At 50.8% G+C, this 57671-nt stretch carries 50 protein-coding genes and 1 tRNA gene (2 of these 51 running past the window's edge); 34 read left to right on the forward strand and 17 right to left on the reverse strand.

Features of this window, described 5'->3' with window-relative positions; all coding sequences use genetic code 11:
* Both R5268_RS00690 and R5268_RS00695 read left to right on the forward strand, forming a co-directional pair.
* A protein-coding gene (locus R5268_RS00690; RefSeq protein WP_317418526.1) for a hemagglutinin repeat-containing protein crosses the window boundary here: on the forward strand, positions 1-5942 show its 3' portion. The gene continues 2032 nt to the left of window position 1, outside the view; the window shows 5942 of its 7974 coding nt (coding positions 2033-7974); the start codon falls outside the window, past its left edge; it ends in the stop codon at positions 5940-5942.
* Between the two features lie 2 nt (positions 5943-5944).
* The gene (locus R5268_RS00695; RefSeq protein WP_317418525.1) at positions 5945-6259 is read left to right on the forward strand and encodes a hypothetical protein; all 315 of its coding nucleotides are present in this window, start codon (positions 5945-5947) and stop codon (positions 6257-6259) included.
* Between the two features lie 74 nt (positions 6260-6333).
* Here the strand turns inward: R5268_RS00695 and R5268_RS00700 are convergent.
* Positions 6334-7448 (reverse strand): IS3 family transposase gene (locus tag R5268_RS00700; protein WP_317418524.1). Its coding sequence is split into 2 segments (ribosomal slippage): positions 6334-7196 and positions 7196-7448, totalling 1116 coding nucleotides; the frame shifts between segments, so codons are not numbered across the junction.
* Between R5268_RS00700 and R5268_RS00705 the strand changes: the two genes are divergently transcribed.
* The 3 genes from R5268_RS00705 to R5268_RS00715 all read left to right on the forward strand — a co-directional run bounded on the left by R5268_RS00705 (position 7447) and on the right by R5268_RS00715 (position 9260).
* Positions 7447-8061 carry a VENN motif pre-toxin domain-containing protein gene (locus R5268_RS00705; protein WP_317418523.1) on the forward strand — a complete coding sequence of 205 codons (615 nt, stop codon included), beginning with the start codon at positions 7447-7449 and terminating at the stop codon, positions 8059-8061. The two genes, R5268_RS00700 and R5268_RS00705, sit on opposite strands and share 2 nt — an antisense overlap.
* Before the next feature lie 89 nt (positions 8062-8150).
* Positions 8151-8780, forward strand: coding sequence for a hypothetical protein (locus R5268_RS00710; RefSeq protein ID WP_317418522.1), 630 nt, complete (start codon positions 8151-8153; stop codon positions 8778-8780).
* Positions 8781-9197: 417 nt separating this feature from the next.
* Entirely contained in the window at positions 9198-9260 is a 63-nt protein-coding gene (locus R5268_RS00715; protein ID WP_317423069.1) for a hypothetical protein, read from the forward strand.
* Between the two features lie 142 nt (positions 9261-9402).
* On the opposite strand, the gene R5268_RS00720 is transcribed toward R5268_RS00715, so the two are convergent.
* The 4 genes from R5268_RS00720 to aspA form a co-directional block, all read right to left on the reverse strand.
* A tRNA-Phe gene (locus R5268_RS00720) sits at positions 9403-9478 on the reverse strand.
* Positions 9479-9605: 127 nt separating this feature from the next.
* On the reverse strand, positions 9606-10178 hold the full coding sequence (gene dicD, locus R5268_RS00725; protein ID WP_317418521.1) for a division control transcriptional repressor DicD: 573 nt from the start codon (positions 10176-10178) through the stop codon (positions 9606-9608).
* Positions 10179-10292: 114 nt separating this feature from the next.
* Complete coding sequence (locus R5268_RS00730; protein WP_317418520.1) at positions 10293-11594, reverse strand: anaerobic C4-dicarboxylate transporter; 1302 nt, start codon at positions 11592-11594, stop codon at positions 10293-10295.
* 115 nt (positions 11595-11709) lie between these two features.
* Positions 11710-13134, reverse strand: coding sequence for an aspartate ammonia-lyase (gene aspA, locus R5268_RS00735; protein ID WP_004234963.1), 1425 nt, complete (start codon positions 13132-13134; stop codon positions 11710-11712).
* 378 nt (positions 13135-13512) lie between these two features.
* On the opposite strand from aspA, the gene R5268_RS00740 reads away from it, so the two are divergent.
* The 7 genes from R5268_RS00740 to R5268_RS00770 all read left to right on the forward strand — a co-directional run bounded on the left by R5268_RS00740 (position 13513) and on the right by R5268_RS00770 (position 20847).
* Complete coding sequence (locus tag R5268_RS00740) at positions 13513-14019, forward strand: FxsA family protein (RefSeq protein WP_046893097.1); 507 nt, start codon at positions 13513-13515, stop codon at positions 14017-14019.
* A gap of 171 nt (positions 14020-14190) precedes the next feature.
* Complete coding sequence (locus tag R5268_RS00745; RefSeq protein ID WP_004240601.1) at positions 14191-14484, forward strand: co-chaperone GroES; 294 nt, start codon at positions 14191-14193, stop codon at positions 14482-14484.
* 64 nt (positions 14485-14548) lie between these two features.
* On the forward strand, positions 14549-16195 hold the full coding sequence (gene groL / locus R5268_RS00750) for a chaperonin GroEL (protein ID WP_107680429.1): 1647 nt from the start codon (positions 14549-14551) through the stop codon (positions 16193-16195).
* A 164-nt stretch (positions 16196-16359) separates the two neighbouring features.
* Complete coding sequence (locus R5268_RS00755) at positions 16360-17100, forward strand: MurR/RpiR family transcriptional regulator (RefSeq protein WP_046893122.1); 741 nt, start codon at positions 16360-16362, stop codon at positions 17098-17100.
* A gap of 273 nt (positions 17101-17373) precedes the next feature.
* Entirely contained in the window at positions 17374-18930 is a 1557-nt protein-coding gene (locus R5268_RS00760) for a PTS transporter subunit EIIC (RefSeq protein WP_166708595.1), read from the forward strand.
* An 11-nt stretch (positions 18931-18941) separates the two neighbouring features.
* Entirely contained in the window at positions 18942-20312 is a 1371-nt protein-coding gene (locus R5268_RS00765; RefSeq protein ID WP_317418601.1) for an adenylosuccinate lyase family protein, read from the forward strand.
* A 187-nt stretch (positions 20313-20499) separates the two neighbouring features.
* Positions 20500-20847 carry a DUF4156 domain-containing protein gene (locus tag R5268_RS00770; RefSeq protein WP_004234982.1) on the forward strand — a complete coding sequence of 116 codons (348 nt, stop codon included), beginning with the start codon at positions 20500-20502 and terminating at the stop codon, positions 20845-20847.
* A gap of 367 nt (positions 20848-21214) precedes the next feature.
* On the opposite strand, the gene R5268_RS00775 is transcribed toward R5268_RS00770, so the two are convergent.
* Entirely contained in the window at positions 21215-21997 is a 783-nt protein-coding gene (locus tag R5268_RS00775; RefSeq protein ID WP_317418519.1) for a class I SAM-dependent methyltransferase, read from the reverse strand.
* A gap of 99 nt (positions 21998-22096) precedes the next feature.
* Complete coding sequence (epmB, locus tag R5268_RS00780; protein WP_107680431.1) at positions 22097-23125, reverse strand: EF-P beta-lysylation protein EpmB; 1029 nt, start codon at positions 23123-23125, stop codon at positions 22097-22099.
* Positions 23126-23165: 40 nt separating this feature from the next.
* Here epmB and efp point away from each other — a divergent pair, with 40 nt between their 5' ends.
* Positions 23166-23732, forward strand: a complete 567-nt coding sequence (gene efp, locus R5268_RS00785; RefSeq protein ID WP_004234989.1) for an elongation factor P — start codon at positions 23166-23168, stop codon at positions 23730-23732.
* A 127-nt stretch (positions 23733-23859) separates the two neighbouring features.
* Here the strand turns inward: efp and eptB are convergent, their stop codons facing one another.
* The gene (eptB, locus tag R5268_RS00790; protein WP_166708592.1) at positions 23860-25533 is read right to left on the reverse strand and encodes a kdo(2)-lipid A phosphoethanolamine 7''-transferase; all 1674 of its coding nucleotides are present in this window, start codon (positions 25531-25533) and stop codon (positions 23860-23862) included.
* A gap of 249 nt (positions 25534-25782) precedes the next feature.
* Between eptB and R5268_RS00795 the strand changes: the two genes are divergently transcribed.
* From R5268_RS00795 to R5268_RS00850, 12 genes are all read left to right on the forward strand, one after another.
* On the forward strand, positions 25783-26403 hold the full coding sequence (locus tag R5268_RS00795) for a 4Fe-4S dicluster domain-containing protein (RefSeq protein WP_046893089.1): 621 nt from the start codon (positions 25783-25785) through the stop codon (positions 26401-26403).
* Positions 26400-28415: a hydrogenase 4 subunit B gene (gene hyfB / locus R5268_RS00800; RefSeq protein ID WP_218454623.1), complete on the forward strand. Its 2016-nt coding sequence runs from the start codon at positions 26400-26402 to the stop codon at positions 28413-28415. Before R5268_RS00795 ends, hyfB begins: the two co-directional genes overlap by 4 nt.
* Positions 28416-28426: 11 nt before the next feature.
* Positions 28427-29377: a respiratory chain complex I subunit 1 family protein gene (locus tag R5268_RS00805; protein WP_046893087.1), complete on the forward strand. Its 951-nt coding sequence runs from the start codon at positions 28427-28429 to the stop codon at positions 29375-29377.
* Between the two features lie 13 nt (positions 29378-29390).
* Positions 29391-30833 carry a hydrogenase 4 subunit D gene (locus R5268_RS00810; protein WP_205515649.1) on the forward strand — a complete coding sequence of 481 codons (1443 nt, stop codon included), beginning with the start codon at positions 29391-29393 and terminating at the stop codon, positions 30831-30833.
* Positions 30834-30845: 12 nt separating this feature from the next.
* Positions 30846-31496, forward strand: a complete 651-nt coding sequence (gene hyfE / locus R5268_RS00815; protein WP_004235001.1) for a hydrogenase 4 membrane subunit — start codon at positions 30846-30848, stop codon at positions 31494-31496.
* Positions 31497-31500: 4 nt separating this feature from the next.
* On the forward strand, positions 31501-33081 hold the full coding sequence (locus R5268_RS00820) for a hydrogenase 4 subunit F (protein WP_182105400.1): 1581 nt from the start codon (positions 31501-31503) through the stop codon (positions 33079-33081).
* A gap of 3 nt (positions 33082-33084) precedes the next feature.
* Complete coding sequence (locus R5268_RS00825) at positions 33085-34818, forward strand: NADH-quinone oxidoreductase subunit C (RefSeq protein ID WP_218454622.1); 1734 nt, start codon at positions 33085-33087, stop codon at positions 34816-34818.
* Positions 34819-34833: 15 nt separating this feature from the next.
* Entirely contained in the window at positions 34834-35385 is a 552-nt protein-coding gene (gene hyfH / locus R5268_RS00830; protein ID WP_107680437.1) for a hydrogenase 4 subunit H, read from the forward strand.
* Positions 35382-36164 carry an NADH-quinone oxidoreductase subunit B family protein gene (locus R5268_RS00835; protein WP_046893082.1) on the forward strand — a complete coding sequence of 261 codons (783 nt, stop codon included), beginning with the start codon at positions 35382-35384 and terminating at the stop codon, positions 36162-36164. Before hyfH ends, R5268_RS00835 begins: the two co-directional genes overlap by 4 nt.
* Positions 36157-36591: a formate hydrogenlyase maturation HycH family protein gene (locus tag R5268_RS00840; RefSeq protein WP_046893081.1), complete on the forward strand. Its 435-nt coding sequence runs from the start codon at positions 36157-36159 to the stop codon at positions 36589-36591. Before R5268_RS00835 ends, R5268_RS00840 begins: the two co-directional genes overlap by 8 nt.
* A complete protein-coding gene (gene hycI / locus R5268_RS00845; protein WP_107680439.1) occupies positions 36588-37076 on the forward strand; it encodes a hydrogenase maturation peptidase HycI in 489 nt (162 codons plus the stop codon). Before R5268_RS00840 ends, hycI begins: the two co-directional genes overlap by 4 nt.
* 143 nt (positions 37077-37219) lie before the next feature.
* Positions 37220-37534 (forward strand): hypothetical protein, encoded by a 315-nt coding sequence (locus R5268_RS00850; RefSeq protein WP_317418518.1) that lies wholly within the window; start codon positions 37220-37222, stop codon positions 37532-37534.
* A 58-nt stretch (positions 37535-37592) separates the two neighbouring features.
* On the opposite strand, the gene R5268_RS00855 is transcribed toward R5268_RS00850, so the two are convergent.
* The 3 genes from R5268_RS00855 to R5268_RS00865 all read right to left on the reverse strand — a co-directional run bounded on the left by R5268_RS00855 (position 37593) and on the right by R5268_RS00865 (position 41266).
* Complete coding sequence (locus R5268_RS00855; protein WP_004235011.1) at positions 37593-37790, reverse strand: YbdD/YjiX family protein; 198 nt, start codon at positions 37788-37790, stop codon at positions 37593-37595.
* Between the two features lie 77 nt (positions 37791-37867).
* Positions 37868-39970: a pyruvate/proton symporter CstA gene (gene cstA / locus R5268_RS00860; RefSeq protein ID WP_317418517.1), complete on the reverse strand. Its 2103-nt coding sequence runs from the start codon at positions 39968-39970 to the stop codon at positions 37868-37870.
* A 285-nt stretch (positions 39971-40255) separates the two neighbouring features.
* Entirely contained in the window at positions 40256-41266 is a 1011-nt protein-coding gene (locus tag R5268_RS00865; protein WP_317418516.1) for a hypothetical protein, read from the reverse strand.
* Between the two features lie 206 nt (positions 41267-41472).
* Between R5268_RS00865 and R5268_RS00870 the strand changes: the two genes are divergently transcribed.
* On the forward strand, positions 41473-41868 hold the full coding sequence (locus R5268_RS00870) for a type III secretion system chaperone (RefSeq protein ID WP_218454620.1): 396 nt from the start codon (positions 41473-41475) through the stop codon (positions 41866-41868).
* A gap of 23 nt (positions 41869-41891) precedes the next feature.
* Entirely contained in the window at positions 41892-42983 is a 1092-nt protein-coding gene (locus R5268_RS00875; protein ID WP_317418515.1) for a protein-tyrosine phosphatase family protein, read from the forward strand.
* A gap of 53 nt (positions 42984-43036) precedes the next feature.
* Here the strand turns inward: R5268_RS00875 and R5268_RS00880 are convergent, their stop codons facing one another.
* Positions 43037-43948: an EamA family transporter gene (locus R5268_RS00880; protein ID WP_218454618.1), complete on the reverse strand. Its 912-nt coding sequence runs from the start codon at positions 43946-43948 to the stop codon at positions 43037-43039.
* A 510-nt stretch (positions 43949-44458) separates the two neighbouring features.
* On the opposite strand from R5268_RS00880, the gene fdhF reads away from it, so the two are divergent.
* Positions 44459-46609, forward strand: a complete 2151-nt coding sequence (gene fdhF / locus R5268_RS00885; protein ID WP_107680461.1) for a formate dehydrogenase subunit alpha — start codon at positions 44459-44461, stop codon at positions 46607-46609.
* 242 nt (positions 46610-46851) lie between these two features.
* Here fdhF and R5268_RS00890 read toward each other — a convergent pair whose 3' ends face one another.
* Complete coding sequence (locus R5268_RS00890; RefSeq protein WP_282101117.1) at positions 46852-48489, reverse strand: sigma 54-interacting transcriptional regulator; 1638 nt, start codon at positions 48487-48489, stop codon at positions 46852-46854.
* Positions 48490-48899: 410 nt separating this feature from the next.
* Here R5268_RS00890 and hydN point away from each other — a divergent pair, with 410 nt between their 5' ends.
* The 4 genes from hydN to R5268_RS00910 all read left to right on the forward strand — a co-directional run bounded on the left by hydN (position 48900) and on the right by R5268_RS00910 (position 51817).
* The gene (hydN, locus tag R5268_RS00895; protein WP_046893118.1) at positions 48900-49448 is read left to right on the forward strand and encodes an electron transport protein HydN; all 549 of its coding nucleotides are present in this window, start codon (positions 48900-48902) and stop codon (positions 49446-49448) included.
* Between the two features lie 10 nt (positions 49449-49458).
* Positions 49459-49800, forward strand: coding sequence for a hydrogenase maturation nickel metallochaperone HypA (hypA, locus tag R5268_RS00900; protein WP_218454617.1), 342 nt, complete (start codon positions 49459-49461; stop codon positions 49798-49800).
* A 36-nt stretch (positions 49801-49836) separates the two neighbouring features.
* Positions 49837-50109 (forward strand): hydrogenase maturation factor HybG, encoded by a 273-nt coding sequence (gene hybG / locus R5268_RS00905; RefSeq protein WP_046893071.1) that lies wholly within the window; start codon positions 49837-49839, stop codon positions 50107-50109.
* Positions 50110-50404: 295 nt separating this feature from the next.
* Positions 50405-51817, forward strand: coding sequence for a sucrose-6-phosphate hydrolase (locus R5268_RS00910; RefSeq protein ID WP_317418514.1), 1413 nt, complete (start codon positions 50405-50407; stop codon positions 51815-51817).
* Between the two features lie 59 nt (positions 51818-51876).
* Here the strand turns inward: R5268_RS00910 and frdD are convergent, their stop codons facing one another.
* Genes frdD through frdA form a run of 4 tightly spaced genes read right to left on the reverse strand, consistent with a single transcriptional unit; the run spans position 51877 to position 55184 of the window.
* Entirely contained in the window at positions 51877-52233 is a 357-nt protein-coding gene (gene frdD, locus R5268_RS00915) for a fumarate reductase subunit FrdD (protein WP_230060293.1), read from the reverse strand.
* Positions 52234-52247: 14 nt separating this feature from the next.
* A complete protein-coding gene (gene frdC / locus R5268_RS00920; RefSeq protein WP_046893068.1) occupies positions 52248-52643 on the reverse strand; it encodes a fumarate reductase subunit FrdC in 396 nt (131 codons plus the stop codon).
* A gap of 11 nt (positions 52644-52654) precedes the next feature.
* Positions 52655-53389 carry a succinate dehydrogenase/fumarate reductase iron-sulfur subunit gene (locus tag R5268_RS00925; protein ID WP_046893067.1) on the reverse strand — a complete coding sequence of 245 codons (735 nt, stop codon included), beginning with the start codon at positions 53387-53389 and terminating at the stop codon, positions 52655-52657.
* Complete coding sequence (gene frdA, locus R5268_RS00930; RefSeq protein WP_107680448.1) at positions 53382-55184, reverse strand: fumarate reductase (quinol) flavoprotein subunit; 1803 nt, start codon at positions 55182-55184, stop codon at positions 53382-53384. The genes R5268_RS00925 and frdA overlap by 8 nt, the downstream gene beginning before the upstream one ends.
* Positions 55185-55789: 605 nt before the next feature.
* Between frdA and glpA the strand changes: the two genes are divergently transcribed.
* Together glpA and glpB are read left to right on the forward strand one after the other, a co-directional pair.
* Positions 55790-57436, forward strand: coding sequence for an anaerobic glycerol-3-phosphate dehydrogenase subunit A (glpA, locus tag R5268_RS00935; protein ID WP_317418513.1), 1647 nt, complete (start codon positions 55790-55792; stop codon positions 57434-57436).
* Positions 57426-57671, forward strand: partial view of a glycerol-3-phosphate dehydrogenase subunit GlpB gene (gene glpB / locus R5268_RS00940; protein WP_317418512.1) — the start only. The gene runs 1041 nt beyond the window's last position; only the first 246 of its 1287 coding nucleotides appear in the window; its start codon is at positions 57426-57428; its stop codon lies off the right edge, out of view. Before glpA ends, glpB begins: the two co-directional genes overlap by 11 nt.

Consider the following 57671-nt stretch of genomic DNA (forward strand, 5'->3'; position numbering starts at 1 on the left):
AGCTTACACTCTCCGCCCGTGAACTGGATAACACGCGGGGCACGGTTGCCGGACATGAAAACGCGGCGCTGACCACCGGCACGCTCACCAACACCGGCGGCACACTGATTGCCGGTCAGAACCTGACAGTCACCAGCGGAAGCCTCAGCGGGGACGGCGATGTGTTATCGGCGGGGGATATGTCACTGACCCTGAATGACGCGTTCACCAACCGGAAAAAAGTACAGGCCAACGGCAGCCTGACCATGATTGTGAAAAACGGTGTGCAGAATGAGGCACTGATTCAGGGCGGCAATGCGGTCACGATTAAAACTTCAGATCTGACCAATAGCCGCGATGCCGAAATCAGTGCGGACAACACCACGCTGACAGTACAGAACACCCTCACCAATACCGGACTGATCGACGGTGTGAATACCCGCATCAGCACCAACACGCTGGACAATACCGCCACCGGGCGGATCTACGGTGACGATATCGCGCTTCAGGCTGATACCCTCAATAACTCCGCAGCCGCAGATAAATCCAGCTCGGCGGTGATTGCCGCCCGCAACAGCCTGAATATCGGCACCAAAACGCTGAACAACACCGGACAGAGCCTGATTTACAGCCAGGGACTGCTTAGTATCGGTCGTACACTGGATGCGGACTACCGCGCCACCGGCAGTGCTGACCAGTTTAATAACCTCGGCTCCACTCTGGAATCGCAGGGGAATATGACGCTGAATATCCGGGAAATCAATAATATCAATACCAACCTGGTGACAGATATTGCTGAAATTGGCCGCAGTCAAATTCATGAAGGTGTGCTGAAAGGCCATACCCGGCGCTTTAACTGGAAAGATATTGACCGGCGGGAAAAGAACAAGTACGGCGTGCATACCGCGAAGATGCCGGATGGTACTTCAGGTGATGAATTCTATGAATATGACTATGAAAGAGTGATTCAGGAAACCTACGTGGTCGCCACTGAACCGGGAGTGATCCAGTCCGGCGCGGATCTGACCATTAATAGCGATACATTACTGAACAAAGATAGTCGTGTCCTGGCGGGCGGACTGCTGACAACCACGATTGGTGATTTGCAGAATATTGCCACCAAAGGGGTGCATATTGTCACGGATCGCGGCTGGCAGGTGCGCTGGTATGCGAAGAAAAAGAAACGAAAAATCGGCGGTACTAAAACCTCCCAGGGGACTGACGGCGGGCTTTACCGCCCGGCACCGGAGATCACCGATACCGACCTCGGTGTGCATAAATGGGAAATGAATGCACAGACTGACATTCAGGCGGTGGATACCTCCGGGCGCACAGCTCCGGTGATTATTGATGTACCGGTCACGGCGGAAACCGGCGGCACCACAGCAGACACCGTGATCCGCACCGGTAATGACACGATAACGCTGCCGAACAACAGCCTGTTTACGGTCAGACCGGGCAGTGACAGTCAGTATCTGGTGGAAACTGACCCGCGCTTTACCAACCGCAAAAAATGGCTGGGCACTGATTATATGCAGCAGTCGCTGCTCAGTGATCACAGTCAGATGCACAAACGCCTCGGTGACGGTTATTACGAGCAGAAGCTTATCACGGACCAGATAGTGCAACTCTCCGGGCAGCGTTATCTCGGCAATTACCGCAACGACGAAGAACAATTCAAAGCGCTGATGGATAACGGCATCATCTTCGGCAAAAAATATAACCTGACCCCGGGCGTGGCGCTGACCGCAGAGCAGATGGCGCTGCTGACCGGCGACATGGTGTGGCTGGTTGAGAAAACCATCACCCTGGCGGACGGCAGCACCGAGAAAGTCCTCGTGCCGCAGGTCTATGCCCGTGTGAAACCGGGGGATTTAACCGGCGACGGCGCACTGCTGGCCGGTAAAAGCACACAATTTACCGTGAACGGACAACTGGTTAACAGCGGCTCTATCCTCAGTAAAGACGCACTGACCATCAATGCAGGGGACATTCTCAATCAGGGGGCGGTCAGCGGTAATGATGTGCTGCTTAATGCACAGCGTGACCTGAATAACCTCGGCGGTACACTCATTGGCGGCGATTCCCTGACGGTGAATGCGGAGAACATCCGCAGTGAAACCACCCTGGCAGGGGATGCGGATAACCGTCATCTCAACCGTATCGCGGGCATTTATGTGCAGGGGGATAACGGTAAACTCACCCTGAACGCGAAAGACTCGGTCACACTGACGGCAACAGATATTGCCGCCACAGGCAAAGACAGCAAAACCACCATTACCGCAGGGAATGACATCACGCTGGGCACCGTCACCACCACCCGGACTGAAAACGGTGACTGGGGTAACGATAATTATCGTCACCTCACAACGCAGACGGATACCGGCTCACAACTGCACGGCGGGGATATCACCCTGAACGCCGGACGGGATATGAACGCCACCGCCGCAACGGTTGATGCCAAAAATGCCCTGACGGTCAGTGCCGGGCGCGATATTACCATTCAGTCCGGCAAAGACGTTTCTGACCTGACTGAGCACAGTAAACAGACCAGTAAAGGTCTGCTTTCCGCCTCATCACTGGAAACCCACGACGAAGTACACCGTACCGATGCGGTCAGCAGCCAGTTCGGCGGCGATACCGTCACCCTGAAAGCCGGTAATAACCTCACCGTTGAGGGCAGTCAGGTGATTGCGGATAACGACCTGACCGCCACGGCCGGGAAAAATATCACGGTCACCACCACGGATGAAGCCCGAGAGGAAACACATCTGCGCGAGGAGAAAAAATCCGGCCTGATGAGTTCCGGCGGTATCGGTTTTACCGTCGGTAAACAGGAAATGAAACAGACTACTGACAGCGACAGCCGTTTCGGCAAAGGCAGCACACTCGGCAGCACCGAAGGGAATGTCAGCCTGACCGCCGGGGAGAATCTCACCATTCACGGCAGTGATGTGGTGGCGGAAAAAGATATCCGTCTCTCCGGACAATCCGTTGCGGTCACCGCCGCTGAAAACACGCACACCGAACTGACAAAAACCGAGCAGAAGCAGAGCGGATTTACGCTGGCGCTGAGCGGTGCCGCAGGCGGGGCGCTGAATACCGCTGTGCAGACGGCTGATGACGCGAAGGAAACCGAAAACGGCCGCGTAAAAGCGCTGCAGAATATCAAGGCGGGACTATCCGGCGCCCAGGCGCTGGAAGCCGGTCGTCTGGCCGATGTTCAGGGGGATACAGGCTCCGCCTTTGGTGTGAATCTGTCATACGGCAGCAGTTTCTCATCGTCCGAAACGGCCACCCGGCAGACCACCGCACAGGGCAGCAGTGTCAGTGCGGGAAATAATCTGACCATTAATGCCACCGGAAAAACGTCGGACAGCGGTAATATCGCCGTCACCGGCAGTGAGTTACAGGCGGGCGGCAATCTCACCCTGAATGCAGAGAATGATATCGCCCTGACTTCGGCGCAGAACACGCAGACCGTGGACGGCAAAAATAGCAGCAAAGGCGGCTCGGTGGGAGTGGGTATCACCTTTGGTTCGGGCGGTACCGGTCTGAATGTTAACGCCAGCGTGAATAAGGGCAAAGGGTTCGAGAAAGGCAACAGTCAGTTTGCCACCGATACCACGGTGAACGCGGGCAAAACCCTGACGATTAACAGCGGCAACGACACCACGCTGAAAGGCGCACAGGCACAGGGTGAAAAAGTTATCGTCAATACCGGCGGCAACCTGACCCTGCAGAGTGAGCAGGCGGTTGATAACTACGACGCGAAACAAACCAGTCTCAGTGCCGGGGGAAGCATCGGTCTGAGCAGCGGTTCACTGAATATCTCAGCAAACCGCGATAAGATGCACAGTGAATACGAATCAGTACAGAACCAGACGGGTATTTATGCCGGAAAAGAGGGCTTTGAGGTTACTGTCGGCAAACACACGCAGCTTGACGGTGCGGTAATTGCATCGACGGCAGATAAAGACAAAAACACCCTCGACACCGGCACGCTGGGCTTTAACAATCTGGAAAACAAAGCGGAATATCAGGTGGAGCACCAGGGCGGCAGTCTGAGCTCCGGCGGCGCTGTCGGCGGTAACCTGGTATCCAACCTCGGCAGTGCGCTGGCTGTGGCGGATAACAAAAAAGAGAGCAGCAGCAACACCACCCATGCGGCGGTCTCAGACGGTAAATGGATAATCCGCGACACGGAAAACCAGAAACAGGACGTGGCAGACCTGAGCCGCGATACGGACAGCGCCCACTCAGTCCTTAATCAGATATTTGATAAAGAGAAAGAGCAGAACCGGGTGAAAGAGCAGCAACTGCTCGGTGAGATAGGTGTTCAGGTGATAGATATTGCCCGGACTGAGGCAAAAATCAAAGCCACAGAAAAAGCGAAGGAAAGCTTTGATATCAGAAAGTACAGTAAGGATGATATCGATAACGCCAGAGCGGCACTGACGGCAGACGGTCAAGAAACTGACGATGAAGCGATCAGTGCACTGTTATTTAACAAAGAGGTTGAGAAAAACTTAGCGGAATCGGGCTTCGGCACCGGCGGCAAGTACACCCGCGCCATGCAGGCTGCCACCGCAGCGGTACAGGGTCTGATGAACGGTGACCTGAATGCGGCACTGGCCAACGGCGCGGCCCCGTTTATTGCCAATGAAGTCAAAAACCTGATCCCGGATGATGACGCCGACGCCAATCTGAAACGTACTATCGCCCACGGTATCGCCAACGCAGCGCTGGCTCTGGCCAAAGGTGAAAATGCCGCCGCACAGGCTACCGGTGCTATGACCGGCGAAGCCATCGGCATTCTGGCCGAATCGGTCTACAAAAAACAGCCGGGCGAACTGACCGAACAGGAAAAAGAGAATGTCAGCGCCTGGGCTACGCTGGCATCCGGTCTTGCCGGTGGTTTGGTCGGTGGTGATACGCAGAGTGCGGCTAATTCGGCGCAGGCCGGGAAAACAACTGTTGAAAATAACTCCTTGGTTATGCTGGTTCCTGATATTGATAGCTACTCAGAGGATTTTAAAAACTCAAATGACCCGTTATATAAATTAACCGATGCATATGTTCATGAGCTTGAAATAAGGGCAGAATCAGGTGACCAAGGGGCAATAATAGAGCTGCAACAACGAGAAATTGCCGAAGAGAATGCAAAAACAGCGGTTGTTTTGTATGCAACTGTTGTCGGTGGCTACTATACGGCAACTGCTGCGCCTGAAATCATCGCTGCTGCAAAAGCAGGTGCAATTACCTGTGCGGAAAATCCGGTCTTATGTGCAAACCAGGTGGGAGCCTGGATTATTGAAATGCTGGGAGCTGATGCGGCACCTGCAGGAATAGCGATAACCGGAAGTACAGCTACAGCGAAACTTACTGTTAATCAATTATCCGAATTGTCCGCATTAAAGAGTATGCAGCAGCAGGGCGGTAAAGTTTCGCCTGAAATGGTCAGCAAATCACTATCATCAAAATCACCTTCTAACCCAGCCTCACAGTCATCCAGCGGTGCATGGAAACAAAGTGATTCGAAAATTAATGCAGGCGAGTATCAAATTTCAAATGGATCTCCTAATGCGATAGATAAAGGTAATTTAGCTAATCCGATCACTCAGTCCCGTATAAATGTCCAAAATGGTGATTCAAAAGCTGGCTGGGAGCATGTTATCAAACGTCATTTTTCTGGAAATTCAAATGCTAGCCAATTTACAATTAGTGAATCCGAACTTAAATCATTGTTACAAAATCCAGAGGTAGTAAAGATACCGATAAGTAAGACTCAAACATCATTGAATAAAGCAACAGGTAAGGAAGAAATATTATATCAACGAACAATCATTTTAGATAAACAAATTGGAATTGATAAATTTAGTAATGGTCCTACGAATAAAATGACTATCCTTACTGATAAGCACGGAAATTTAGTTACAGCAACTCCTGGAGTTATAAATTAAACATGAATAATAATGATGAATTAATAAAGTTTAAAAAAATTGAAAAAGAAATTATTTTGCCATTTCTTCAAAATGAGTTTTCTTTTTTAAACTCGGTAGATATTTTATATCAAGGAATAGACCAATGCGTTGAAATTTATGCTTATTTAGTGAATAAAAAATTTGTAATAGAGTTCGACCTCTCGACTATAGATCATAGTATAACTAAAAATGAAATTTTGACTGTACAAGAGTATGAAAAAAGCCTTCAAGGGAAAGGCCGAGCCAAAAAAGAAGCTCGTGATTTTTTACGAAAATTAATGCATAAAGAAGTATAGCGAATGTTGTAAGTACACCCGTTTCAGTTCCACACACTTTTTGAGATTTCGTTATTTTTGACCTCCTCCCCAATTCAGCGCCAGGTTAAATCAGAGATCCTGACCTTTTGCAGACTTCGGATGAATTCTTCCGGAGTCTGGTTATTTAACGAGGAATGAGGTCTTTGCCGGTTATATTCCTGCCGCCAGCACTCGATCTTTTCCTGCGCATCTTCCAGCGACAGGAACCAGTGAACGTTCAGACACTCGTCACGGAAGCTGCCATTAAAGGATTCGATTAACGCATTGTCCGTCGGCTTTCCGGGCCGGGAGAAGTCCATCGTTACCCCGTTTTCATATGCCCATTTATCCAGTGCCTTTGAGATAAATTCGCTGCCGTTGTCGGTCTGAAACCGTTCGGGAACGCGGCGCTGTAACTGCTTCAGACGGGCCATTACCGCAACCACATCGTCACCCCGCAGACCCTGTCCAACTTCTATCGCCAGACATTCCCGACTAAAATTATCGACTACAGTCAGCGCCCGGATCCGGCGCCCGTTGAACAGATTATCAGCAACGAAATCCATACTCCAGCACTGATCGGCTGCCGTCACTGCCGGACGCTCCTGTCTGTGCCTGGCTGTGACATGTCGGCGGGGCCGCTTTGTCCGCAGATTCAGCCCTTCCTGACAATAAATACGGTGGGTTTTCTTATGGTTAATCAGCCAGCCTTCCCGGCGCAGCAGGATATGTATGCGCTGCACGCCGTAGCGGATGCGGGTTTCCGCTATTTCCCTTATCCGTTGCGTGACTGCGCGGTCGTCACGCCGGCTTTGATAGTGGTAGACCGTGCGGCTCTGCATCATCAGACGGCAACCACGCCGCAGCCCGATACGGTAGGCCTCCAGCAACCAGGTTACCGCCTCCCGCTTCTGGGCCGGTCTCAGAACTTTTTTTTGATGACCTCCTGCAGCATCTCTTTGTCCAGACTCAGATCTGCCACCAGGCGCTTCAGACGCTGGTTTTCTTCCTCGAGCTGTCTCAGGCGGCGAAGTTCCGTCACACCCATACCACCGAATTTTTTCTTCCAATTGTAAAAAGTGGCTTCAGAAATACCCATCTTTCTGCACACTTCCTCTACCCGGGGGCCGGTTTCAGCCTGTTTCAGGGCAAACGCTATCTGTTCTTCGGTATAACGTGTCTTTTTCATGTCAGATGACCTCTTTTTTCAGGAGAAGAAAGGCAGGAAACTCTACTTTATACCGGTACTGAAGAAAGGGAAGAGATCAGCCGCTCAGGCCACCGGCGCCATGACCGGCGAAGCCATCGGTATTCTGGCAGAATCCATCTACAATAAAAAAGCGCATGAACTGACCGAACAGGAAAAAGAGAATGTCAGCGCATGGGCCACCCTGGCATCCGGCCTTGCCGGTGGTTTGGTGGGCGGAGATACGCAGAGTGCGGCGAACTCAGCGCAGGCGGGGAAAACGACGGTTGAGAATAATTTTTTAAGCCCGGATGATCGGGATATAATAGACAAAGCACTTGAAGATCAAAAGGCAGGCAGAAACCTAAAAGAAGCGTCACAAAATATTATTTATTTATCAGATAAAGATGCTTATACCGACAGATTAGTTACTCTCTATAATAAGGGAGAACTAGATAAAAAAGGTCAGGTAGAATTAGCTGAGTACCTTGATGCGGTTGGAATACAACTACAGTTAAGGGGGGGGAGTGAAAGAGATGCTAAAATACTGATAGAAAATATCTTAAATTATCCGGGGGGTATAAGGATACGCGCTCAGCTTACTATGAAGCATTAGGGCATCTTAGTGCCGAAGAAAGGCATGCATGGCAGGCTGCAATAGGTACAGATGTTTTGTTAGCCGGGCCGGGGAGAACCAGCCAATTAATGCGGCTGGCCTTGATTCCCGGCGGTTTGAATCAGATAGAAAAAGGAATTGATCAAATTGCAGATGGTAAGTTTACTGAGGAAGGTATCAATGTTGGCCTCGGTGGATTGATTATATCCGGCAGTTATCTGGGGAATAAAGTTACTGCGGGTAAGCCGAATAGTGGAATTATTTCGCCTGAAAACCATGTATGGCAAACAGAGTCAATTGGTAATTTAATCACTAAATCTGAGGGTTCATTGACTGGACATGTTATAAAAATCACACCACAAATGACAAAGGAGAATATTCGTTCACTCAACCGTGAAAATGAGAGTGCTCAAATTTTATCTAAATCAGGTTTTCATGTGGAACAAAATCCAGTTATTTCAGGAAACAAAGCCCCAGACTATCGAATTAACGGGGAGATTTTTGATAACTATGCACCTAAATCGAGTAGTGTTCGGAATATATGGACTGAAGTAAAAGGAAAAATTGATAAAGGACAGACTAATAATGTTATTATTAATATGTCTGATACTAAAATCTCTGTTCCTGAATTACAGCAGCAGCTTACAAAATGGCCGATTATGGGGCTGGATAAAGTTATTATTATTGATAAATCAGGCAATGCAATTCGCATAAAGTGAGGAAATATGTCCATAGACTTGAGATGCTATACAACATTACCTGTTGATAAACTACAAAAAAAATTGGATATTTTTTTATCTAAATATCCTGATATATTTCCTAGGCACTACGTTTTATATAAAGCCAGAGAATTAGGGAAATTTGATAAAGAAATTTCAAACGAGTTTGGTCTGGAGCCCGAGTCTTATTTCTATATTAGTGTATCTAATAAAACACTCGAAGTATGCACAAGTAAAATTGCAAGTTTGGTTAAAGATGAATTAGGTAAAAAGAATGTAATAGTCCTTCTCAATGGTGAAGATTTAATCTAGAACGAAATCTCAGCTTACGGCAGAACCCAGCCCCTCAACAGTGGAAATGGCACTGCACTCTACAAAAAACAGCCGGGCGAACTGACGGAGCAGGAAAAAGAAAATATCAGCGCCTGGGCCACCCTGGCATCCGGCCTAGCCGGTGGTCTGGTCGCAGAGTGCGGCTAATTCGGCTCAGGCTGGGAAAACGACTGTTGAGAATAATGCGGCTGCTCTTCCTCCTCCTTTCGGTCCTCTTGTAAATATCCCGGAGATCTCCCGGAATGCCAAAAAGCAAAAACCCGCCTTGTGGGCGGGTTCTTTAGAATAGTGGTGCCCGGACTCGGAATCGAACCAAGGACACGGGGATTTTCAATCCCCTGCTCTACCGACTGAGCTATCCGGGCAACGGGGCGCATTAAACCGTATTCCGTGGTTTGCGTCAATGCCTTTCTGTCAAAAAACCATAAAAAAAGTGTGAGTGTGCTCTTTTTATGCAGAATACGGGTGCAATTTATGCAGGTGGTGAATAAATCAGCTGAGTGCGCCGTTTTTGCGGCAGCGGGCGATAGTCATCACGTCTTCTGCCAGCCGGCGGGCAGTATCAATATCACTGCTGCTGCGGGAAATCAGCAGCTTGCTCAGACATCCTTCCAGAATCAGCTCCAGCTGACGGGCCACCATATCACAATCATCAATATCCAGCTCTCTGAGCAGCTCTGTGGTGAATGCAAAGGCACTTTGTTTCTGCTGGCGGGATAACTGATGGATCGGGTGATCCGTATCAGGAAATGCGCTGCTGGCAGAAATAAACAGGCATCCCGGAAAACGGTTTTCCCGGACGCGTTCCGCGAGTGCGCTGTAACGGGCGAGCAGCTTGTCTTCGCAGGACAGAGATTCATCCAGCAGAACACGTCGCTGCCAGATATCAATCTGATTGCCGTGGTGACGCAGGCAGTCGTAAAGCAGGTCGTTACGGGTCGGCCAGAAAATCCGCAGACGTCCGGGATCAATATCCAGGTTATCGTTGAGGGTGGCTTCAGACATCAGAAGGCCGTGGTTTTCCAGCAGACTCAGTGCCTGATTGAGGACATCTTCACGTTGCACAGCAGGTTCTCCCTGATAGAGGCATATAATCCAGAATAACGTGAGTACCGGGGAAAGGCGAGAGACGCAGGAAAATAAAATCCGCCCCGCAGGGCGGATTGTCAGGGCAGGAAATTACAGAACGATACTGCCGATCAGGAAGCCGAAGCAGACTGACAGTGCAACACCAATGGTACCCGGTATAAAGAACGGGTGGTTAAAGACCAGTTTACCGATACGGGTGGTGCCGGTGTCATCCATCTGAACTGCCGCGACCAGCGTCGGGTAGGTCGGCAGGATAAACAGCCCGGAAACCGCAGAGAAAGAGGCAATAGCGGTCAGCGGTGTGACACCCAGCGCCAGCGCCATCGGCATCAGTGCTTTGGCAGTGGCGGCCTGTGAATAGAGCAGGGCGGAACAGAAGAAGAAAATAACCGCCAGCAGCCACGGATGCTGCGTGATTAAATCACCGGCAGTCAGTTTGATCCAGTCCAGGTTAGCCTGAACAAAGGTATCGCCCAGCCACGCCACACCCAGGATACAGATACAGGCGCTCATCCCGGCTTTGAAGGTACTGGAGTTCAGGATGATATCTGTCTCTACCTTACAAATCAGGGTGATAAGTGTCGCAACACTCAGCATGATAATCAGGATGGCGTTAGTGGTTGTCATAATCGGTTCGGACAGCAGCCCGACACTCTTACTGTTCACAACTGCAAAGATCACAACTGACAGGACGCCGAGCAGGAACAGAAGCACTGACAGTTTGGCAGCCGGTTTGATAGCGGCTTTTTCACTGCGGTTCAGTTCAACCACACCTTCGGCAAGGCGTTTTTTAAAGACCGGGTCATTGGCGAGTTTGTCATCAAACAGCCAGGAGACAATAAAGGACATCAGGATAATGGCGACAAAGGTGGATGGCAGGAGGATCATCAGCAGATGCAGATAGCTGACCCCCATCGGTTCCATCACCGAGGACATATATACCACAGCCGCTGAAATTGGTGACGCGGTGATCCCTATCTGCGCGGCCACAACCGCTGTGGAAAGCGGACGTGAAGGTTTGATGCCCTGTTCTTTGGCAACTTCGGTGATCACCGGCAGGGTTGCCAGTGAAATATTACCGGTACCGGCAAACAGTGTCAGAAAATAGGTAACGATCGGGGCGAGAATGGTGATATAGCGCGGATTACGGCGCAGCAGTTTTTCAGTCTGCTGAACCAGATAATCCAGCCCGCCCGCAACCTGCATGGCAGAGATTGCAGCGATAACAGCCATAATAATGGAGATCACGTCGAACGGGATGCTGCCCGGTTTCACGCCGATGGCTGCCAGGGCAAGAACCCCCAGTCCGCCGGCAAAACCGATGCCTATCCCCCCGAGGCGCGCCCCAAGATAAATGGCCAGCAGTACGATAATAAACTCGATGGCTAGCATAAGTGCTCCTGTAAAATCCCATAGAAAAATGTTAAATTTTTGTAGTAAGGTAATAAAAAAGCACGTTACCTTGCGATGACGTGCTTTTATGTTCTATGTATTTATTATTGTTATATTAATCATCAAAACGTTTTGCTTTATAGGCCGGATTTTTTAAGTTTTCAATCGAGAAAATGTCATCCAGCTCAGCTTCAGTCAGCAGGCCGCGCTCCAGAACCACTTCGCGTACACTCTTGCCGGTTTCCGCACAAATCTTACCGACGATATCCCCGTTATGGTGGCCGATGAACGGGTTCAGATATGTTACGATACCGATAGAGTTGAACACATACGCTTCACAGATTTCTTTGTTGGCAGTAATGCCGGAAACGCATTTTTCACCCAGGTTACGGCAGGCATTGCTCAGCAGAGAGATAGACTCAAACATAGCCTGGCCGATGGCCGGTTCCATGACGTTCAGCTGTAACTGACCCGCTTCAGCCGCCATGGTAACACACACATCGTTACCGATAACTTTGAAACAGGCCTGGTTAACCACTTCCGGAATTACCGGGTTCACTTTCGCCGGCATAATAGAAGAACCCGCCTGCATTTCCGGCAGATTGATCTCTTTCAGGCCCGCACGCGGACCGGAAGAGAGCAGACGCAGGTCATTACAGATTTTGGAGAGTTTCATCGCCAGACGTTTCAGCGCACTGTGCAGCATCACGTAAGCGCCGCAGTCAGAGGTTGCTTCGATCAGATCTTCTGCCGGGACACATGGCAGACCGGTGACTTCCGCCAGTTTTTCCACTGCCAGTTTCTGGTAACCCGGTGCGGTGTTCAGCCCGGTACCAATCGCGGTGGCACCCAGGTTCACTTCCAGCACCAGTTGTGCAGAGTGGTGCAGGTTTTTAACCTCTTCTTTCATCAGGATGGCAAAGGCGTGGAATTCCTGGCCTAATGTCATCGGAACGGCATCCTGTAACTGGGTACGACCCATTTTCAGAATGTCTTTGAATTCATTTGCTTTGGTATCAAATACGCCTTTCAGATACTCAACTGATTTGATCAGTTGGGTAATTGAATTATAAACGGCGATACGGAACCCGGTCGGATAGGCATCGTTGGTGGACTGGGCTTTGTTCAGGTGATCATTCGGGTTGAGGAATTCATACTCCCCTTTTTTGTGGCCCATCAGTTCCAGGCCGATATTTGCCAGCACTTCGTTTGTATTCATGTTCAGTGACGTACCGGCACCGCCCTGGAAAACATCCACAGGGAACTGATCCATACATTTACCGTGGATCAGGACTTCATCGCAGGCTTTGATAATGGTATCCGCAATCGCACGCGGAATAGTGTGCAGTTCTTTATTCGCCATGGCAGCGGCTTTTTTCACCATCACCATGCCACGGATAAATTCCGGGACATCATTGATTGTACGGTCGCTGATATAGAAATTTTCGATAGCCCGCAGTGTATGGACACCATAGTACACGTCGTCCGGTACTTCACGTTTACCCAGCAGGTCTTCTTCGATACGAAAATTATTTGACATGAGAACCTTCTTTGATTGAATGGTTGTCTTACTTAATAGTAAAGACAGCAATTATATTATTTTGTCCGATATTAATAGTGAGTATCACTTGGTTTATTGCATTCTTAGTGATGATATTCTGAATTTGCGTTGAATCCTTTTAGCCAGATCACTTATTAACTGAAATGTTTGCACTATTATCACTCTTATGTGCGATAAATCACAAATATCCTGTGCGATTCCGTTACGTGCAGCGCTTGAAAACGTCTGAAATGGCCCCATCATTATGTACATCTATGACTAAAAATCGAATTTACAGCGCGTCTCTTAGAAGTAGTTCACAAAGGCTGACAAAGGGGCGGTTTTTTACATCACAGTGCACCACATAAGGAAGACGTTATGCGTTGGTTACCCCTTATCCTCATTTGTCTGCTGATCTATATTGAGGCGGTCATTTTTGTTCACGTGGCATCTGCTATCGGTGTGTTTATGACACTGGTGCTGGTGGTGCTGACATCCTGTCTCGGCGTGTCTCTGGTGCGTAATCAGGGAATGCGTAATCTGAGCCTGATTCAGCAGAAAATTCAGGCAGGTGAAAGCCCTGCGGCAGAGATGATCAAAAGCGTTTCTCTGGTGCTGGCCGGGATACTGCTGGTTCTGCCGGGCTTTTTCACCGATTTCTTAGGGCTGCTGCTGTTGCTGCCGCCGGTACAGAAACTGCTGGTGTCCCGCGTACTGCCGTTTATCCGTGTGTATCAGCCGCGGACAAACCCGTTCGCCGGTACTTCTGCAAATCAGGGAAATGTTTACGAAGGGGAATTTGAGCGCCGCGGAGAGACTCCGTCACAGCGGCTTAATCAGTCACCTGTATCGCGCAATGATGATAACCCGCAGGATAAACCCTGATATCTGAACAGTTTGGACAGAGACCGTGAAATTTCGTATTTTTTTCATCTCTGCCCCCTTGAACTTGTCCGGAACTGACCCCATCTGCTCAAACATGGCAATGGTATTAGTATCCGGCCTGAACCTTTAATCCACGTTATTTGATACGGATTTTTTACAGGAGATCTATCAATGAAAATTCGTCCTTTGCACGACCGTGTTATTGTTAAGCGTAAAGAAGTTGAAGCGAAATCAGCGGGCGGGATCGTCCTGACCGGTACAGCGGCAGGTAAATCGACCCGTGGTGAAGTGCTGGCAGTAGGCAACGGTCGCATCCTGGAAAACGGCGAAATGAAACCACTCGACGTCAAAGTCGGTGATATCGTGATTTTCAATGATGGTTACGGCGTAAAAGCTGAAAAAATTGATAATGAAGAAGTGCTGATTATGTCTGAAAGCGACATCCTGGCGATTGTCGAAGCATAATTACACCGTACTGGTTGTACTCAGATCTTCTTAAACCATAAAAGCATTCGAAGGAATAGAAATAATGGCAGCTAAAGACGTAAAATTCGGTAACGACGCCCGTGTTAAAATGCTCCGTGGTGTCAATGTTCTGGCAGACGCAGTAAAAGTTACTTTAGGTCCGAAAGGCCGTAACGTTGTGTTAGACAAATCATTCGGCGCACCGGTTATCACTAAAGATGGTGTGTCTGTTGCACGTGAAATCGAGCTGGACGACAAGTTCGAGAACATGGGTGCGCAGATGGTGAAAGAAGTTGCCTCTAAAGCGAACGACGCTGCGGGTGACGGTACCACCACTGCAACCGTACTGGCACAGTCTATTATCACTGAAGGCCTGAAAGCCGTTGCAGCAGGTATGAACCCGATGGATCTGAAACGCGGTATCGATAAAGCCGTTGTTGCAGCCGTTGAAGAACTGAAAAAACTGTCTGCTCCGTGCTCTGATACCACTGCTATCGCGCAGGTAGGTACTATCTCTGCAAACTCCGATGAAACCGTCGGTAAACTGATTGCGGAAGCGATGGATAAAGTCGGCAAAGAAGGCGTTATCACTGTTGAAGAAGGTACCGGCCTGGAAGACGAACTGGATGTTGTTGAAGGTATGCAGTTCGACCGCGGTTACCTCTCCCCGTATTTCATCAACAAACCGGAAACCGGTTCTGTTGAATTAGAAAACCCGTACATCCTGCTGGTCGACAAAAAAATCTCCAACATCCGTGAACTGCTGCCGGTTCTGGAAGGCGTTGCAAAAGCAAGCAAACCTCTGATGATCATCGCAGAAGATGTTGAAGGTGAAGCGCTGGCAACACTGGTGGTTAACACCATGCGCGGTATCGTGAAAGTGGCTGCGGTGAAAGCACCGGGCTTCGGCGACCGTCGTAAAGCGATGCTGCAGGATATCGCTACCCTGACTAACGGTACTGTTATCTCTGAAGAGATCGGTATGGAGCTGGAAAAAGCGACTCTGGAAGACCTGGGTCAGGCAAAACGTATCGTTATCAACAAAGATACCACCACTATCATTGATGGTGTGGGTGACGAAGAGACTATCGCAGCACGCGTTGGTCAGATCCGTCAGCAGATCGAAGATTCAACTTCAGATTACGACCGTGAAAAACTGCAGGAGCGCGTAGCGAAACTGGCAGGCGGTGTTGCTGTCATTAAAGTCGGTGCGGCAACTGAAGTTGAAATGAAAGAAAAACGTGCCCGTGTTGACGATGCTCTGCACGCAACCCGCGCAGCGGTTGAAGAAGGTGTTGTTGCCGGTGGCGGTACTGCATTAGTCCGCGTTGCGGCTGCCCTGACTGCCCTGACCGGTGATAACGAAGATCAGAACGTAGGTATCCGTGTTGCGCTGCGCGCAATGGAAGCACCTATGCGTCAGATCGTTGAAAACGCCGGTGAAGAGCCGTCTGTTGTTGTTAACACCGTGAAAGGCGGTAAAGGCAACTACGGTTACAACGCAGCAACTGAAGAATACGGCGATATGATCGCAATGGGTATCCTGGATCCGACTAAAGTCACCCGTTCTGCTCTGCAGTTCGCCGGTTCTATCGCGGGTCTGATGATCACCACTGAAGCGATGATCACCGATCTGCCTAAAGACGACAAAATGGATTTAGGTGCAGCCGGTGGTATGGGCGGCATGGGCGGTATGGGCGGCATGATGTAATCATGTAGTCTGACTGCAATTGTTTGCTGAAAAAGCCTGTAACCGTTTTGGTTACAGGCTTTTTTTGTATGTTAACAACGGATGTGATTCATAATATCCACTGTTTATCATTATTATGAGGTATTATCGGAAGATATTGCCGCTGAAACGGGGGAGTGCCGGATATGCTGGATTTTCTGAAGAATTACGATAACTTAACCGTCAGTGAGAAGAAGGTATTAAAATATCTTACCGAAAATATTGCCGATATCCCCTGGCTGAATATTAATGAATTAGTCGCCAAAACGTTTGTGTCCAAAACGGTGATTATCAATTTATCTCAGAAGTTAGGTTTCAGCGGGTTTAAAGAACTTAAATTTCAGATTAACAATCATATCCTCTCACAAAATAAAGCAGAGAAAAAAGCACCGGCGTCCTATAAAAAACAGCTCGAAAATAATATTCATAAGACTTTCACGCTGATTAATGAAGATCAGATCCGGGATTGTGCAAAAACATTACACGGTTCGCGGAATATTTTCCTGGTAGCACGGGGAACCAGCAAGGCGGTCGGCTATTATCTGGAGCATTTGTTATTCTCGCTCGGGCTGCACTGCTTTTTTATTAATGACTATAACCTTTCTGACTCCTTTACCCGCCTTGTCAGCAAAGACGATACGGTAATTTTTATTTCGCTCTCCGGCGGAACCAAAAAGATTATCGAAACCGCTAAAATCGTTCAGCTGAAAGATGCCCATATCATCAGTATGACTGCCTTCCACACCAATGAACTGACCTCATACGCGAATAATACGCTGTTTTGCTTCTCAGACAGTTATGACACCAAACGGGATGACTCAAAGTCCAGAACGGGATTTTTTATTCTGGTGGATCTATTAATTAATGAACTGGAAAGTTTGTTATAAATAAATGAACTCATTATTTAGCTTAAGTTGAACTGAATGCTTTTTGTTCAATAATTCCTGCTGTTTTTAAAATAATTATCTGTCTGAATAATCACGCCTGTATTTACAAAAAATAACTATTACTATGATTTTTAAATGATTATCGCCTTAAAATGACCCGGGTCATAATTTAAGACCTGAGATAATATTTAAAACCGTACCATCATTCCATTTAAAAAACGCAATGCTAGTATTCCGGATAATGTCAATATTCTTGGTTGCAGGGAAAAAAATATGGCTAAAAGAAAATTCGGAGAGTCAATCCAGCGCTTTGGCCGGACACTGCTCCTGCCCATCGGGGTTCTTGCTCCGATAGGTATGATTCTGGGGATCAGCGGGGCGTTGGTTCAGACCTACATGATTGCCCGCTTCCCTTTCCTCGGAAATGAAACGGTTAACGCACTGCTTGTCAGTATCCGTTCTATTGCCGGTGTTATTTTTGATAACATCCCGCTGCTCTTTGCCATGGGGGTTGCCTACGGGATGAGCCAGCGTGATAAAGGGATCGCTGTCTTTGCCTCTGTGGTGGGTTACCTGTCACTGATTATCACCATGAATATCTGGCTGGTACTGACAGGCAAACTGGCGGATGCAGCAGTGATGGGACAGGCGGGACAAATTAAGGTGTTGGGTATCCAAACCTTAAATATCAGCGCAGCAGGGGGGATCATCACCGGTTTAATTGCCGCATGGGCAACGGATAAGTTCTATAACCTTGAGTTGCCGACAGCTTTTGCGTTTTTCTCCGGTAAAAAATCCGTTTCTATCATCATGGTCGGTCTGATGATCGCTGTGGGTGCGACATTACCGTTTATCTGGGAAGTGCTGGTTCAGGGGCTGATGAAGCTTTCTTCTGTTTTCCTGAGTCCGGTCGGCCCGTTCTTTACAGCTGGTGGTGAGCGTCTGTTTATTCCGTTCGGCCTGCACCATGTCTGGAACGTACTGTTCAGATTTACCGAAGCCGGCGGTACGTATGTGATTGACGGACAAACCTTTGTCGGTGTCGTTCCTGCCTTAACGGAAGTGTTGTTCAAACAAGGACCGGGCACAGAATACTGGGCGATGATGCCGAGCCTGACGCGCTTTATGGCGCAACAGCAAATGCTGGTGACGTTATTCCTGTTCCCGGCCATCGCGTTAGCTATCTATAAAACATCGAAGGCAGAGAACCGTGCGGAAGTGAAATCAATGCTGGTGACGATGGTACTGACCGCCATGCTCGGTAACGTCACGGAACCGCTCGAATTTACCTTCGTATTTATCGCACCGCTGCTGTATTTAATCTATGCGATTATCGTCGGTATCGGTGCCGTATTACTGTCATTCGCCGGTGTGGCCATCGGTTATATCCGCGGAACGATATTCGATTTTACTATCTTTGGTTTGCTGTACGAGCGTACTAACTGGATATTCCTGGTGCTTATCGGTGCCGGTCTGGCTGTGGTGACGTTCTTTATCTTCCGCTGGGCAATTCTGCGGTTTGATATTAAAACCCCGGGCCGTGAAGAATCCAGCAACCTGAAAAACACGTTAATTAAAGAAAAACGTTATGGTGAAATCGCGGAGATCCTTATCGAGGCTTTAGGCGGAAAACAAAATATCCGTAACGTCGATAACTGTATTACCCGTATGCGTATCGATATCGCAGAAGTGAATAAGATTGATAAAGAGTTAATGTCGGAATCAGGATGTACTGCATTCTTCTTTCCATCGGCAAACCACGTCCACGTTGTTTACGGACCGAAGGTTGAATTTGTCCGCAATGCTGTTGATGAAGCAATGAAGAAATAAAAGGATATATGATGAGAGCTTTATATGATTCTAAAAGTAAAACCATCGATGATCGCGGCATAAAAGCGCTGCTGTCAGATGAGGCCAAATACACTACCTGGCTGATGTTTGAATCAGTGTTAGCTCAGGCACAGGCAGAACTGGGGTTTATTCCCCGGTCTGCTGCCGATGAAATTAAAGAAAAGGCGGTTATTGAAAATATCGATTTCGAAGAGATGAGCCGTATCTATCAGAAAATCGGTCATGGCTTCGTACCGTTCTTAAAAGTATTAGTGAATGCCTGTTCTGAAGAGAGTGGTAAATATATCCATTACGGTATTACCACCCAGAATATTCAGCAGAGTTCGCAGCTGTATATGATGAAGACAGTGCATAATAAATTTATGCTGCTGTTAAGTGAGATCCTCGGAAATTTATCGGCGCTCGCAGAAAAAACCAAACACATGGTGATGCCGGGCAGGACACATGGCCGCCACGCAATTCCTATCACTTATGGTTACAAAGTGGCGGTGTGGATCAGCGATTTTATCGATTGCAGCCAGCGCATGCGGGAGTGTGAAAAGCGCGTATTCACCATCATGATGGGCGGTGCGGTCGGGGCATTTAACACCATGCCGGGTATCGGTCTGGAAGTCCAGAAGCGGGTTGCTGAACTGACCGGCATGCATGCGATGGAAGTGCCGTCCCGCAACCTGAGCACACATAAACTGGAGTATATGGCGAACCTGGCGCTGATGGCGAATATCTGCCATAAAATCGGTGAGGAGGTTTACAGCACCACGCTGGAAGAAATCGCGGAAGTCTCAGAAGGTTTTACCAAGGGTACGGTGGGCAGCAGCACGATGCCGCATAAAATTAACCCGAAACTGGCCAAAGGGATTATCGCGAACTCGCAGAAACTGTATTCACTGCCGGGTATCGGCATGTATTCTGCCGTCAGACCGTATGAGGGTGACAGCAGTTCTTATATGTTATTCGACGGGCTGATTGAAGAAGCGCTCGAACTGACCACCGAAGTGCTGCTGAGAACAGAAGAACTCACCAGAACGATTGTGCCTCATGAAGAGAGAATGCTGCATAATGTCATGAGAAACAAAGGGCTGGATAACACCGAATACGTGATGATGAAAATGGCGGAAAAGCTGGGTAAAGATAAGGCGCATTCATTACTGTATGAGGAAGCGATTAAAACGGCCGCAGATGGTGAGGATTTCTACACAAATCTGACGAAAAACGACACCATTACCGCTGCATTCAGCAATGAAGAGATCAAAGCAATGTTAGATCCGCGCTCATATATTGGTCTGTCCGTCGAAATCGCCGAAAAAGAAGCGAAACGTGGCTCAGACGCCGCTCAGGAAATCAAAAAAGATTATCAGTAAATTACCGGGCTGACACAGGAAAAAATAAACCGGCGCTCTGAGGAAACTCAGGTGCCGGTTTTTTTATGCATTATTTGCGGCTGATTGCGATCAGCGGGTGGTTTTCAGCGATTAGTTTTTGAAGTCGCTGCCACAAAGTGGTTAAATTAGCTGTATAAATTTTTTCCAACCGTGAATGAGGAAAACTATGCGGATTAAAATGTTACCCGGTGCTCTGGCACTGTTATTACTGGCAGGCTGTACGACCACGAACGAACTGAGCTCCGCCGGATCACAGGTCCGCTTTTCCGAAGAGCAGCCACCGGCAGAATGTCAGAAATTAGGTGAAGTTACCGGTGTACAGAGCAACTGGATGACCGGCGTCGGTAACGAAAGCAGCTCCATGCGCGGTGCGGCAAATGACCTGCGTAACAAAGCAGCAGCAATGGGCGGTAACGTGATTTATGGTCTCGGCAGCCCGGCAGAGTCAGCCATTGTGTCCAGCCTGATCCCGGTGGATAGCAAGCTTACTGGTCAGGTTTTTAAGTGCCCGTAATTTCGCGTCATCCTTCCGTCCATAGCAGCGTTGGCTGCGCTCAGCGGCCCGGGTCACATACTGATGTATGCTCCCCGTGCCTCTTCGCTTGCCGCCTTGCTCTGAACGAAATGATTTAGCGAAATCCTGAGATTCTGATAAAAAACCACCGTTAAAATTAACAGGTGGTTTTTTTATTAATAAAAGAAATTATTGTTTTTTCTTAAAATAGCACGTTAGTTTATTTCGCAGATGACCGGTAAAAAATGCAGAAAGCATGCGAGCCATGGATGGCGAGCCTGAGCGTATAGGGACATATTCACAGCGACTTTCTGCTTTTACCGGTTATCAGCGCGGCACCGTAATCACAGTTTCCGGCACCGGAAACTCAGCCAATCTTCACTGCCGCAGTGGCAATAAATGTCGGCAGATAATTATCGATAACAAAACGCGGGTTCGGCTGCCAGTCCTCATAAAAATCCGTCAGATGAAAACCGGCTTTCAGCTGCCCGCCGATCAAATCGGTCAGGGAATGGCCAAACACAAAAGCTTCCTGACGTGCCTGCTTCTCTGCCAGTTGTTCCGGTGTTAAGGCGGTCAGTTCAGAGAACGGCATTTTATACGCTGGTTTGATAATACCTTGTTCGCGGTATTTCGCATCACGATCGCCGATAAACACCACTGAATTAAAAAAACTGGCCAGCAGTGTGCCGCCGGTTTTCAGTACGCGGTGGCATTCCCGCCATACCGGATTCACATCCGGGATATACAGATTGGAAATCGGATGAAATACACAATCAAAAGAACCGTCCGCAAATGCGCTTAGATCCCGCATATCCCCCTGTACTGCCCGCAGTGTCAGCCCGTCACGCTGAGCTACCTGACGATCGTGCTCAAGTTGCCTATCTGAAAAATCAAACACCGTCACATCAGCACCGGCGGCAGCCAGTACGGGGGCCTGCTGACCACCGGCAGAGGCCAGACAGAGGATACGTTTGCCCGCCACATCCCCCAGCCAGGCTTTCGGCAGCGGCTGCGGGGTGAGATGCACATCCCATTCCCCTTTTTTGGCGGCAGCAATCAGTTCAGCACTGACAGGTGTTGACCACGCCTGTTGTTGTTCCGCCTGTTTATCCCACGCAGCCTGGTTTGAGGTTAAAAAATCCGTCATAATTTTGTACTCCATAATACATAATGAGCATAATTTAACCTGTCTGAAGGTACCTGTAAAATACTATTTCTTCAGATGACCATGTTTACGTGGTAATACTCAGCTCTGACGCAGACGGAGATCGATCGGTGTTTTACTCGGTTCACCGCCGATTTCCCGGGTCAGACGCGGCACCAGATACCCGGAAATACGCGGCAGCAGATCATGCATAATACGGCGTGCTTCATCATCACTGATCAGAAAATGTCCCGCACCCTGTACTTTATCCAGCACATGCAGGTAATAAGGCAGAATACCGGCGTCAAACAGCGCATTACTGAGCTGTGCCAGCACCTCTGCATTATCATTGACATCACGCAGCAGGACACTCTGATTGAGCAGGGTGACGCGGCTTTCACGCAATTGATTCATTTTTTCTTTCAATACATCGTCGATTTCATTCGCGTGATTGATATGTGTGACTAAAATTATCTGTAACCGTGAATCGCGGAAACGTGCGGTCAGTTCCGGCGTGATGCGCTCAGGGATCACAACCGGCAGACGGCTGTGGATACGCAGCCGCTGAATATGGGGAATGGCTTCCAGTTGCGTCAGCAGCCAGTCCAGCTCATGGTCTTTTGCCATCAGCGGATCACCGCCGGAGAAAATGATTTCATTGAGTTCAGGATGGTTAGCGATATAATCGAGCGCCTGCTGCCAGTTATGTCTGGTGCCTTTATTGTCCTCATACGGGAAGTGACGGCGGAAACAGTAGCGGCAGTTGACCGCGCACCCGCCTTTCACTAACAGCAATGCCCGGTTGTGATATTTATGCAGTAGTCCCGGAACAACACTGTGTTGTTCATCCAGCGGATCGTCAGAGAACCCGGGTGTCAGGTCAAATTCAGCCCTGTGCGTCATGGTCTGAAGTAATAACGGATCGCGCGGATTGCCTTTTTCCATTTTGGCGATAAAAGGACGGGGGACGCGCAGTGCAAACAACCGGCGGGCATCAGTACCGGCACGCCAGTTTTCATCCTGTTCCAGACCTAATATTTCAAGCAGTTCTGTTGGGTTAGTGACAGAATCGGTGAGTTGATGCAGCCAGACTTCTCTGGTGAGCGGTTTTTGGGTTACAATATCGACCATTTTTTTGGCTGTGCCATTTATTTAAAATTAGAGGATTTCCATGGCTACTTATAGTACCAACGAATTTCGCCAAGGTCTTAAAATTATGTTAGACGGCGAACCTTGCGTGGTTGTTGAAAGTGAGTTTGTTAAACCGGGTAAAGGTCAGGCATTCGCCCGTGTACGTCTGCGTAAGCTGATCTCCAACAAACTGCTGGAGAAAACCTTCAAATCAACAGACTCTGCGGAAGGCGCTGATGTCATGGATCTGAACCTGACTTACCTGTACAACGACGGTGAGTTCTGGCATTTCATGAACAATGAAACGTTCGAGCAGCTGGCTGCGGATGAAAAAGCTATCGGTGATAACGCCAAATGGCTGATCGACCAGGCTGAATGTATCGTTACTCTGTGGGACGGTCGTCCTATCGCGGTTACCCCGCCGAACTTTGTTGAGCTGGAAATCACGGAAACCGATCCGGGCCTGAAAGGTGATACAGCCGGTACCGGCGGTAAACCAGCGACTCTGAGCACCGGTGCTGTGGTTAAAGTGCCTCTGTTCGTACAGATTGGTGAAGTGATCAAAGTAGACACCCGTTCAGGTGAATACGTTTCCCGCGTGAAATAAGATTACGTGATGAATTACAAAACCGCCGCTGATTCAGCGGCGGTTTTTTTGTTATTCAGTCATCGTTACCCCGGCAACCCGGAGTGTCTGTAAGACCGGTTCCGGGCTGGCGGATGAGGGTACTGTATCACCGATAACAGAGATTATTTTTATTATTGATCCCGCCGTCCGGTGATGTCACACCGGAACAACCGAGAATACTGTCAAATAATTCATGATGGAAAAACGTCCGTGTCCGGCTGTTTTCTTTCAGATTATCAAACAGGCTCTGATTATTTTTGATGTAGGTATCAGACATCCAGACAATAAACGGTACGCGGAACTGTTCCGGCGGGGCAATATTCCGTGGTGTGCCGTGCAAGCGCATTCCGTCTCTTTCACCCAGGGATTCACCGTGGTCGGAGGTATAAAAGACAATGGCGTTTTTGCCTTTTAATTTCTCCGTCAGTTCATTCAGCAAATGATCCGTATATAAGATCGAATTATCGTAGGCGTTAATTTCTTCCTGCACACTGCATTTGGCGCCCGCATCGGTACATTCCGGCATATATTTGCGGAACTCAGGCGGATAGCGTTTGGAATAAAGATGGTGCGAGCCTTTGGTATGTAAAATAATCAGGTTTTGTCCCTGTTTTTTGCGGGCCAGCACATCATCAACCTCATCCATCAGTAATTCATCACGGATAGCTTTGCCCGGTGTTCTGTTTTGTGCGGTGATCATTTCACGGATCAGATAGTTATCCAGGTCGAGCCGGTTATAGAACCAGACTTCACTTTGCATGGAAAACAGTTCGGAATAAAACCCGTTCTGTTTCATTACCGAGAAGACATTATTTTCAGTGACTGTCCGTTGTTCGTTATCTTTGACACCACCTTCACGCACAAACATACAGCGCAGCGATAATTTTGTGGAGGTATCACAGGATTGGCCTTTAAAGGCGATGACATTTTTATCTGCGGATAATAACGGGGTTGTTTCACGCTCATAACCGAGTAATTGCATATGATCCCAGCGCGCGGTTTCCCCGATCACGAAGACCACATATAAGTCGTCATTCTGCGGGGCCGGGGTATAGGTAAATTCTTTGGCCGGATCGAATAAATCAATTTCATTAAAGGTGTCGTCATATTTGACTACGGCATATTGTACCAGCGGCACAATCCAGTTGGTCGGTAAATAAGAGTAGCTCAGTTCACCGCCGTAACTGGACACATCAATCATGCCGTTCAGCTCAATTTTTTTCTGATTGGCATCAGCCAGTTTTAAATAACCGAAAATCAACACCGGAATAACGATAAAGGTAAACAGGGACAGCATCCGGCGCCGTGATGCCGTTTGTATTTTTGTTTTTTTTGCGGACCAGATAAGGAGCAGCGAAGGAACAGAAAGCAGAGAGAACCAGAGATAAAAATGTTCGCCGACAGCTTCCTGCGACAGTTCGACACTGTCAGTTGCCAGGGTGGAGACTAAGATACCGTAACCGATAATCACATCATAAAACATCACATAGTAACTGACTGCGATACTGACCAGAATAATAAGACTGCTGAGAATTTTAAAACTCAGCAGCCCGGTCTGAGCAATCAGTCTGAATAAGAAAAAGCTGAACAAAATATTGGCGAAAATTTCGGCAATCAGATAAACGGAGCCATAATCGCCGCTCAGTAATAACTGATTCTGAGCGCGGGAAAAATAGACGGTGTAGTTCAGGAAAAAGCCCAGAAAAAGGGCAAGAATGGCAGAAACAACAAATTCATTTCTTAGTGTATTCAATAACTGACGTATAGGCATCGGGTACATCACTTCATCGCTAAAGGGAGTTAGAGAAGTTATCAGTTACTTGGTTCAATATTTATTCATTAATCATGTTCATTTTACCAGATGACAACATGACATTTTTGTCGTCATTAGTGTCGAACCGACAGTTACCTCCGCCTGAAAATCATGTCAATACGTTGATAAACAGACGCTTTTGTATATGGCACGAAAAATGCTTAACAAGGGTATCAAACTATATGACTCGTCTGATTTTTCTGGAGGGTGGGGCGAATGAATCGCTTTGTTATTGCCGACCCGCATCTTTGTATCGGATGTAATACCTGTATGGCGGCCTGTTCTGAGACGCATAAACAGCAGGGATTACAAACACATCCGAGATTGAATGTGGTGAAAATCGGGGAACTGACCGCGCCGATGCTTTGTCGTCAGTGTGATGATGCTCCGTGTGCCCGTGTGTGTCCGGTGAATGCCATTACACACGAAAATGGCATGATCGTGCTGAATGAAAGTCTGTGCATCGGCTGCAAATTGTGCGGTCTGGTCTGTCCGTTCGGGGCTATCACCCCGTCAGGCAGTAAACCTGTCGATATGCCGGACTTCTTTGAGCAGTATGTGCCGCAGGAGATGCTGCTGGATGTGCCGGACAGCCTGCCGACCATGAATCCGTTCCTGGCATGGAATGCCGGTATCCGTAATATCGCCGTGAAATGCGATTTGTGTGATTTCAGTGAAGAAGGCCCGGCGTGTGTGAAAGTGTGCCCGACCGATGCCCTCCATCTCGTTGAAGAGAATAAGCTGGAAAACGAAAGTGCGAAACGCCGTACCGCATCTGTTGATGCGATGCCGCCGGAGTTCGACATCTTCGTCTCAGGACAGGAGAGCCGCAAATGACATCTCTTGAATTACTTTTATGGTCTGTTGCTCTGTATACCGCCGGTGGTTTTATTTCGCTGCTGTTTAAACGGCAGGAGAAAATGGCGGTGTATGTTGCCGGTATCACGGCGATTGCCGGGGGAATACTCGGTTTGTTCAGTGCTGTTCCGGTGCTGATGAGCGGCGAAACACTGACGTATTTCGCACAGGGGCCTTTCCCGTTCGCCCATTTTGTTGTCCGCCTCGACAGTCTCGCTGCCTTTATGGTGATGGTGATTTCACTGCTGGTGACCGTCAGCGCCCTCTATTCCCTGAACTATGTACAGGAATATCTGGGCCGCGGCGCGTGGAGCATGGGGTTCTTCCTGAACCTGTTTATCGCCTCCATGGTTGCTCTGGTCGTCATGGATAACGCCTTCTGGTTCATCATTCTGTTTGAAATGATGTCGCTGGCCTCCTGGTTCCTGGTCATTGCGGATCAGGATGACAAGTCCATTCGTGCCGGTCTGCTCTACTTCTTTATTGCCCACGCCGGTTCTGTGCTGATTATGATCGCCTTCTTCCTGATGTGGCGCGAAAGCGGCAGTCTGGATTTCGATTCCTTCCGTCAGCTCTCACTGTCTCCGGCGATGGCCTCTGTGGTCTTCCTGCTGGGCTTTTTCGGCTTCGGCGCCAAAGCGGGGATGTTACCGCTGCACAGCTGGCTGCCGCAGGCTCACCCGGCGGCACCGTCTCACGCATCCGCGCTGATGTCCGGTGTGATGGTGAAAATCGGTATTTTCGGGATCATCAAAGTCGGTATCGATCTGCTGGGCGCAACCCAGGGCTGGTGGGGTATCGTGGTGCTGGGCTTCGGCGCGGTATCTTCCGTTCTCGGCGTTATGTATGCGCTGGCGGAGCACGATATCAAACGTCTGCTGGCGTGGCATACCGTGGAAAACATCGGGATTATCCTGATGGGTGTCGGCGTGGCAATGGTTGGTATGGCGAATGATATGCCGGTGCTGGCAACAATTGGTCTGCTCGGTGCGATTTACCACCTGCTGAACCACGCGGTATTTAAAGGCCTGTTGTTCCTCGGTGCCGGTGCGGTGATTTACCGTATTCATACCCGTGATATGGAAAAAATGGGCGGCCTCGCCAAACTGATGCCGCTGACCGCAACCGCGTTCTTAATCGGTTGTATGGCCATTTCCGCATTACCGCCGCTCAACGGTTTTGTCAGTGAGTGGTACACCTATCAGTCACTGTTCTCAATGAGTCATGACGGCACATTTATCATGAAAATCAGTGGTCCTGTCGCCATCGTGATGCTGGCGATCACCGGTGCACTGGCAGCGATGTGTTTCGTGAAAGTATACGGTGTCAGCTTCTGCGGCGGTGCGCGCAGTGAAGAGGCCACCCATGCCCGCGAAGTGCCGTGGACAATGACCGCCGCAATGCTGATTCTGGCGGTGGTGTGTGTGCTGCTGGGCGTGGGCGCGAGTGTGATCGCACCGGTGCTGGCGAAAGTGGCGATGTCACTGACGGCGGCGACGGACGTGACTGTTGTGCAGGGCGCGATGCTGGTGCCGGATTCTGCCGCTCAGGCCATGATTTCTCCGGCGATGACATTCCTGTTACTGCTGGCGCTGCCGCTGATCCCGTTCATCATCTATCTGGTCTTCAAAGGCAAACAGATGGGCTTCCGCCGCAAAGGCGACGCCTGGGCGTGTGGTTATGCCTGGGAGCGCGATATGTCCGTGTCTGCCGGAGGCTTTACTCAGCCGCTGCGCTCAATGTTTGCACCGCTCTACCGCATGCGCAAACAGCTTGATCCGTCAGCCCGTCTGGCTCACGCCTTAGACGTGACCAAAGCCGGGGCCGGAAAAGTCGAGCCATTCTGGGATGAACGCATTATTTATCCGCTGGTGCGCGGTATTAACCGTTTCGCCAAACGCATTCAGTGCCTTCAGGGCGGGGATTTCAGACTTTACTGTCTGTATGTCGTGGCCGCGCTGGTTGTTCTGCTTGTTGTGATTGCGGCGTAAGGAGAGAAACCATGTCGATTCAGGATACACCTACATTGATGACGGGGCTCTTCGCAGTAGTTCAGGCGATTTTCCTGCTGCTGCTGACGCCGCTGTTTACCGGCATCTCCCGTCAGATCCGCGCAAAAATGCACTCCCGTCAGGGGCCGGGCATTATGCAGGATTACCGTGACATCATCAAATTACTGAAACGCCAGTCTGTGGCACCGCGTGATTCCGGATTTATTTTCCGGGTGATGCCGTATGTGCTGCTCGGCAGCATGCTGCTGCTGGCGATGGCGTTGCCGGTTGTGACCACAACGTCACTGTTCAGCGGGGCAGGCGACCTCATCATCATTTTATATATTTTCGCGCTGTTCCGCTTTTTCTTCTCCCTGTCCGGTCTGGACACCGGCAGCCCGTTTGCCGGTATCGGTGCCAGCCGTGAGCTGACCCTCGGCGTGCTGGTGGAACCGATTCTGTTCCTCGGCCTGCTGGTGGTTGCGCTGATTGCCGGTTCGACCAATATCGGCAGTATCAGTGCCGTGATGAGTCAGGGCTGGGTATCACCGACCGCAACGCTCCTGGCGATGCTGGCCTGTGGTTTCGCGACCTTTATCGAAATGGGCAAAATCCCGTTCGACGTCGCGGAAGCCGAGCAGGAACTGCAGGAAGGGCCGCTGACTGAGTACTCCGGTTCCGGTCTGGCGCTGGTGAAATGGGGGATCGGTCTGAAACAGGTGGTTGTGGCCGTGCTGTTTCTCTCGATTTTCTTCCCGTTCGGCAGTGCATCCGTTCTGACCGCCGGCAGTCTGCTGCTGGCGCTGGTACTGATGCTGGTAAAACTGCTGGTGATTTTCGTTCTGGCATCGCTGGTCGAAAACAGTCTGGCCCGTGGTCGTTTTCTGCTGACGCATCATGTGACCTGGTTAGGATTCGGCGTGGCTGCGCTCGGATTCGTGTTCTATCTCACCGGTCTGTAAGGAGCGATAAAGCATGTTAGAAAATATTGCACTGGCGACCCTGCTGATTCCGTTTGCCGGGGCGTTGCTGGTCAGTGTCCTGCCGACGCGCATGGCACCGTGGCTGAGTACCTTAGTCGCGCTGCTGGCCTCTCTCGGTACGGCGGCGCTGGGCTGGCTGTATCTCGACGGCGGTAAGACTGCCGCCACACTGGAACTGGTTCAGGCCGGTAATATCGCGCTGTTCGGCTTTACCGTTGATGGTGTCAGCACCCTGATCGCGTTTGCGGTGGTGTTCCTCGGCTTCCTGATTTGCCTGTACTCCACCGGCTATCTGACTGAAGGTAACCGCGAGCACGCACACGGGCCGACCCGCCGCTATTATGCCTTCCTGCTGATCTTTATCGGTGCGATGGCGGGCGTGGTTCTGTCATCCACCATTCTGGGGCAGTTACTGTTCTTTGAAATCACCGGCGGCTGTTCATGGGCACTGATTGGTTACTACCAGACAGAAAAAGCCCAGCGTTCGGCGATGAAAGCGCTGCTGATCACGCACGTTGGTTCTCTCGGCCTGTTTATGGCGGCGGCAACGCTGTTTATCAGCACCGGCACGTTTGCCCTGAGCGCGATTAACCAGCTGAATGAGGCGCAAAGCCTGATCGTCTTCGGCGGTATCCTGTTTGCGGCATGGGGTAAATCAGCCCAGCTGCCGTTACAGGCCTGGCTGCCGGATGCGATGGAAGCTCCGACTCCGGTGAGTGCGTATCTGCACGCCGCGTCCATGGTGAAAGTGGGGGTTTATATCTTTGCCCGCAGCATCATGTCGTCTGACCATGTGCCGGAAATCATCGGCTGGGTCGGTGTGGTGATGGCTGTTATCACGCTGGTGTATGGTTTTATGATGTATCTGCCGCAGAAAGATATGAAACGTCTGCTGGCCTGGTCAACCATCACTCAGCTGGCGTATATCTTCCTCGCGCTGTCTCTGTCCATCTTCGGCTCAAAAGAAGCCTTTGACGGCGGTATCGCATACATCTTTAACCATGCGTTCGCCAAGAGCCTGTTTTTCCTGGTGGCCGGTGCGCTCAGCTACAGCTGCGGAACCCGTATGCTGCCGCGTCTGCGCGGTCTGTCAAAACGCTATCCGCTGCTGGGTGTCGGTTTTTGTGTGGCTGCGCTGGCGATTGCCGGGGTACCGCCGCTTAACGGCTTCTTCAGTAAATTCCCGATCTTCGCGGCCGGTTTCGCGTTATCTGAACAGTTCTGGATCTTCGCGCCAATCATGGTGCTGGTGCTGATCGAATCCGTTGCCAGCTTTGCCTGGCTGCTCTACTGGTTCGGCAAAGTCGTGCCGGGTGAGCCGAGCGAAGACGTGGCAAACGGAACCCCGGTTCCGGCAGCAATGCAGTGGGTTATCGGCCTGCTGATTGTGATGTCGTTCTGTTCAAGTGTTATCGCCGTCATCTGGCTCGGTTAAGGGAGAGAAAGTATGACTGGTTCTATTATTGTGAACAATCTTGCGGGGCTGATGATGATCACCTCGCTGCTGGTTATCGGGGCGAAGCGCCCGGTGGCTTCCTGCTGGTTCTATGCACTTCAGTCTCTGGTGCTGGTGGCGATTTTTGCCACGCTGTCACAGACACTGGATGCACCGCAGCTGGGAATGTGGGCGATCACCGCCTTCGCGACCAAAGTGGTGCTGGTGCCGCTGATTATGGGCTATGCCTTCCGCAAATTGTCTGATCCGACCGCCAACGGCGGCGTGATAAGCCCGGCCTGGCTGATGCTGGCCGCGGCGGTGATTGTGGTGCTGTGCTGGTTTGTGGTCGAACCGGTGAAACTGCCGATGGTGGCGGATCTGAAACCGGCGCTGGCTGTTTCTCTGGGTCACTTTATGCTGGGTTTACTCTGCATCGTGACACAGCGCAACATCCTCAAACAGGCATTCGGTTACTGCCTGATGGAAAACGGATCGCACCTGACACTGGCTCTGCTGGCGTATAAAGCGCCGGAGCTGGTGGAAATCGGTATCGCGACGGACGCCATTTTCGCTGTGATTATCATGGCGGTACTGGCACGTAAAATCTATCGCACGCTCAACACACTGAACGTGGATCAACTGACCGCGCTGAAGGGGTGATGAGATGAGTCAAACCATGTTGTTAACGTTATTAATGGCAACGCCGCTGGTGATTTCACTGCTGGCATTTGCCTGCCGCCTGGCGGGCGGCGGGGCGAAAGGTGTGGTCACCCTGGTGCATACCATCGGTATCTCCCTGATGCTCGTCTTCTCGCTGTGGATGGTTTACACCATCGGTGAGGAAGGTGATCTGCTGATGGCAGACCGCTGGATCCACCTGGACAGCCTGGCCGGATTATTCCTCGCGATCCTCGGGATCGTCGGTTTCCTGACCGGTCTGTATTCCATCGGTTACATGAACCACGAAGTGAATGATGGTGAAGTGAGTGTGGCAACACTCTGCAACTACTACGGCTTCTTCCATCTGTTCCTGTTCACTATGCTGCTGGTGATCACCAGTAACAACCTGATCCTGATGTGGGCGGCGGTGGAAGCCACCACGCTCAGCTCCGCGTTCCTGGTGGGTATCTACGGACAGCGCTCTTCTCTGGAAGCGGCGTGGAAATACATCATTATCTGTAGTGTGGGTGTGGCGTTCGGCCTGTTCGGCACCATCCTCGTGTATGCGAATGCGGCGAGTGTGATGCCGGATCCGGAACTGGCTATCTTCTGGACTGAAGTGCTGAAACATACCGCGCTGCTGGATCCGACCCTGATGCACCTGGCCTTTGTGTTTGTGCTGATTGGTTTCGGGACCAAAACCGGTCTGTTCCCGATGCACGCCTGGCTGCCGGATGCGCACAGTGAAGCGCCGAGCCCGGTCTCCGCGCTGCTGTCTGCGGTTTTGCTGAACTGTGCACTGCTGATTATCATCCGTTACTACATCATTATCACGTCTGCTATCGGCGGGGAATTCACACAGACACTGCTGCTGGTCTTCGGCCTGCTTTCTGTCGCGGTGGCGGCGTTCTTCATCCTTATCCAGCGTGATATGAAACGCCTGCTGGCTTACTCCAGTGTGGAAAACATGGGACTGATTGCGGTGGCGCTGGGTATCGGCGGTCCGCTGGGTGTGCTGGCCGCACTGCTGCACACACTGAACCACAGCCTGGGGAAAACCCTGCTGTTCTGCGGTTCCGGTAACGTGTTACTGAAGTACGGTACCCGTGATATCACGGTGGTCAAAGGAATGCTGCGCACCATGCCGTTTACGGCGGTTGTCTTTGCGGGCGGCGCGCTGGCACTCGGCGGTATGCCGCCGTTCAACGTGTTCCTCAGTGAGTTTATGACGGTGGTTGCGGGTCTGGCGGCGGATCATTTCTGGCTGACACTGCTGCTTTTGATCCTGCTCACTATCGTCCTCGGCGGGTTGGTTAGAATGGTATCGAAAACCCTGTTCGGCGCACAGCCTGACTGCGTGTCACGCGGCGAGGCAGGTATCCTGACGACATTGCCGATGGCCATCCTCATTGTACTGATGCTGGTGATGGGCACCCACATTCCGCAGCCGGTCAGCCGTCTGCTCGAAAATGCCGCCACTATTGTCCTGACGGACAGTGCATTACCAGGTACAGAATTAACCACCCCGGACTACCGCTGGCCGTGGGGTGTTGATACAACATCCACATCATCGCAGGAGAAATAAAACGTGAGCTATCAGAATTATACAGATACCCTTCAGGGCGTTCGTAAAGGCGCGGGCTATCTGGCACAGGTCCGCGAGAAATTTCCCCATGCGGTGCTGGAAGAAGAGTGGCAGACCGCCAATCAGCTGACCATCACCATCAAAACAGAGATGCTGCCGGAGGTGGTGGAGTTTCTGTACTACGGCTGCGGCGGCTGGCTGCCGGTGCTGTGGGGTAACGATGAGCGTCCGCTGAACGGTCAGTTCGCGGTTTACTATGCACTCTCTATGGAAGAGGGTGAAAAATGCTGGGTCACCGTGAAGGCGTATGTCAGCCCGATCACCCAGGAATTCCCGTCTGTCACACCGCGCGTGCCTGCGGCGGTGTGGGGCGAGCGCGAGATCCGTGATATGTACGGGCTGCGTCCGGTGGGTCTGCCGGACGAACGCCGTCTGGTGCTGCCGGATGACTGGCCGGATGATCTCTATCCGCTGCGCAAAGACACCATGGATTACCGTCAGCGTCCGGCACCGACCACCGATACCGAGACTTACGAGTTTATCAACGACAGCAAAAAAGATGCGCGCGTTGTGCCAATCGGCCCGCTGCACATCACCTCGGATGAACCGGGGCACTTCCGTCTGTTCGTTGACGGGGAGCGGATTGTTGATGCCGACTACCGCATGTTCTACGTCCACCGTGGTATGGAAAAACTGGCGGAAACCCGTATGGGGTATAACGAAGTCACTTTCCTGTCTGACCGTGTGTGCGGTATCTGCGGCTTTACCCACAGCGTGGCGTACACCACATCCGTGGAAAACGCGCTGGGTATCTATGTGCCGCAGCGTGCGCACACCATCCGCAGCGTGCTGCTGGAAGTGGAGCGTCTGCACAGCCACCTGCTGAATATCGGGCTCGCCAGCCACTTTACCGGCTTTGATACCGGCTTTATGCAGTTCTTCCGTGTACGTGAAAAATCCATGACCATGGCCGAACTGCTGACCGGTGCCCGTAAAACGTACGGAACCAACCTGATCGGCGGTGTGCGCCGTGATTTCCTCAAAGAGCAGCGGGTGAAAACCATTCAGCTGGTCCGCGAGATGCGCGCGGATGTCACACAACTGGTGGATATGCTGCTGAGCACACCGAATATGGAACAGCGTACGGTCGGCGTCGGTCGTCTTGATCCGCAGATTGCACGTGATTACAGCCCGGTCGGTCCGATGATCCGTGCCAGCGGCTTTAAACGCGACGTCCGTTTTGATCATCCGTTTGCTGATTACGGCAACCTGCCGAAAACATTATTTACCATGGATGGCTGTGATGTTTACTCCCGTGTCATGGTGCGTGTGAAAGAAGTGCTGGATTCACTGTCCATGATTGAGTACGCGCTGGATAACATGCCGGAAGGGCCGATTCTGACCGAAGGCTTTACCTATCAGCCGCACAAATTTGCCCTGGGTTACACCGAGGCACCGCGCGGGGAAGATATCCACTGGAGCATGCTGGGTGATAACCAGAAACTGTTCCGCTGGCGCTGCCGTGCAGCCACCTACGCCAACTGGCCGGTGCTGCGCTACATGTTACAGGGCAATACCGTGTCTGATGCACCGCTGATTATCGGCAGCCTTGATCCCTGCTACTCCTGTACTGACCGCGTCACGCTGGTGGATGTGAAAAAACGCAAAGCGAAAACTGTGGCGTACAAAGAGATCGAGCAGTACAGCATCGATCGCAAACATTCACCGCTGAAATAAGCCGGAGGGAATACCATGTTTAAACTGTTTAAGACCCTCCGCAATGCGGGGACAGCAACGGTCAAATATCCGTTCAAACCACTGGAAGTGGCGCACGGGTTCCGCGGTAAGCCGGAATATGTGCCGGAGCAGTGCATCGCCTGCGGTGCCTGTATTTCTGCCTGTCCGGCAAACGCCCTGACGATGGAAACTGACCCGGAAAGCGGTGAACGCCGCTGGCAGTTATTCCTCGGCCGCTGCATTTATTGCGCGCGCTGCGAGGAAGTGTGCCCGACCCGGGCTATCCATCTGACCGAAGAGTTTGAAACGGCGGTAATGAACAAAGCGGATCTCTATATGAAAGGGACATTCCGCTTACAGCACTGCCGTCAGTGCGGGGAAGCGTTCGCACCGAAAAAATCCGTGGAATATGCGATGGCGCTGATGGTGGCATCAGGTATTGAAGAGAGCGGAATTGAAGCATTGCGGCCGATGTATGAAACCTGTCCGTCCTGTAAGCAGAAAAATAACCTGCTGAACAATGACCGTCAGAACTTCCGTCTGCATATTGAGGGAGAAAAATCATGAGTTTGCCTGAAATCCCGGTGAACCATCATGTCAGCGAACCGCTGAAGATGGATGAGCAGGTGGCGAAACTGAAAAGCACGCTGCTGAAAGATATTAAACGTTCAGCCTATGTCTATCGTGTGGACTGCGGCGGCTGTAACGGTTGTGAGATTGAGATCTTCTCTGCCATTACCCCGGTATTTGATGCGGAGCGTTTCGGAATCAAAGTGGTGGCATCACCGCGTCACGCGGACATTCTGCTGTTTACCGGTGCGGTTACCCGCGCTATGCGGATGCCGGCACTGCGGGCGTATGAATCCGCCCCTGATCCGAAAATCTGTATCTCTTACGGTGCCTGCGGCTGCGGCGGCGGTATCTTCCATGACCTGTATTGTGTCTGGGGCGGCAGTGAGCATATCGTGCCGATTGATGTCTGGATCCCCGGCTGCCCGCCGACACCGGCAGCAACCATCTACGGTTTTGCCGTGGCGCTGGGTCTGCTGAATCAGAAACTGAAAGGTCAGGATCATGTTGAGGCGGATGATGAGCGTGTGGAACTGCTGCTGCCGTCCGTTCCGCTGGCAACCCGTGTGATGATTGAACGCGAAGCGCGCCGTCAGGCCGGTTATTATCAGGGACGCGAAATCAGTGACCGCTTCCTGACGCTGCTGGAAAACGCCACACCGGAACAGGTGAAAGGCACGATGCAGACCTGGATGGATGAAGAGCAGGATCCGCGTTTGCGTGAGATCGTAAACCGCCTGGTGACCGTATTACAACAAGGAGGCATTCATGCCTGAACAGACACCCGATCATGCAGATACTGACGGAAAAGTGATCTTCTGGTCGCTGAGACAAAAGTTTGTCGACAGTGACGATGATGTGCCGGAAGAGGCTCAGCAGGTGATGTATTACTCACTGGCAATCGGCCACCACGTTGGCATGATCGATTGTCTGAATACGGAATTGATCTGCCCGCTCAGCGGTTATCAGTCCTGGGTGAATGCGCTTCCCGAAGGGGAGGCGCGCCGCAAGTTGCAGGGACTGATTACCTTCGGTGAAATTAATATCGATTCCACGCATACCAATATGCTGGCACTGGCACTGGATCCGCTGACGAAGGATAAAAATCCGGACTTCCGCGAATGGAGTGCCACGCTGATCCGCCTGCTCGGGGAGATTGAGCGTGAACCGGCTATTTACCTGATAGTGAAGCGCCGCCCATGAGTGAAATGACTGCAAAAAATGTGATGCTGGCTGTCGGTAACACCATGATGGGTGATGACGCCGCGGGACCGATGCTGTTTGACCTGATGGAACAAAACCCGGTTGACGGCTGGATTGCCGTTAACGGCGGCAGTGCGCCGGAGAATGTGGCGCATCAGGTGCGGGCGCTGAAACCGGAACGTCTGCTGATTGTGGATGCGGCGGATATCGGCCTGAACCCCGGTGACATCCGTATAATTGATCCGGATGATATCGCAGAGATGTTTATCATGAGCACGCATAACCTGCCGCTCAACTTTCTTATTGATCAACTGAAAGAAGATATCCCGGACGTCATTTTCCTCGGAATCCAGCCGGATCTGGTCGGTTTTTATATGCCGGTTAATGAGAAAGTCACCTGCGCGGTACAGCAGGTTTATGATGCACTGCCGGGCTGGGAAGACCTTGGCGGATTTACCTTATTTGAAGGTGAAGACGAAGAGTGAGCCTGTTCCTCTGACTATCACAGAAACCGCCGCTGAAATCCGGCGGTTTTTTTATAAACACACGGATTTAAGGTCGGTATTTGATATCCGGCCGGTGCATTTTTTCTTATGGTCTGAGCTTTCTTTCTGAGAGTAAAAATACCATGAAAAAAATTGCTGTGATTATCCCGTTTGCCTTACTGTTGTCCGCCTGTGCTACCAAGCAATACCCGCAGGCGGCTGCGATATCCGTTGAGGAATCTTCGTTAATGGATTGCCGTGATATCAAAAAGGAAATTGCCATCACCCGCAGTATTGCGCAGGACATTGAGAAAACCGGTGAATTTGACGGTAAAACGGTATTAGGGTTCCTCGGGGATTTTGGTATCGGAAACGGGATTGCCAAAGGGGATGCCCGCGAAAAAGTCTCTGCCCGTCTGGGGCAGCTGATGCGTTTACAGGAAAATAACTGCCGCTGATACATAAAAAAATACCGCAAATTATTGCGGTATTTTTACATGAAGTCCGTTGTACGGCTCAGCAGCATTTCGGGCCGCCTTTGCTGCCGTAACGGGCATCCTGACGATCGCGGAAAAACTCTTCATAGGTCATCGGTGTCTGATCAGGATGGGTGTTTTTCATGTGCTGTACATAGTTATCGTAATCCGGCACGCCAATCATCATTTTGGCGGTCTGCCCGAGATAACGTCCTGCTTTTGCGAGAGTATCAAACATAATTGTGACCCTGAACCTGTTGCGTACGGAGGAGCGGCAATTGTCTGCCGCTCCTTATTTCACCAGTATATCAGATTTTAGTGGGCAGATTTGCTGTTTGCCACTAAATCAAGATAGTTTTCCGGCATTGGCTCGTACGGTGTTTCGTTGTCCGTCGGTTTGTCTGATTTCAGTGCTTTCAGCGCAGTCTTCAGTGAGAAGATTGCCAGCACGACCACGACAACCATAAAGAACAGTGTCAGACCGGCATCGAGACGGTTGTTAAACACCAGTTGTGACAGCTGCGACGCCGTGTACTGCGACGGGATATTACCGCTGTCAATCATAGCCTGGAACTTATTGGCTACCGCCAGGAAGCCGACACGGGCATCTTCGCTGAACACTTTTTCCCAGCCTGCGGTCATGGTACAGATTAACAGCCACGCCATCGGTACCAGTGCTACCCAGGCGTATGCCTGGCGCTTCATCTTGAACAGCACCACTGCACACAGCATCAGCGCCATACCGGCCAGCATCTGGTTGGCGATACCGAACAGCGGCCACAGGGTGTTAATACCACCGAGCGGATCGACCACGCCCTGATGCAGGAAGTAACCCCACGCCAGTACACACAGTGCGGTGGCGATCAGGTTGGCGGGAAGGGAATCTGTCCGTTTCAGTGCCGGGGAAATCACACCCAGTAAATCCTGTAACATAAAGCGGGCGGAGCGCGTACCGGCATCTACTGCGGTCAGGATAAACAGCGCTTCAAACAGGATGGCGAAGTGATACCAGAAGGAGACATCCATCAGGCCGCCAAGGGCTCCGTGCAGAATATAGGCCATACCGACGGCGAGTGTCGGCGCGCCTCCTGCGCGGGAGATAATGCTCTGTTCGCCCACTTCATTGGCGATATTGGTTAAGGTTTCCGGGGTTATCTGGAAGCCCCAGCTGCTGACCACACTGGCGGCAGACGCGACGACATCGGTGGTACCGGCCGGTGCCAGCATAGCCATCGGGCTGTTCATGGCGAAGTACACGCCCGGGTCGATCACACAGGCGGCAACCAGTGCCATAATTGCCACAAATGATTCCATCAGCATGCCGCCGTAGCCGATAAAGCAGGCCTGGTTTTCGTTAGCCAGCATTTTCGGCGTGGTACCGGAAGCAATCAGGGCATGGAAGCCGGAGACAGCACCACAGGCAATAGTGATAAACAGGAACGGGAACAGATCCCCTGCCCAGACCGGGCCGGTGCCGTCGACAAATTTAGTCAGCGCAGGCATTTCCAGCATCGGACGCATAATCAGGATGCCGATCGCCAGACCAACGATTGTCCCGATTTTCAGGAACGTAGACAGATAATCACGCGGTGCCAGCAGTAACCAGACCGGCAGAACCGCCGCGACAAAGCCGTAACCGACCAGCATCCAGGTCAGTTGTACGCCGTCATAATCAAAATACGGTGCCCAGGTCGGGCTTTCGGCCACCCAGCCGCCGGAGATAATGGCGAACACCAGGAAAATCAGACCGATAACAGAAACTTCCCCGACACGTCCCGGACGGATGTAGCGGGTATAAATCCCCATAAAGAATGCGAGCGGGATGGTAAAGGCGACGGTGTAGGTTCCCCACGGGCTGTGGGTCAGGGCTTTCACCACGATCATCGCGAGGACGGCGAGGATGATAACCATAATCATAAAACAGGCGATCAGCGCGATAACACCGGCGACATTTCCCATCTCCTCCTTGACCAGCTCACCGAGGGAACGGCCATTGCGGCGGGTGGAAACGAACAGCACCATAAAGTCCTGCACCGCACCGGCTAATACCACACCGGCGAGCAGCCAGAGCATGCCTGGCAGATACCCCATCTGCGCCGCGAGAACCGGCCCGACGAGCGGACCTGCACCGGCGATGGCGGCAAAGTGGTGGCCGAACAGGACTTTTTTGTCTGTCGGCACATAATCAAGCCCGTCATTATTTTTAAAGGCGGGGGTCATACGGGTTGCATCGACTTTCAGCACTTTTTCAGCGATGTAGAGCCCGTAATAGCGGTAAGCCACCAGATAAATACAGACGGCGGCAACGACTATCCAGAGCGCATTGATCTGTTCGCCTCTGTTCAGTGCGATATACCCGAGGGCAAAGGCACCGACAATTGCGAGCAGTACGCCGGCAAGTTGTTTGAACGCTTTCATAAATTTCACCTGTCCGAATGAGTAAAGAGGAAGTAGTTTCAGTTTGTTATTATCCAATTGTACAGGAGAGGAATAACACTTATTTTACTTAGTTCCCAGCAGTAACCTGCGGATAAGATGGATTTATTTCATTATTGTTAGGTTAATCACTGTTAGCGGAATGTAGCGTGATTGTGGTTTCAGGGAGATGATAAGCATGCGGGGTAAATCCTGATATTCAGAGGGGATATTGGCTGAATAACCCCTCTGAACCGGGTCGGCATTAAACGTGTTTTACTGCGTTGATCATGATATTCGCTTCAGGATATCCATGACATGGGTAATATCCTGTTCCGGACAGGATGTTGTCACCCGGGTGCTGAAATCAAATGAACGGTGAACGATATCGTCAATATCTACTGAGCCGGATGGTACTGCAGGAGATATGTGGTTTTTTTCTTCAGCGATACGGAGTACCTGTGCTCTTGTCTCTTCTCTGATGGCATTGAAATCCAGAGGCGTTTCAGTGTATTTATCACATAACAGTGTATTATAAATATTTTCAGTCAGTGCGTAGTATATATCTGACCGGATTTTCCCTGTCATCATTGTTGTTAGTTTATCATGGTTTTTGAGTATGTCGGTTTTATACTTTGAGTATTGTTTAACTAATTCTTTTTTTTGATCGTCACTTAACGCTTCTTTTATATTATCAGCCAGTTCTTTTTTTAATTTATCTGACATTTCTGGCATTTTTTTAGTGAAGTCATGACTTAATTGTTCTTCTATCCCCGGATCATTAATTTCGTTAGTCAGGAAACTATTCAGTTTAAGAACGGACGGAGTGGAGCAGTTAATCCCCGGTTTTTCCAGTGCTTTGTTTCCGAGATGTTTTTCTTTCACGATATCAATGATTTTGTCCAGATCTTCTGGTGTTGTCACAATTTTTTTCTCTGCATACATCAGGTCAACTTCCCGTTTGATAATATTTACCGGTATGATGCTTTTTTCCTGGGTAAGCCATTTTTTTACACCGTCATTGATTTCTTTTTGTCTGTTTTCTGCTTTTTCGTTGTTATTTCCGGTGCCGGGGATTGAGAGTTCTGATTTATAAACAAAGGATAATATCTGCCTGCTCAGCGCTGTGGTGTCGACATCAATGTTGACGTAGTTTCCTGTAAGTCTGACATTCGTATTTTGCGGTGCACTCAACCGATCCAGTAGTTTATTCAGAAAAGGTATTTTTGACATGTCTTTCAGATTTCTTTCTTCGGTGTTTGTTTTTTGAGTACCGGATAGTCTGTTAACTAAATTCACTTTTATGATTTCCTTTTATATGTAAAACCAATGATTTTATTTTTTATTAAAATAATTTCTTTAATAAAAGAAAGATCGTGAGTCTTGTTATAGCTCCTGATTATATTTCAATTGTAAAATAAATTTTCAATATGAATCAGATATGAAAGTAATACTCTGACGATTTGTCATGATGAGATCATCATTTATTAATCAGGGAAACAGAGATGCCGGATTTATCCTCTTTTCACCGCACGGCCATGATGCTGTTGCGTCATATCGGTCTGGACACGCCGCAACCTGCTGCAGATCAGCATACATTTATGTTAACAATCGATAGCCGTTACTCATTATCTTTGGCTGTTATTGATGAGACCGACTGGTATCTGTCAGCAAATACCGGGGAATTACCACACATTACGCAAAATAATGAATTAATGAAAAATGTCCTGAAGCTGAATACGTTAACGCAGCTTTCCGGGCAGCCGGTGATCTCCCTGAATGAAAAAGAAGAGTATGTGATTTGGAGCCGTTTGCCACTTCAGGGAACGGAAGATGGTCATATTATTGAATTATTTGAATATATTCTGAAGTCTGCAGATTACCTGGCGGACTTCGGTTAATTGTTACCAGCAGAGGAATGATTATGCCCGGGATCCGTCCTGATATTATACCCGATTACACTCAGAGTAACGACGCTCTGCCACCGCCCCTCCCGCCAAGATTAACGCGGTATCAGGGACGGACAATGGTGTTACAAGAACGCTCAGGCCAGCCTCCGGCAGTGCCGCCGCATCCTGTATTTATACAGCCGCCGTCCTATCCGGCACCGGTTCCGCCGTCATTACAGGCACGGGCACGAATGCCGTTACCGGGGGAAGTGGCGCATCAGTCACTGGCACAACGGAGAGCAGGTCTTAAATTCACACCGTTCACAGCGGAGATGAAAACAGAACGGGCAGGTGATGTATTCAGTCAATTACAGACAAAAACAGCAGATCGGATTGCTTCGAAAGTATTTATTACCGAAATGGAGAATCAGCGCTACAAGGACATCGATACTTGCGAAAACACTCAGTTATGTACACCGGAAGGTAAAACGTTGCCTGCAAACCAAATGAAAGTTGACGGGGTGAACCTGGCGATGCGCAGTCAGTACCCTAAGCCGAAAGAACTCCGGGACCATCTCAGTATGCTTGCAGATCAAAAACCGGGTGTGTTGGTTGTACTTTCTTCTGATAATGATATTGCCGGCCGGTCTCTTCCGGCGTATTTCCGTCAGGATGGCCACTATGGCGATGTTTCGGTGAAATGCAAAATTCACGCGGACGTTAGTGCCCGCAGTACAATGATTGAAAAGCTTGTAGTGAACAATTACCGGATAGAAATAACCGCAAACGGCAAAACAACACCGATATCGGTTATGCATGTCACAAACTGGGAAGATCGTACAACCATTGCGCCTTCAGCACTGAAAAAATTGGTTTCGGGTATCAATGGAAAAATTGAGCAGAAGACCAGGCAGGATCCCCGTTATACACCTCAGCCATTTATTCATTGCAGCGCAGGAATTGGTCGTACCGGTGTTGTTGCCGGTGCAATTGAATTATTGAAGCCGGGTAATAAAAACATGCCTGAGGAAATTGTACTGCAGATGCGTGAAACCGGCTCTTCAAACATGGTACAGACTTCTGAGCAGTACAATACATTGATCAATCTGTATAAAGAGCTTCATTAATTTTACCGGTCAGTCAGCCCGTAAACACCCCGGCTGACTGACTGTTATTCTCTTCAGACAGCTTTTCTGCGGGTCAGCAGCGACACCAGGCGTTTGCCGAAGACGGTCAGAATCAGGCCCGCCATAATAAAACCGAGACCGGCGAACTGCATCATGGTGATGGTTTCACCCAGCAGCAGCGCGCTGCTGGCAATCCCGGCAAACGGCACCAGCAGGGCAAACGGCGTGACACGCCAGGTTTCGTAACGGCCCAGCAGACGGCTCCACAGGGTATATCCCACAAACGTGGAGAGATAAGCGAGATACATAATCGCCCCCACGGTCAGCAGGCTGATATGGGAAATACTGCTGACAATCGCGTCCGCACCCTCCATCCACAGTGACATCAGGATAAACGGAACAATCGGCACCAGTGCACTCCAGGCGACCAGTGACATCCCGTTGCAGTCCGGTGTCTCTTTCATAATGATACGGTTGCAGATATTACCGCAGGCCCAGGAGAAGCCACCGGCCAGCGTCATCATCAGCGCCATCAGTGGAATATCGGTCAGACTGCCGCTGTCCCCGCCTTTCGCCAGCACGGTCAGACCGACAACGGCGACAATAATGCCGATCACCTGGCTGATTTTCAGCGATTCTTTCAGAATCAGGCCGCCGAGAACAATGGTGAAGAAGACCTGGGACTGTAATACCACAGAGGCGATCCCAGCCGGCATCCCGGCTTTGACCGCACTGAACAGAAAGGCAAACTGGCCGAAACAGATAGTCAGGCCGTAGATAACCAGACGATTCAGGGCGATTTTCGGACGCGGAATAAAGAAGACGGCGGGCAGTGCCACAAACAGAAAACGCAGCGCCCCGAGAAACAGCGGCGGAATACCGGTGACGCCCACTTTGATCACCACGAAGTTCACCCCCCAGATCACGGCGACCAGCAGGGCGATTAAAATATCATTAATTTTCATATCAGGTTTTTATCTCTCTTTTATTATTTTGATAATACGCGGAGCCACGCGCAGTATCCGTCAGGAAGAGCCGTGAAAAATTAAGTCGTTGTTACTGTCATTGTGTTATGAACATTGTAAAACAGTACCGGGGAACCGATATCAACAGTCAGCAGGGAAATTTTCGTAAACTGTTATGAAATACGGAAAAAAACCGGCGGTGCGGATGATTGATCACCATCATATTGTACTTCTTTAACACAGTTATAATTCATCATGCAATTGTAAAATTGTTCTGAAGGGACGTGGCTGCGTCCGTGTCGTCATCTGACACCGGACAGGCGCGTTCGACATTTTTGACGATCCCGTCGGTGCCATCGCCTGTCATGGTCATAATAAAAAAATTAAAACAAACTATATTCAGTAAGTTAAAGGGTTTTTATTTCAGATTTAAAATTGGCATAAACCCTGCATGACTGGTGGTGATAAGGCGGTATTTATCCGCTAAAAGAAGATATAGGAGCAATGTTGATGGAAAAAGTCATCACCGTCTGCCCGTATTGCGCCTCAGGCTGTAAAATTAACCTGAAGGTGGAGAACGGGAAGATCATTGGCGCGGAGGGCGCGAATGGTCACACCAATGAAGGAGAGCTCTGCCTGAAAGGGTATTATGGCTGGGACTTCATTCATGACACCAAGATTTTAACCCCCCGCTTAAAGACCCCCATGATCCGCCGTCAGCGTGGTGGCAAACTGGAACCGGTCTCCTGGGAAGAGGCGATTGAGTTTGCCAGTTCCCGCCTGTTGGCTATCAAAGAGAAGTACGGCCCGAAAGCCATTATGACAACGGGTTCATCCCGTGGTCCGGGTAACGAAGCTAACTTCGTGATGCAAAAATTTGTTCGTGCGGCAGTCGGCAGTAACAATATTGACTGCTGCGCACGTGTCTGACACGGCCCTTCGGTTGCAGGTCTGCAGCGTTCGGTCGGTAACGGCGCAATGAGTAACTCAATCGTTGAGATTGAGGATACCAAATGTATTTTTATCTTCGGTTACAATGCCGCGGATTCACACCCTATCGTCGCCCGCCGCATTGTGAAGGCGAAAGAGAAGGGTGCACAGATTATTGTCTGTGACCCGCGCTATATTGAATCAGCGCGTCTTGCTGATATTCATTTAGCACTGAAAAATGGTTCAAACATTGCGCTTATCAATGCGTTGGCGCATGTGATTATTGAAGAAAATCTGCACGATAAAGCCTTTATCGATGGCCATACCGAGCAGTTTGAGGAATACCGCAAGCTGGTTGAGCCGTATACACCAGAGTCTGTGGAAGCGACCACCGGTCTGAAAGCCGATGATATCCGCAAAACTGCCCGTATGTATGCGAAAGCAGAAAATGCGGTCATTCTGTGGGGTATGGGTGTCACGCAGTTCTATCAGGGTGTGGAAACCGTCCGCGCACTGACCAGTCTGGCGTTACTGACCGGCAACCTGGGTAAACCGCATGTCGGGGTCGGCCCTGTCCGCGGTCAGAACAACGTTCAGGGTGCCTGTGATATGGGGGCACTGCCGAATACTCTGCCGGGCTATCAGTATGTGGAAGATAAAGCCGCTCTGGAGAAATTTGCCAAATTCTGGGGCATCGAAAAAATGCCTGACGAAAATGGTATTCCGCTGAGTGAGGTGCCGCACTTTATTGACGAGGGCGTACTGAAGGCGCACTACGTGATGGGTGAAGATCCGCTTCAGACAGAACCGGATCTGGCGACTATCCGCCGTACCTTCGATAAACTGGAGCTGCTGATTGTCCAGGATATCTTCATGACCAAAACCGCGTCGATTGCCGACGTGATTTTCCCTGCCACTTCCTGGGGGGAGCATGAAGGGGTGTATACCGCAGCGGATCGCGGGTTCCAGCGCTTCTACAAAGCGGTTGAGCCGGTCGGCGATGTGAAACCGGACTGGGAAATTATCAGTCTGATGTCCACCGCGATGGGTTACCCGATGCATTACAACAACACCAAAGAGATTTGGGATGAGTTACGTGAACTCTGCCCTATCTATTATGGTGCGACCTACGAGAAGATGGCGGATCTGGCGTATATCCAGTGGCCGTGCCGCGATGTGGCGGACAGTGATCAGGGAACGGAATACCTGTACGACGGCGGTATCTTTGATACCCCGAACGGTAAAGGCCAGTTCTATACCTGTGACTGGCACGCACCGATTGATCAACTGAGTGATGAGTATCCGATGGTGCTGGCAACCGTCCGTGAAGTGGGGCACTACTCCTGCCGCTCCATGACCGGTAACTGTAAAGCACTGGCGGCACTGGCGGATGAGCCGGGCTATGTTCAGATCAATACCGCAGATGCAAAATCGCTGGGTATTAAAGATCAGGAACTGGTCTGGGTGGCATCCCGTCAGGGGAAAGTTATCACGCGTGCCAATGTCAGTGAACGTCCGAACAAAGGGGCGGTTTATATGACATATCAGTGGTGGATTGGTGCATGTAACGAGCTGGTGGCAGAAAACCTCAGCCCGATTACCAAAACACCGGAATATAAATACTGTGCTGTCCGCGTTGAACCGATTGCGGATCAGAAACAGGCTGAGCATTATGTTGTTCAGGAATATACCGGTATTAAGCGCCGTCTGCGTGAAGCTGCGGAAGGGTGATCATCCGTCTGTTATAATATGATAAAAACCGGCGCTCAGAAATGACCGCCGGTTTTTTTATATTTTCATTTTTTGTTTAATTACGATGTCAGACAGATTCTGTTTTTGAATTTTGATCACATAGTATTGTCTGTAAAAGTATTGTCTGAAAAATAAATGAACATATTACGACAGCTATTTCTGAGATGTATTTTTATTTGCGATATATTCTTATTTCAGAAGCGCACTGTTTTAATATCATCTTAGTGATTATCTTCCTCAAATATATCCTGTACAGTAATACCTAACCGCTGCATGCGGGATAATAATGTTGTCCGTTTCAGCCCCAGGCGGGTTGCGGCCCCCCGGGCACCGGCGACCACACCGTTGGTGGCTTTCAGGGCGGTAATAATCCGGTCACGTTCTTCATCGTCACTCTCCGGTGCGGCAGTCTGCATCCGTTTTTCCAGTGAGCTTGGTGTCTCCAGCGCCGTTTTCAGGCGTGAATGCTTTGGGATATTCAGCTCATGCAGCTGAATATTAAGCGTATTTCCGCGTGTCAGGATCACCGCCCGCTCAATCACATTTTCCAGCTCGCGCACGTTGCCCGGCCACGGATAGCGGCTCAGCTGTTCCAGGGCATCACGCGGGATACAGTCGATATTGCGGTTCATCCGGCGGGCGATTTTCTGTGTGAAATACGTTGCCAGCAGCGGAATATCTTCCGGACGCTCGCGCAGCGGCGGGATCCAGATAGGAAACACATTCAGCCGGTAGTAGAGATCTTCGCGGAATTCACGATCATCGGTCATGGATTTCAGGTTGCGGTTAGTCGCGGCAATCAGCCGGACATCCACCGGAATCACCTTATTACCGCCGATACGCTCTATTTCCCGTTCCTGTAATACCCGCAGCAGTTTTGGCTGGAGATCCAGCGGCATATCACCGATTTCATCAAGAAACAGGGTGCTTTTATCTGCCATTTCAAAGCGGCCGATATGGGTGGTGGTCGCACCGGTGAACGCCCCTTTGTCATGGCCGAACAGGTCACTTTCCAGCAGACCGGAGGGAATAGCCGCGCAGTTCATTTTGATCATGCTGCGGTGATGGCGCTCACTCAGGCGATGGATAGCACGGGCGATGAGCTCTTTCCCGGTACCGGTTTCACCGAGGATCAGAACGGTACTGTCACTGGCGGCAACCAGATCCACCTGCTCCAGAATGTTACGCATGGCATCACTCTGGAAAATGATTTCACTGAAACTCTCGTTATTGTGAATCTGTTCATTCAGCCACAGGTTTTCATGCTTCAGGCTGTCTTTCAGCCGGGTGATCTCTTCGTAAGCAGCGGCGTTATCCACCGCAATGGCAAACCGGGCGGCTATCTGCTTGAGAAGATTACAGTTATCGTCAGTAAAAATATGGTTATTTTCATGAGACAACACCAGAACACCCAGCGGCTTGTGGTTAAATGCCAGCGGCAGCAGCAGGGTTTCTGTCATGCCCTGCGCGCAGACATGCTGATACAGCGGATCTTTTGTTGCGCTGTCGAGTGTCAGGCGCATCGGCTGGTTACTGTCCAGAACCTGTGCCAGATCACGGTGCAGTTCATCCAGATGATATAATGTCTTTTCTGTGGGTTTGCGGGGCTGATAATAACTGGAATAACAAAGATATACAGCTGAACTGTAGTTATCACACAACGCAATGCTTATCTGGCTCAGCCCGAAAAACCGGTGGATCTCGCGGGAGACTTCAGCAACCAGGCCATCCATCTCCAGATGGGAAAGCACTGAGTTGGTGATATCTACCAATATCCGGTACTGGTCACGTTCATGGCGTATGTGTTCGGTCTTGTCAGTGTTGTCCACAACGTCTCCGCTCATCTTCGTCTTTCTCATTCCTGATCCGGACGGATTGCTCTTAAAATTAATTCTGCTCTGAATAGTTGTTGGTATAAATAAGTTTCAGAGAGGTAATAACCATTATTGTAATGACTCTATAAAAAAAGAATATCGCTGTCTGATTTAAGTTTGATCCAATCCCCTATTTTTTAGCAGGATGAAAACCTAATATATTATGACACCTGCTGATGATAAAAATTATCGTCAAAAATGTCGAACTGTGTGACGAATATTCTCACTATGACACACGGTACGGCAGCATTATTTATTAATACGCTGATTTCACTGAAATTAAAAAAAATGCCAGACTGGCACGATGCATGCTTATTTCCTGATTATTCTAACCAGAGGACGGCTGCACCGGAGTGCCGGATGTGAAGTCGCCGCGTATCATTCAGGAGAGTATGATGAACCGTTTCATCATTGCAGACCCAAAGAAGTGCATTGGCTGTCACACATGTGAAGTCGCTTGTGTCGTTTCGCATCAAGAGCAGGAAACCGGTATTGAAACCGTGGTGAAAGATGAATTCTTTCCCCGTATTCATGTGATGAAAGGGTACACCATCAGTACGGCGGTTGTCTGCCGTCAGTGCGAGGATGCACCGTGTGCCAATGTCTGTCCGAACGGCGCTATCAGCCGTAAAGATGATTTCGTGTATGTCGATCAGGCAAAATGTATCGGCTGCAAAACCTGTGTGATCGCCTGTCCGTACGGCACCATGGAAGTGATCAGCCGTCCTGTTGCACAACAGACCACCGCGCTGAACACGATCCCGCAGTACCGTGCGGAAGCACATAAGTGTGATTTATGCCATACCCGCGCGGGCGGGCCTGCCTGTGTGGAAGTGTGTCCGACTCATGCATTAATGGTGGTTGACCGCAATAAGATGGATGAGATTGTGAAAGAACGCCGCCGCCGCGCCGCATTTGAAATGCCGGCCGACCTGATGTCCTGAGGACAGACGGATGCATGAGGTTACGTTATGCCAGAATGCGCTTGATATTATTGAGCAGCAGGCAAAACAGAGCGGGGCGCAGCGCGTCACCGCTGTCTGGCTTGAACTGAGTGCGGTATCCTGCATTGAAGAGGATGCCCTGCATTTTTGCTTTGATATCGTCTGCCGTGATTCACTGGCGGAAGGTGCCGTACTGCATGTCACCACCGTCCCGGCGCAGGCATGGTGCCGGGATTGTCAGAAACCGGTCAGTGTGTCCGGGTTTAATACCGGATGTCCGCATTGCGGCAGCCATAACCTGCAGGTGGACAGCAGTGATGCCATGCAGGTCAGACAAATTGAAATTCAGTAGTCCGGTAAGGACATATCAGTCAATCAGGAGCCGGTTATGTGTTTAGGTATTCCCGGGCAAATCGTTGCTGTGGGTGACTCTGTAACAGACAATGCGCAGGTGGAAGTGTGTGGTGTCAGACGGGATGTGAACATCGCGCTGGTTTGTGAAGGTGAGCCGTCAGACATGCTGGGAAAATGGGTGCTGGTTCATGTGGGTTTTGCGATGAGTATTATCGATGAACAGGAAGCCCGCGATACACTGGATGCACTGCTGGCCATGGAAAGTGTGGAAGAGGATGTATCGTATTTTCTGCGTGGTAATGCGTAGCCGTATGCTGTCCGGTTTCCGGATAAAAACACCTGTTCTGACAGGTGTTTAACGCCGTTATTTTCTGCCGTATCCCTCCGTTCCGTTATTCCTGCACAAGACTGTTTTTTCATAAAACAGTGATACACGTGTCAGTAAGATAAAAAACTGGTTACAGAATAAGAAATTACCGGATATACCGCTGTTACCCGTCGGATTCTGAATTATCTTAGAGGGATGGTACTCGCATTCTGTACCATATCTGTGGTTTCATAGTTTCTGAAAAACAGGACAAGGGGATACAGGGGACAGGGATATGGCACAGACAGTACTGTTGTCAGGGATTGTGCAGGCCTTAATGAAGCATCAGGGGAGAGCACAGCGTGATATGCATTATCCCGGCTGGCATACAGCACCGGTGTGCGGTCTGATGAATGATCCGGCCGGATTTATATATCACAATGACGTCTGGCACCTGTTCTATCAGTGGGAACCGTTTGGGTGTGAGCATAAAAAACCGTGCTGGGGACATTGGTCTTCGGCAGATCTGGTGAGCTGGATACATGAGCCGGTGGCGCTGCTGCCGTCCGGTAATTATGATTCAGGAGGCTGTTTTTCCGGCAGTGCAGTGGTAAACAATAACACGCTGACACTTTGCTATACCGGCAGTCTGTCATACCGGGATGGTTCCCGGGCATCGTGGCAGTGCCTGGCACGGGAAAAAGCGGACGGCATATTTGAGAAATACGGCACTGCGCTGGGACTGCCCGAAGGATACAGTGCCGATGTGGTTAATCCCAAAGTCTGGCAGCATTGCGGGCAGTGGTTCATGGTACTGGGGGCCAGGGATGTCAATGACCGTGGTTGTGTGCTGCTGTACGACGCAACAGAGTTAGGTGAGTGGGCACTGCGGGGGGTACTGGCCGGCAGCTACTGCGGCGGGCTGCGGAATGCCGGGTATTTGTGGGAAAACCCGGATTTTTTCCGGCTCGGTGATGAATGGGTGCTGTTGTGCTGTCCCCGCGGTATGCCGCGTGAACCCACCCGTTTTCTGAATACCTCCCCCGGCGCGTATCTGGTCGGGGATTTTGATTATGAAAGCAAAATTTTCCGTCATAAACCTCAGGTTTACGAAACGGATGCCGGGTTTGAATTTTATGCCCCGCAGACAACACTTGCCCCGGACGGACGACGTATTATGGTGGCGCTGATGGGCGCACCGGGCGGCGAAGAGATGCAGCAGCCGACAATCAAAAATGGCTGGCTCCATCAGATGACCTGTCCCCGTGAACTGACATTGCGTAACGGACAACTGTACCAGCGGCCGGTGAGAGAGCTGGAAGCCCTGCGTGGTGCGGGCGGACAGTGGTCAGGTGAGGCGGATAATGCACTGGAACTGAGTGCGGGGCGGCTGGAGGTGATTATCAGGCTCTCCGGCCCGCTTATCCTGAACTTCAGCAAATATCTGATTTTTTCCTATGACGGACATGAAATCCGCCTGTCCCGCCGCAGTCTGGTCAGCGGTGACTGGCTGCACCGTTACTGGCAGGGTGAAGTGACGCGGCTGCATATTTTTACGGATCATTCGAGTGTGGAGATTTTTATCAATGACGGTGAGGCGGTGATGAGCAGCCGTTATTTCCCGCAGCAACCGGCAACACTCACATTCCGCGGTCTTTCTCCGGTACAGCTCAGTTACTGGCAGCTTAACCGGGAAGAGGTAGCCTGACAGCAGATAAAAAAAGACCGGCGCACTTAAGGAGCCGGTCTTTTTATAACGGACACCGATTACAGTGTGAATACACCAATCACGGCCATTACACTGAGGATCGTCGCCAGACCGTAAAAGACCCAGCGTCCCGCAGGCACATGGATTTTCAGGTCATGCATACAGTGGTGAAGACGGTGCAGCGCACACCACAGCGGCAGGATAATCATCAGCAGCAGAAAAACCTTCCCGGTAAACCCCTGACAGAAAGCCAGGATGCGGTCATAACTGAGCATATCCGGCGCGAGGCCGAACGGCAGCAGAAAGGCCAGCAGTACAATAACTGCCGGTGAAACGATGGCACTCCACATGCCGCCTGCGCCAAACATTCCCCAGAAAACCGGTTCCTGTGAACGTTTCGGATTCGGATTAATCATATCAGTTCCCTTCCTTACCACAGTAATGCAACGGCCAGAATGACGGCGTTAACGATGAGGGTCACAATCCAGAGCAGACGGACAATCGGCTCCGGTCCCATTTTTTCGTCTTTGATAACGATATTGACGGCTTTCGGTGCCAGCTGAAACCAGGTCACGGTATGCAGCAGGGTGCCGGCCAGTGTCAGGATATTGATCAGCACCACCACCGGGTTTTGCAGTAAGTGGACATAACCGGCCCAGTCTGCGGGACCGCCCTTGAGGCAGTAAACGCCGTACATAACCAGCAGGCTGAACCAGAGCTGGACCACTGCGGTGCCTTCCCGCAGCATATAAAAACGGTAAAAACCGAGTTTATTCCACCATGTCGGTGTCATTTCACGCACATAAGGCTTACGTTTGGTCGTCATTTCTCTTTTCCTTATTGTGGTTTCAGACGGGCAATAATGTAATCTTCCGCACTGGCGGCTTTACCCTGCTGAATCGCAGCTGCCGGGTCCACATGTTTCGGACAGACTTCCGAGCAGTAACCCACGAAGGTACAGGTCCATACGCCGTTATCGCCGTTGATTTGTTTCATCCGCTCTTTTTTGCCGTGATCGCGGCTGTCGGTGTTATAGCGCTGCGCCAGTGTCAGCACACCCGGGCCGAGGAATTCCGGATTCAGGCCGAACTGCGGACAGGCCGCGTAGCACAGACCGCAGTTGATGCAGCCGGAAAACTGATGGTATTTCGCCATCTGTCCCGGTGTCTGATTATTCGGGCCTTCGGACGGTTTGCGGTCATTGCCGATAATGTAAGGCTTAATGGCTTCCAGGCTCTCGATAAAGTGCGTCATATCCACAACCAGGTCACGCTCGATCGGGAAGTTGCCGAGTGCCTCAATCTGCATACCCTGCGGGTATTCGCGCAGGAAGGTTTTGCAGGCGAGTTTCGGCACCTTATTGACCATCATGCCGCAGGAGCCGCAGATAGCCATCCGGCATGACCAGCGGTAGGAGAGATCCGGCGCCAGGTTGTCTTTGATATAGCCCAGCGCATCCAGCAGTGACGTCTGCTCATCGTAAGGCACCTGATACGTGACAGCATGCGGCTCATTATCCGTTTCCGGGTTATAGCGCATCACTGACATTTTCAGCATTTTCATCTCAGCCATTGACGTTTTCCTTCTCTTTTGCCGCCTGTTCAGCCGCCGCCGCTTCACCACCGTAGACACGTTTTGCCGGGGCGGATTTGGTTATCTTCACATCACTGTATTCCAGATGCGGCGAGCCGTCCGGATTGTGGAAAGCAAGGGTGTGTTTCAGGAAATTGACATCGTCGCGTTCGGTACAGCCTTCATCCAGACGCTGATGTGCGCCGCGTGATTCTTTACGGTTAAAGGCGGAGTGCGCCATACATTCCGCGACATCCAGACCAAAGCCCAGCTCAATGGTGTAGAGCAGGTCGGTATTGAAGACAGATGAGCGATCCGTGATTTCAACGCGTTTGAAACGTTCTTTCAGTTCGGCCAGTTTATCGATGGTTTTCTGCATCAGTTCCGGTGTGCGGTAAATCCCGCAGCCTTCTTCCATCGCCTCACCCATCTCGTCGCGCAGCTTAGCCCAGTTTTCTGTGCCTTTCTGGTTCATCAGCGCTTTCAGGTTGTTTTCGATATCCGCGGTACGGGCATCGATCGCATTGCTGTTGGCCGCGTGTGTTTCCTGCGCATGTTTAGCCGCTTCTTCCCCGGCCAGACGGCCGAAGACCACCAGTTCCGCCAGTGAGTTGGAGCCGAGGCGGTTCGCCCCGTGCAGACCGACGGAGGAACACTCACCGACAGCAAACAGGCCTTTGATGCGGGTTTCACAGCGCTGGTCAGTTTCAATCCCGCCCATGGTGTAGTGTGCGGTCGGACGAACCGGGATCGGCTCTTTGACCGGGTCCACGCCGACATAGGCTTTTGCCAGTTCGCAGATAAACGGCAGGCGTTCCAGCAGTTTTTTCTCACCCAGATGACGCAGATCCAGATAGACCACATCACCGCGGCTGGTTTTGATGGTCCGGCCTTTGCGCCACTCGTGCCAGAAAGCCTGGGACACTTTATCGCGCGGGCCGAGTTCCATATATTTGTTTTCCGGATGACCGAGCGGGGTTTCCGGGCCCATGCCGTAGTCCTGCAAATAGCGGTAGCCGTCTTTGTTGACCAGAATCCCGCCTTCGCCCCGGCAGCCCTCTGTCATCAGAATACCGGAGCCCGGCAGACCGGTCGGGTGATACTGAACGAATTCCATATCCCGCAGCGGTACGCCGTGACGGAAAGCCATTCCCATTCCGTCTCCGGTGACAATCCCGCCGTTAGTGTTATAGCGGTAGACACGACCGGCACCGCCGGTCGCCATAATCACTGAATTGGCGCGGATCTGAACTTTTGTCCCTTCCATCATATTGATGGCCACCAGACCGCGCACATGGCCTTCATCCGCAATAATATCGAGGACGAAATGCTCATCGAACCGCTGGATCTGCGGGTATTTCAGAGAGGTCTGATACAGGGTGTGCAGCATATGAAAACCGGTTTTATCGGCGGCGAACCAGGTCCGCTCGATTTTCATACCACCAAAGCGGCGCACGTTGACAGAACCGTCTTCTTTACGGCTCCACGGGCAGCCCCACAGTTCCAGCTGAGTCATTTCGGCCGGACAGTGTTCGACAAAGTACTCCACCACATCCTGCTCACATAACCAGTCGCCCCCGGACACCGTATCACTGAAATGATAATCATAGGAATCATGGGATTGTGTCACAGCCGCAGAGCCACCTTCTGCGGCCACAGTGTGGCTGCGCATCGGGTAAACTTTTGAGATCAGAGCAATTTTCAGGTTCGGGTTAGCTTCCGCAGCAGCAATCGCCGCCCGCAGCCCTGCACCGCCTGCTCCGATAATTGCGATATCGGCATTAAAGGTTTGCACTGTGCTTCTCCATTGTTCAGGTAAATCGAAAGTTAAAATGTAAAAACGAAATCTGAAACAGGTACTCAAAATTGTTATCAGTAACCGAATCCTTTCAGTTGATAAAAATGCTAATCATTTCCGGTTGCTGATTGGTTATAAAATCACATTCTGTTCAAAGTATAGCGAATAGCTGATCGTTTAAATTTGATATAACCAAGGGTTTTAAGCGCTAATTTTGCATTTTTGCGGATGAATAACCGGATATTTCAGGTAATCACCTAAGTAATTACTCGGGTGTAGTTATTTTGTTTTGTTTTGGTTACATAAAATATACAGGGTAAACATATAATTAGCGCTAAAAGCATAGCGCATATCTGCGGCGGGACAATAACTAAATCTCAGAGGTGTGAATCAGACAGAAAACCGGCGGAAAATCAGTCGGTTTACGGGTATTTTCTGAGAAAAATACCTGATGTTGCGAATATGTGATATCCATCACGATTATGGTTTTTTTCGCTCTTGATAGTGGTTATTTAGTTTCGTTTTTGTTCATTATCAATCATGAAAAGGAAAATAACGGCTAAGCTGTAACCATAATAAAGGAAAATGACTGAGAGGAACCCATGTCTGATTCACCTGTCAATGAAGCTGATGTCATTATCATCGGCGGCGGCGCAACCGGAGCCGGGATGGCCAGGGATTGTGCCCGGCGCGGTCTGCGCCCTCTGTTGCTGGAACGGTTTGATATCGCGACCGGCGCGACCGGCCGTAATCACGGCCTGCTGCACAGCGGTGCCCGTTATGCGGTGACTGATCCGGAATCGGCCCGCGAATGTATTTCAGAAAACCGGATTTTGCGGCACGTTGCCCGTCACTGTGTTGAGGAAACAGACGGCCTGTTTATCACACTGCCGGAAGATGAGATGGCCTATCAGGCCACTTTTATTGATGCCTGCCGCGCGGCGGGAATTGATACACAGGTGATGTCCCCGGAGGAGGCGCTGCGCTTTGAGCCGTCTGTAAACCCGGCGCTGTGCGGCGCGGTAAAAGTACCGGACGGCACAGTTGACCCGTTTCGTCTGACTGCCGCCAATATGCTGGATGCGCGGGAGCACGGCGCACAGGTACTGACCTATCACGAAGTCACGGATGTGCTGCGTCAGGGTGACCGGGTGATTGGTGTGCAGGTTTATGATCACCGTCATCACCGCAGTTATCCGTTATATGCGCCGGTTGTGGTGAATGCGGCGGGGATCTGGAGTCAGCGTATCGCCGGTTTCGCCGGGGTACATATCAGTATGCTGCCTGCCAAAGGTGCACTGCTGATCCTCGGGCACCGCCTTAATCAGCACGTGATCAACCGCTGCCGCAAGCCCGGTGATGCCGATATCCTGGTGCCGGGGGATACCATTTCCCTGATCGGCACCACGTCAGTTCATATTCCTTATGATGATATCGACAATATGATCGTCACAGCGGATGAGGTCGATACCCTGATCCGTGAAGGCTCACGACTGGCACCGGCAATGGCGCAGGCGCGTATTCTGCGGGCGTATGCCGGTGTCCGCCCGCTGGTGGCGGCGGATGATGATCCGACCGGACGCAGTATCAGCCGCGGGATTGTGCTGCTGGATCATGCGCAGCGTGACGGATTGCACGGCTTTCTCACCATCACCGGCGGCAAGCTGATGACATACCGGCTGATGGCGGAGCGGGCAACCGATATGGTGTGTGCGAAGCTCGGTATTACCGTGGCGTGCTCCACGGCGGATGTGCCGCTGCCGGGTTCGGCACATTCGGCGGAACAGACATTGCGCAAAGTGATTTCCCTGCCCGCGCCGCTGCGCGGCTCAGCAGTATACCGCCACGGTGATCGTGCGGCGGAGTTGCCGCACACCACGCGCCTGGATAAAAGTCTGGTATGTGAATGTGAAGCGGTGACCGCCGGTGAGGTGCGTTATGCCGCGGAAAGCCTGACAGTGAATAACCTGCTTGATCTGCGCCGCCGCACCCGCGTCGGCATGGGCACCTGCCAGGGGGAACTGTGCGCCTGCCGCGCGGCGGGGCTGCTGACACAGCTGAAAGTCACCACGGCGGAAAAATCGGAAGCCGGACTGATGCACTTCCTGAACGAACGCTGGAAAGGTGTGCGTCCGGTGGCATGGGGGAACGCGCTGCGCGAAAGTGAGTTCACCGGCTGGGTGTATCAGGGATTGTGCGGGCTGGAAAACAGCGGGACGGAAGAACAGGGAGAGCAGCATGAAATATGATGTGGTTATCGCGGGCGGTGGTCTTGCCGGGCTTTCCTGCGGTGTGAAACTGGCAGAAAGCGGGCTGAGCTGCGCGATTATCAGCGCCGGACAGAGCGCGCTGCATTTTTCATCCGCGTCACTGGATCTGCTGTCGGCGCTGCCGGACGGGCAGCCGGTCACGGAACCGCTTTCCGCCCTGGCGGCGCTGGCTCATCAGGCACCGGCGCACCCCTACAGTGTGATCGGAGAAAGC

This window comes from Morganella sp. BCCO 40_0007 (assembly GCF_032989665.1).
Lineage (GTDB): Bacteria > Pseudomonadota > Gammaproteobacteria > Enterobacterales > Enterobacteriaceae > Morganella > Morganella sibonii.

Excerpts from the sequence above, each read along its gene's own strand:
- R5268_RS00695 (WP_317418525.1), top strand. The coding sequence starts at position 5,945 with ATGAATAATAATGATGAATTAATAAAGTTTAAAAAAATTGAAAAAGAA.
- R5268_RS00705 (WP_317418523.1), top strand. The coding sequence starts at position 7,447 with ATGTCAGATGACCTCTTTTTTCAGGAGAAGAAAGGCAGGAAACTCTAC.
- R5268_RS00710 (WP_317418522.1), top strand. The coding sequence starts at position 8,151 with ATGCGGCTGGCCTTGATTCCCGGCGGTTTGAATCAGATAGAAAAAGGA.
- R5268_RS00730 (WP_317418520.1), bottom strand. The coding sequence starts at position 11,594 with ATGCTAGCCATCGAGTTTATTATCGTACTGCTGGCCATTTATCTTGGG.
- aspA (WP_004234963.1), bottom strand. The coding sequence starts at position 13,134 with ATGTCAAATAATTTTCGTATCGAAGAAGACCTGCTGGGTAAACGTGAA.
- R5268_RS00740 (WP_046893097.1), top strand. The coding sequence starts at position 13,513 with ATGCGTTGGTTACCCCTTATCCTCATTTGTCTGCTGATCTATATTGAG.
- R5268_RS00745 (WP_004240601.1), top strand. The coding sequence starts at position 14,191 with ATGAAAATTCGTCCTTTGCACGACCGTGTTATTGTTAAGCGTAAAGAA.
- groL (WP_107680429.1), top strand. The coding sequence starts at position 14,549 with ATGGCAGCTAAAGACGTAAAATTCGGTAACGACGCCCGTGTTAAAATG.
- R5268_RS00755 (WP_046893122.1), top strand. The coding sequence starts at position 16,360 with ATGCTGGATTTTCTGAAGAATTACGATAACTTAACCGTCAGTGAGAAG.
- R5268_RS00760 (WP_166708595.1), top strand. The coding sequence starts at position 17,374 with ATGGCTAAAAGAAAATTCGGAGAGTCAATCCAGCGCTTTGGCCGGACA.
- R5268_RS00765 (WP_317418601.1), top strand. The coding sequence starts at position 18,942 with ATGAGAGCTTTATATGATTCTAAAAGTAAAACCATCGATGATCGCGGC.
- R5268_RS00770 (WP_004234982.1), top strand. The coding sequence starts at position 20,500 with ATGCGGATTAAAATGTTACCCGGTGCTCTGGCACTGTTATTACTGGCA.
- R5268_RS00775 (WP_317418519.1), bottom strand. The coding sequence starts at position 21,997 with ATGACGGATTTTTTAACCTCAAACCAGGCTGCGTGGGATAAACAGGCG.
- epmB (WP_107680431.1), bottom strand. The coding sequence starts at position 23,125 with ATGGTCGATATTGTAACCCAAAAACCGCTCACCAGAGAAGTCTGGCTG.
- efp (WP_004234989.1), top strand. The coding sequence starts at position 23,166 with ATGGCTACTTATAGTACCAACGAATTTCGCCAAGGTCTTAAAATTATG.
- eptB (WP_166708592.1), bottom strand. The coding sequence starts at position 25,533 with ATGTACCCGATGCCTATACGTCAGTTATTGAATACACTAAGAAATGAA.
- R5268_RS00795 (WP_046893089.1), top strand. The coding sequence starts at position 25,783 with ATGAATCGCTTTGTTATTGCCGACCCGCATCTTTGTATCGGATGTAAT.
- hyfB (WP_218454623.1), top strand. The coding sequence starts at position 26,400 with ATGACATCTCTTGAATTACTTTTATGGTCTGTTGCTCTGTATACCGCC.
- R5268_RS00805 (WP_046893087.1), top strand. The coding sequence starts at position 28,427 with ATGTCGATTCAGGATACACCTACATTGATGACGGGGCTCTTCGCAGTA.
- R5268_RS00810 (WP_205515649.1), top strand. The coding sequence starts at position 29,391 with ATGTTAGAAAATATTGCACTGGCGACCCTGCTGATTCCGTTTGCCGGG.
- hyfE (WP_004235001.1), top strand. The coding sequence starts at position 30,846 with ATGACTGGTTCTATTATTGTGAACAATCTTGCGGGGCTGATGATGATC.
- R5268_RS00820 (WP_182105400.1), top strand. The coding sequence starts at position 31,501 with ATGAGTCAAACCATGTTGTTAACGTTATTAATGGCAACGCCGCTGGTG.
- hyfH (WP_107680437.1), top strand. The coding sequence starts at position 34,834 with ATGTTTAAACTGTTTAAGACCCTCCGCAATGCGGGGACAGCAACGGTC.
- R5268_RS00835 (WP_046893082.1), top strand. The coding sequence starts at position 35,382 with ATGAGTTTGCCTGAAATCCCGGTGAACCATCATGTCAGCGAACCGCTG.
- R5268_RS00840 (WP_046893081.1), top strand. The coding sequence starts at position 36,157 with ATGCCTGAACAGACACCCGATCATGCAGATACTGACGGAAAAGTGATC.
- hycI (WP_107680439.1), top strand. The coding sequence starts at position 36,588 with ATGAGTGAAATGACTGCAAAAAATGTGATGCTGGCTGTCGGTAACACC.
- R5268_RS00850 (WP_317418518.1), top strand. The coding sequence starts at position 37,220 with ATGAAAAAAATTGCTGTGATTATCCCGTTTGCCTTACTGTTGTCCGCC.
- R5268_RS00855 (WP_004235011.1), bottom strand. The coding sequence starts at position 37,790 with ATGTTTGATACTCTCGCAAAAGCAGGACGTTATCTCGGGCAGACCGCC.
- cstA (WP_317418517.1), bottom strand. The coding sequence starts at position 39,970 with ATGAAAGCGTTCAAACAACTTGCCGGCGTACTGCTCGCAATTGTCGGT.
- R5268_RS00870 (WP_218454620.1), top strand. The coding sequence starts at position 41,473 with ATGCCGGATTTATCCTCTTTTCACCGCACGGCCATGATGCTGTTGCGT.
- R5268_RS00875 (WP_317418515.1), top strand. The coding sequence starts at position 41,892 with ATGCCCGGGATCCGTCCTGATATTATACCCGATTACACTCAGAGTAAC.
- R5268_RS00880 (WP_218454618.1), bottom strand. The coding sequence starts at position 43,948 with ATGAAAATTAATGATATTTTAATCGCCCTGCTGGTCGCCGTGATCTGG.
- R5268_RS00890 (WP_282101117.1), bottom strand. The coding sequence starts at position 48,489 with ATGAGAAAGACGAAGATGAGCGGAGACGTTGTGGACAACACTGACAAG.
- hydN (WP_046893118.1), top strand. The coding sequence starts at position 48,900 with ATGAACCGTTTCATCATTGCAGACCCAAAGAAGTGCATTGGCTGTCAC.
- hypA (WP_218454617.1), top strand. The coding sequence starts at position 49,459 with ATGCATGAGGTTACGTTATGCCAGAATGCGCTTGATATTATTGAGCAG.
- hybG (WP_046893071.1), top strand. The coding sequence starts at position 49,837 with ATGTGTTTAGGTATTCCCGGGCAAATCGTTGCTGTGGGTGACTCTGTA.
- R5268_RS00910 (WP_317418514.1), top strand. The coding sequence starts at position 50,405 with ATGGCACAGACAGTACTGTTGTCAGGGATTGTGCAGGCCTTAATGAAG.
- frdD (WP_230060293.1), bottom strand. The coding sequence starts at position 52,233 with ATGATTAATCCGAATCCGAAACGTTCACAGGAACCGGTTTTCTGGGGA.
- frdC (WP_046893068.1), bottom strand. The coding sequence starts at position 52,643 with ATGACGACCAAACGTAAGCCTTATGTGCGTGAAATGACACCGACATGG.
- R5268_RS00925 (WP_046893067.1), bottom strand. The coding sequence starts at position 53,389 with ATGGCTGAGATGAAAATGCTGAAAATGTCAGTGATGCGCTATAACCCG.
- glpA (WP_317418513.1), top strand. The coding sequence starts at position 55,790 with ATGTCTGATTCACCTGTCAATGAAGCTGATGTCATTATCATCGGCGGC.